Here is a 54,807-nt window from a genome sequence, read left to right as displayed (position 1 = left end):
TGGCGCTTGCGATGAAGCGGAAAAGCGGCCCGGTCAGAAGCGAGCCGCCGACAACCACGAAGCCCACCGCGCCCAATGTGACCAGCGCGGTTTGCCACCCGTTCAGGCCCGCCACAAGGCTCATCGGCTCCCCGTGGCTGTCGCCGCCATGGGCGGCGTCCTCGCCGCTGTGCGCAAGATCGGCCCCCATATCGGCCAGCTCGGGCATCGCCAGAAGCGGCAGAAGCGCCAGCATCGGGATCACGGCAATATCCTGCGTCAACAGGACCGAGAAGCTGCCCTGCCCGCCGTCGGACTTTAGAAGCCCCTTCTCTCCAAGCGTTTGCAGAACGATCGCGGTAGAGGACAACGCAAAGACCAACCCGATCGCCAGGCTGATCTGCCATGTCTGCCCCAGCGCAATCGTCACCCCCATGACCGCAAGGGCGGTCAGCACAACCTGCCCCCCTCCAAGCCCGATCAACTTCCCCCGCATGTCCCACAGCGCCTTGGGTTGCAGTTCCAACCCCACCAGGAACAGCATCATCACCACGCCGAATTCCGCGAAATGCTGGATCGAAATCACGTCGACCCCCAGCCATCCCAGGATCGGGCTGATCACGATGCCCGCAATCAGGTAGCCAAGTACCGACCCCAGGCCCAGACGGCTTGCGATCGGCACAGAGATTACGCCCGCGATCAGGAAGATGAAGGATAAGAGAAGGAAATCGGTCATGCGGCGCGCCCCTGTATCACGGCATCAGGGAACGCGCTCGGGGTCGGGAAGGCAAGGGGGCGGGCGCTTGGCGGGCGGTCTTGGCGGACCGCTTTGGCAGAGGGTTCTAACAAACAGGCACAACGACCTCTTCGGTGGACACCGTGACGCCGCGGGCGCGCAACTGCGCAATCACCGATGTCTGGACGGGATCGGGGCCGCCGGGCTCGAACTCCAGCGAGACGGCTCGCAACGCAGGCAGGGCCAGCAAGGGGGACAGGTCCAGCCCTCGGATATCACCCAGATGAACCGTGCTCAGGTTCCCATGCCCCTCCAGCGCGGCGAGGCTGACAGAGGTGGTGAAGGTGTCGACGTGCAGGCGCCGCAAACCCGGCACTCGGTGCACGATGGACAAATCCGTTGCTCCGGGGCCGCCAAGGGCCAACTCCCGCACGCCTGCGGGAAAACGCGCCGTGGCCAGCGCCTCGGCGCTCACGCCCTGCATATGGACAAGGGCCAGGTTCGGGAAGGCGGCCAGACCCGACAGGTCCGTGACCTGGCTGTTGCTCAGATGCAATTCGCGCAGCTGCGCCATGTCGGCGATATCCGACAGACTATCGAAATCAGTGTAACTCACCATCAACGAGGTGACGTGAGACAGGGCATTGACCTGACCATAATCGCGCAAGCCAAGGCCGTCGACGTTAAGCGTGGCGCAAGCGGTGGCAATGCATTCGTCCACACGCTCTTGGCCGTAGGGCGTGTTGTCATGGGCGGCGGGCTGACAGGCAATCAGCGTCAAAACGGTCAGGGCGGGAAAGGCAAAACGGAACATGGGCAAGGGGCCTTTGGCAGGGGGCGGGGCGCTGTCATCCTAGCCGAAACCGCGCCTTCGGCCCATGGCGGGAATCCTTGCCGCTAAGCGCAGTTCAGACTTGGCGCGACCTTGATTATTCGAACGCAGCACTGATCAGGCCAAATGCCTCAACCAGTGAGGGCGCATCTATTGCGGACGTCCCTATTCTTCGCAGGGAAACGTAGATGACAGCGCGAGCAACGTTCCCATGAAGAAAGTCTCGTCCCATTGCTCGGGGTGATCCTCAGCCCAATTCAGAAACGCTTGAACGCTCGCACGCCATGACGGGATGTCGCCTGCCTGCAACTCTACGGGTAAGGCTGCACGCGGCTCGGGATTCAAGCAATTCACCGCCATCATCTGCCATACGCCGGTGATAAACCCGATGCAAAATCCAGCGGGCCGTCGCACCAGATAGCTCTCATCAAGCGCGGCTTCGCAGGCTGGCATAATCTCCTCAACGGTCGTTTCTGCTGCCGCCGGAGAGAGCGTGCAGGTCCACATGACAGCCACCCAAAGCGGCAATTTTACCCTCATCGGCATCGCTTAGCCCCCATCCCGCCACTTGTTCGCCACCGGATAGCGGCGGTCCAGCCAGAACGCCTTTTGTGTCAGGCGCGCGCCCGGCGCGGCCTGGAAGCGCTTGTATTCGCTCAGGTAAATCAACCGCTCGATCTTGTGGACCCACGCGGGATCATAGCCTGCGGCCACCACTTCGGCGACGCTCAGATCCTTGTCGATCAGCATTTCCAGCATCACGTCGAGATCCGCGTAGGGCGGCAGGCTGTCTTCGTCTTTCTGGCCCTCTCGCAACTCGGCGGTGGGGGGCTTGTCGATGACGCGCGGCGGGATGACTTCGCCTGCGGGGGCCAGCATCCAGTCGCGGTGTTCGCGGTTGCGCCAGCGGCAGGTCTCGAACACGCGGGTCTTGTAAAGGTCCTTGATCGGGTTGTAGCCCCCCGCCATGTCGCCGTAGATCGTGGCATAGCCCACCGCGACCTCGGATTTATTGCCGGTTGTCAGCAGCATGGAGCCGAACTTGTTGCTCAGCGCCATCAGCATCACACCGCGCAGGCGGGACTGGATGTTTTCTTCCGTAACGTCCTCCGCCAGCCCTTCGAACAACGGGGCCAGCGAAGCTGTCACCGCTTCTCGCGCAGGTGTGATCGGGATCGTATCAAGCCGTACGCCCAGGCGTTCGACCACGTCGCGCGCATCCTCCAGAGACTCCTCCGAGGTGAATTGCGACGGCAGCATCACGCAATGGACGTTCTCCGGCCCAATCGCATCGGCGGCGATACAGGCCACGATGGCACTGTCGATCCCGCCCGACAGCCCCAGAACCACCGATTTGAAGCCGGTCTTGCGCAGGTAATCCGCCAGCGCCATGACCATGACGCGGTAATCGGCCTCGTATTCGCCGGGCAGACGGGCCTTCACGCCGTCCTGCGCCACCCATCCTTCGGGGCCGCGCACGAAATCGACCTCTTCCAGGACCTCCTCGAACTGCGGCATCTGCACCGCCAGGGCACCGCCCCGGTTCAGCACGAAGGACCCGCCGTCGAAAACCTGGTCATCCTGCCCGCCCAGAAGGTTCAGATAGGCCATCGGCAAGCCCGTCTCGACCACGCGGGACACGACAACCGACTGCCGCAGCTCCATCTTGCCGCGATGATAAGGCGATCCGTTGGGCGTGATCAGGATCTCGGCCCCGGATTCCTCCAGCGTCTCGCAGACATCCTCGTACCAGGCGTCCTCGCAGATCGGGAAACCGATGCGCACGCCCTTGATGTTCACCGGCCCCTGCGGCGCGGCGCTGTGATAATAGCGGACCTCGTCGAAGACGGAATAATTGGGCAGGTGGTGCTTGAGGATCGTCGCCACGACACGCCCGCCCTCGCAGATGTAATAAGCGTTGTAAGGCTTGTCGCCGCCCCACATCGGCCCGCCGATGCCGAACGCCGGGCCATCGGCCAGCTCTTCGGCCAGCCCTGCGATGACCCGTTGCACATCCTCGGCGAAGGCCTGCTTCATTACCAGGTCCAACAGCTGGTAGCCGGTGATGAACATCTCCGGGAAGGCCAGGAAATCGCTGCCCTCGCGCTTTGCCTCGGCGAAGGCGCGGCGCACAAGTTTGGCGTTCCCCGCCAGGTCCCCAAGGGTCGGGTTGAGTTGTGCCAAAGTCAGGCGAAAGGTGTCGGCCATGGTGCCTCCTGGGCGTTTACGGCGCCTTCTTATCAGTTTGACGCGCGCGTCCAAGCGCCAAGCCGCCCATTCCAAAGGTTAAAGACGTTGCGCGAAGGCCCTTCGTCACCTAGCTTTGCGGATGAAATGAACAACATCTCCGGTTGAGGGGGGCGAGCAATGACGTCACGGTTTTTGAGACTTAGCATGATTTCCGGGGCGGCGGCGATCATGATCGCAGGCAGTGCCTTTGCGCAGGACGCCGGCGAGACGACGACCGACATCCAGCAATACGACAACGGCGGAATTTATGAGGGCGAGTTCCGCAACGGCGTCCAGCATGGCACCGGCACCTACCGCCTGCCCAACGGGTACGAGTACACGGGCGAGTGGGTGGATGGCGAGATCCGCGGCCAGGGCCGCGCCGTCTTCCCCGACCAATCAATCTATGTAGGCGCCTTCGTCGCAGGCCGCCCGCAAGGCACCGGCATGATCACCTTCGCCGATGGCTCCACCTATGAAGGGGCCTGGGTCGAGGGGCGGATCGAAGGCTCTGGCACTGCCGTCTATTCCAACGGCGTCACCTATACCGGCTCCTTCCGCAACGCGCTGCACCATGGCACCGGCCTGATGACGGGGCCCAATGGTTACCGCTACGAGGGGGAATGGGTCGACGGCGTCAAGCAGGGCACCGGCACCATCACCTACCCCGATGGTGCCACGTACACGGGCCAATTCGCAGGCGGCGTCCGGTCCGGCACCGGGCGGTTGGTGATGGCCGATGGCGTGATTTATGATGGCCAATGGGCCGAGGGCCAGATCAACGGCCAGGGCACGCTGACCCAGCCCAACGGCGATGTTTACGTGGGGGCGCTGGTCAACGGTCAACGCCAGGGCGCGGGCCGCGTGACCTATGAAAACGGCGATGTCTATGAGGGCGCTTTCGCAGGCGACCGCCGTCACGGGCAAGGCACCTTCACCGGGATCGATGGCTACATCTACGTGGGCCAATGGGTCGAGGGCCGGATCGAGGGGGAGGGGACCGTCACCTACCCCGATGGCTCCGTCTACACCGGCACCTTCCGCAACGACCTTGCCCATGGCACGGGCACCATCACTTACCCCGACAGCGCGTCCTATGTGGGTGCCTGGGTCGATGGCGTGATCCAGGGCGCGGGCGTGGCGACCTATGCCAATGGCCTCGTCTACGATGGCCAGTTCCTCAACGCGCGCCAACACGGCCAAGGCACGATGAGCCACCCGGACGGCTACCAATACCAAGGCCAGTGGGAAGACGGCCTGCGCCACGGACAGGGCCGCGCGACCTACGCCGATGGCACCATCTATGAAGGCACCTTCGTCGCGGGCCAGCGCGAGGGCCAAGGCACCCTCACCATGCCTGACGGCTTCACCTACACCGGCGCCTGGGATGACGGAGAGATCAACGGCCAAGGCACCGCCACCTACTCCAACGGAGACGTCTACGTCGGCACCTTCGTCAACGGCCGCCGCCAGGGCGCAGGCACCATGACCTACGCGACGGGCGAAGTGCTGGAAGGCGCGTGGGAAAACGGCCTGCCCGCCTCCGGCGACGGCCCCGCCCCAGCCGAAACGCCCGACGTGACCGAGGTCGAGCCGGGCGCGGATGACCCGACGGATACGGATGAGTGAGAGCTCAATCCTTCAGCCTATGGTCTAGGCCATGCTGCGGGAATGATCGCGCAGATGCTTGGCCGCATCCTCTCGCGTGATGTCCTTGCTCGTAAGAGAAACCATCATGTCCGCATGTTCACTGCCCTTGGCCGGTTGAAGATCAAAGCCGTTGTCGAACAAAAACAGCGCCGCCGCCAAAAACGCAGTGCGCTTGTTGGCATCGGCAAAGGCATGGTTCCGGGCGATCCCTTCCGCATGGGCCGATGCAAGGTTGAACATATCCCGCTCGCCCGAATAGGCGTAGTCGTTCTTCGGCCTGGCAAGGGCGGAATCGAGGAGTTCTGGTCTGGTCAGCCCGCCGGATAACCCCCCGTCCTTGTCGATTGCGATGGCCTGAAGTTCCTCAACTTCTGCACGAAAAAGCTATCTCGGCGCTGTCATCGTTTGGAAAGTTCCGTCAGCGTGCTGCCGTGCCGGTCCGCGATACGGCGCAACCGCGCCTTGTCGTCACCTCTCGCACCTTCCGCCGTGCCGGTCAGGCGGCGATATTCTTCCGCTGACATCAACACCAAGCGATCCCGTTGGTGGCTGGTGATGATTACCGGCTGATCCATCGCCGCATCACTGAACGCGCCGATGTTGTTCTTGAATTCTGTGGCTGAAACGCGAGTCATTGGCGTCCCCTTTCAACCATCAGTATATGGCTAAAATGTCCATTTTGTCCAGACAAGATGCACGCTCTGTGCGGGAGGCGTGTGACGCTTCGACTTTGCCCCCCGCTCGGTCTGTTTGGTCGTCATTCTTAAAAATATCCGTATGCGCCGCCTCGTTAGGACGCGGAGCGTATACGTCGCCGCGCGCGCCCCCCGAAATCGCTGCAAGAACCACAATCGGTCCGCCAGGAAAGCCGTAGGCGTGAAGTGCCACGACATTGAACGGACCCACCACGCGGGCCGCGCTGTCACGGACAACCGCGCCGAGGGAAACAGCACCCGACACCCCGCACAAAGGCTACTAAAACCTTAACGAAAATACGAAAATAAAGCGTTTTCAAAGGCATGGGTGGGGTGCTCAAGCTTGAGCACCCCACCCAAACTCAAGCCTTGATCAACCCCATGCTCTCCAGCTTCAACAGCACTTGCTGCGCGCAATAGTCCACGTCCATCCCCTCGGTATCCACCACCTGCTCGGCGTCTGTCGGCGCTTCATAGGGGTCGGAGATCCCGGTGAATTCCTTGATCTTCCCTTCCCGCGCCAGCTTGTAGAGCCCCTTCCGGTCCCTCCGCTCACACTCCTCCAGAGAGGTCGCTACATGCACCTCGATGAACGCGCCGAACTGCTCGATTTCTTCGCGAACCGCCCGCCGCGTCGCCGTATAGGGCGCAATCGGCGCGCAGATCGCGATGCCGCCGTTCTTGGTGATTTCCGAGGCCACATAGCCAATCCGCCGGATGTTCAGATCCCGGTGCTCCTTGCTGAACCCCAACTCCGATGACAGGTTCTTGCGCACCACATCGCCGTCCAGCAGCGTCACCGGACGCCCGCCTTGCTCCATCAGTTTCACCATGATCGCGTTGGCGATCGTTGATTTACCCGAGCCGGACAGCCCGGTGAAGAACACCGTGAAACCCTGGTTGGAGCGCGGCGGCGACGTCCGCCGAAGCTCCTTCACAACCTGCGGGAAGCTGAACCATTCGGGGATCTCAAGCCCTTCGCGCAGGCGGCGACGCAATTCGGTGCCCGAGATATTGAGGATCGTCACGTCGTCCTTGTCCATGATCTCATCGGCGGGCTCATACTGGGCGCGCTCCTGCACATAGACCATGTGTTTGAAGTCGACCATTTCGATGCCAATTTCCTCCTGATGCTCGCGGAACAGGTCCTGCGCATCGTAGGGGCCGTAGAAATCTTCCCCGGCCGAGTTCTTGCCCGGCCCCGCATGGTCGCGGCCGACGATGAAGTGGGTGCAGCCATGGTTCTTTCGGATCAACCCGTGCCACACGGCCTCGCGCGGGCCGGCCATCCGCATCGCCAAATTGAGCAGGCTCATCGTGGTCGTGGCCGCCGGGTATTGGTCCAGCACCGCCTCGTAACAGCGCACGCGGGTGAAGTGATCCACATCGCCGGGCTTGGTCAGGCCCACGACGGGGTGGATCAGCAGGTTGGCCTGTGCCTCCTTCGCGGCGCGGAAGGTCAACTCCTGGTGCGCGCGGTGCAGGGGATTGCGGGTCTGGAACGCCACGATCTTGCGCCAGCCAAGCTTGCGGAAATAGGCGCGCAGCTCATTCGGGGTGTCGCGGCGGGCGCGGAAATCGTAGTGCACTGGCTGCTGGATGCCGGTGATCGCGCCGCCCAGGTAGATCGGCCCCGCGACGTTATGCAGGTAGTTCACCGCCGGATGCGCGATGTCATCGGCACCGTAGACCCTCAAAGCCTCAACGCCCTTGTTGGGCTGCCATTTGTCGCTGATCGACAGGATCGCCAGGATCACGCCTTCCGCGTCGCGCAGCGCGATGTCCTGGCCGGGCTCAACGCCGCCTGCAAATGCCTCCGACACGTCCAACGTGATCGGCATCGGCCAAAGCGAGCCGTCCTCCAGGCGCATGTTCTCCACCACGCCGTTGTAATCCGCCTCACCCATGAAGCCTTTCAGCGGGTTGAAGCCGCCGTTCATCAGCAGTTCCAGGTCGCAGACCTGTCGCGCGGTCAGGTCCCAGGACGGCAGTTCGCCCGCCTCGACCTTCAGTTTCTGGGCGCTGTCGTAAGAGACGAAGAGTTCCGGGATCGGAGCGTGGAGGGGGGCTGCCATTGTCGTGGTCCTGTTTTTCAGTGCTGTGGGGGAAAGCGCCTTGCCGGTCAATTCAGCGTGGAGCGCGTTATATTCATCGAACTTGCGGGCAAGGAACTGATCCGCCAGCTTTGATTTGTGGGCCGCGCCGCGCGGCGTCAGGGCATAGCTGACCTTTTGGCGGCGGTCGGGGCCGTTCTTGGCGGTAATCTGCACCAGTCCCGCATCGCACACCGCGCGCAACAGCGCGTTGAGCCGCCCAAGGCTGACGTCAATCGCCTGCGCTGTCACCCGTTGCGAGCCTTCCGGCGCGACATCGATCTGGCGCAGCAGGCGGAAGAGAAGATCATCTTCCGGCAGGGGGGCGGGGGTAGGGGCAGGCATTTGGCACGGTCCGGATTGCGTTCACGGATGAACGTATGTCACGGAGGGCAGGGCATGGGAAGGGGTTCGTTCAAGTTTGAACAAACTGTTGCCGAAAGCGCTCAAATCGCGCGGAAGCCCGCCGGGCTCAGGTCATCGGCATCCGTCGTTCACTGAATCGTCTGGTCCTCATAGAACGCCACTTCGGTGACGCCCGGATGGCCTTCGCTTGTGGCGCTGAAGTTGCCCCTGTTGCGCGCGACGCTACTTGTGCCGCCGCCCACGGACCCGTGGTTGCCGCCGGAAAGGTCCCGGTTGGAGAAAGAGGATTGATCCACAAGGGTGCCGTTCACATAAAGCGCCAACCCGTTATCGGCGTCCATCGATCCTTCGATCGTATAAGTGCCCTCTGTGACCTGCCACGACGCTTCGCCCCGGTTGGACGCCGGCCCCGTGCCACTGCCGTCACCGGCCTGCAAATAGAGCATCCCATCATGTTGATAGAGGATGAACCCGCGCCCGGTTCCCCCGGATTCGAAAATGATCCCTTCGTCGGTCGTCTGGAAATCGATCTCCGAGGAAAACGACAGTTGCTCGACATTCGCGAATTCCCGCGACGTCACATTAGGATCATCCCACACGGAAGTCGCCGTCAACGCGGCGGTCGCGGCCACGAACGCGGACTGGAAGGCGGTTGAAACGTCTTGCCCGATCAGCGCGTTGGAGATGTTGTTGGAGGCCCCTTCGACACCGCCTGAAACGACGCCGGCCGTTGCCAACCCAAGGCCCACAAGGCCACTGGTCATGACGACCCAATCCACTGATATGGCGCCGTTCTCGGACGCAAAATACGCTTTGATGTTCATTTGTTTGCTCGACTTACTGGATACACATGACCCTTGATGACGAAGCAATGAGGCGGGAATGCGCCTAAAGTGCCCAATTAATTTGAAATTATCGGGGATTAATTCTGTTGTGCAGGCGGTCGGCGCGTCCGCCTGCACAAGCCACTCAAGACGCTAAAGCTCCGCGAGGGTGGGGCGCTCTATTCGGCCACGGGCGCGGCGTAGGCGCCCGCTTCAACCGTTTCCTCGCCTTCCATTTCGGCCAGGTATTTCTCGGCATCCAACGCGGCCATGCAGCCCATGCCCGCGCTTGTCACCGCCTGACGATAGACGTGATCCGTCAGATCGCCCGCCGCAAAGACGCCGGGGATCGACGTCTTCGTCGTGCCCGGCTGTACCTTCACGTAGCCGCCGTTGTGCATTTCCAATTGGTCCTTGACCAATTCCGTCGCGGGGGCATGGCCGATGGCGACAAAGAAGCCCTTGCACGGGATTTCCGTGATCTCTCCGGTTTCCACATGCTTGGCGCGCACACCCTCGACGCCGCGCGGCTCATCGGTGCCGATGACCTCTTCCACCGAGTGATTCCACAGTACCTCGACCTTGGGGTTCTTGAACAGGCGGTCCTGCATGATCTTCTCGGCGCGCAGGCTGTCGCGGCGATGGATCAGCGTGACCTTGCTGGCGAAGTTGGTCAGGAACAGCGCCTCTTCCACGGCCGTGTTGCCGCCGCCGATCACGACGATCTCCATGCCGCGGTAAAAGAAACCGTCGCAGGTGGCGCAGGCGCTGACGCCAAAACCCTTGAAATGTTCCTCGGACGGCAGGCCCAACCACTTGGCCTGTGCGCCCGTTGCCAGAACCACCGCGTCCGCCGTGTAGGTCGTGCCGCTGTCGCCTTGCGCCGTGAACGGGCGTTTGGACAGATCCAATGACATGATGTGGTCGCCGATGATCTCGGTGCCCATTTCCTTGGCGTGGGCCTCCATCCGCACCATCAGGTCCGGGCCCATCACCGAATTGTCGCCGGGCCAGTTTTCCACATCCGTGGTGATCGTCAGCTGGCCGCCGGGCTGAATGCCCTGCACCAGGATGGGCTCCAGCATGGCGCGGCTGGCATAGATGCCCGCCGTGTAGCCAGCGGGGCCGGAGCCGATGATCAGAAGACGGGTGTGGCGGGCGTTGGACATGTGCAGGCCTCGGGGCAGCAGGGGAAGGATCCAGCCGATATATCCCTGCGGGCGCAGCGATGAAACCCCCCCAGAAAAGACCTTCACCTGCAAGTGAGCTATTCCATTTCTTGCGCATCCGTGAAATATAATTGCGCAAACGATGGGGGATGCGGTTCATCTGAAAACCGCACATGCAGGGAACGACACCTATGGCGCATACCAAACTCGACCCGATCGACCGGAAGATTCTGGCCGAATTGCAGGACGATGGTCGCATGACCAACGTGGAACTTGCCAAGCGTGTGGGCATTTCCGCGCCGCCCTGTCTGCGCCGCGTGCGCACGCTGGAGGACGCGGGCTACATCAAGGGCTACCATGCCGATGTCGACGCGCGCCAATTGGGGTTCGAGGTGCAGGTTTTCGCAATGATCAGCCTTGCCAGCCAGGCCGAAGCCGACCTGACCGCCTTTGAAGAGCGGTGCAACGATTGGCCCTTGGTTCGCGAATGTCACATGCTCAACGGCGAGATCGATTTCATCCTGAAGTGCGTCGCCCCCGACCTCTCGTCGTTCCAGACCTTCCTGACCGGAGAGTTGACCTCGGCCCCCAACGTGGCCTCCGTCCGCACGTCGCTGGTGATCCGGGGGGCCAAGGATGCGCCCGGCGTGCCCTTCGACGTGATGGAAGACCGCCTCGCGCAGATCGCCTGAGCCATGGCCAATCTCGATCTGGGCGCCCTCTACCGAGAGGGGCTTGCCGCGCAGCAGGCGGGCCAGACAGAGGCGGCGCTTGCGATCTATGACCGCATTCTGGCGCTGAAATCCGATATCCCCGAGGTGCTGTTTCAACGCGCCCGCTGCCTTGCGGGCACCGACCCCAAGCAGGCCGAAGCCGCCTTCCGTGCCGCCCTGAAGCTCAAGCCGAAGGAGGCCGCGATCTGGCAGGGTCTGCACGGTGTGTTGCGGGGCGGCGCCCGCGTGAAGCTGGAGAAGGAGGCGCAGCGCGCCAAGGTGCCCTTGGGGTCCGAGGCCGACGTCCGCCCGATCCTGGCCGCGCTCAAGGCGGGCCGCGCCGATCAGGCCGAGGCAGGCGCCCTGACGCTTGCCAAACTGGCCCCCGCCGCTTTCTGGCCTGCCTATGTATTGGGGGAGGCGCGCCTGGCGCTGTCCAAACCCGCCACCGCCCCGTTGGAGGCCGCGACCACCCGCGACCCGTCCCATGTTCCGGCGCGCCTGGCCCTCGCGCGGGCCTATCTGGCGGACGCGCGCCCCACCTTGGCGGAGGCGACACTGACGGGGATGGACATGCCGGAGGCCACACTGATCCGCGCCCGCCTTCTGCGCGAGATCGCCCGGCCCCAGGATGCCGTAGCCGCGCTGGCCGGCCATGGCGCGAAATCCGCCCGCTGGTCGGCGGAACTGGCCTTGGCGCTGGCGCAAACCGGGCAGGGCGACCGTGCGCTGGACGCTGCGAAAGCCGCCATCAAGGCGGGCGCGTCCCGCGTGCCGCTCTTGCGCAGTACCGCCATGGCCCTGGAAGAGGCGGGCGACATCACGGGCGCCGAGGCGGTGATTGACCACGCCCTGACCAACCCCACGCCGGACCTGCTGACCCACCGCGCGCAGCTTTACCAATCCGCAGGCGATTTTCCGGCGGCAGAGGCCGCGCTGAGTGCCGCCATCGACGCCAACCCCTCGGGCGGCGAGGCCTTCCGCGCCTACATGAACGGGCGCAAGATCACCGCCGATGACCCGCTTCTGCCGCGCCTCGATGCGGCCTTGGCGCGCCCCGACCTCAAGCCCTACGACCGCGCCGCGCTGCATTTTGCAAGCGCCAAGGCGCGGGGCGATCTGGGCCAGCACGATGCCGTCTTCCCGCATCTGGAAACGGCAAACCGCTTGATGGCGAAAACCTATCCCTACGGCTTCGACGCCGATCTGGCCGAGGCCCGCACCTTGGTTGCCGAGTGGGAGGCCCTCAAGCATCTTTCTGCCACGGGGCTCGCCGATCCGGTGATCTTCGTCACCGGCCTGCCGCGCTCGGGCACCACCTTGATCGAGACGATCCTCGCCGCTCATCCGAAGGTGGCCGCGGGCGGCGAGATGCCGTTCCTCTCCCGTGCCCTCGCGCCGGTGCTGGAGGCGCTTCGCCACGATACATTGTCCAGCGAAACGCTCGCCACGGCGGGCGCGCGCTACCTCGAAGCCGCGCATCGGCGTACGGGCGGCGCGCCGGTGATCGCCGACAAGGCCATCGCCACCTTCTCGCGCATCGGCCATGCCGCCCGGGCGTTGCCCGGCGCGCATTTCGTGCTGGTCAAGCGGGATCCGCGCGACGTGGGCCTGTCGCTTTTCCGAAACATGTTCCCCAAAGGATTGCACCGCTACGCCTATGATTTGCGGGCGATGGGGCGCTACATCCGGCTGCACGATGCGGTCACGGCCTTCTGGCAAGCCGCGCTGCCCGACCGGGTTCACGTCGTGGAATACGAGGCCCTGACGGCAGAGCCTGAACCCCACATTCGCGCCCTTCTGGACGCCACCGGCCTGCCGTGGAATGACGCCTGCCTCGCGCCCGAGGCGACGGGGCGGCGCATCCAGACCCTCAGCTTCGCCCAGGCGCGCCAGCCCATCGGCACCAGCGCCGTCGCCGGGTGGCGCCGCCATGAAGCCGCGTTGCAACCGCTGATTGATGCGCTGGAAACGACTGTCGACATCACGCCGTAGGGCGGGGCACGCCCCGCCGCCGCGTCATGCTCACATCCCTACACGACGCCCCCTGAAACGAACGAAGGGCGGCCATTCTGGCCACCCTCTTGCAAGCGTTCTTGTGTTTTTTGGGGCCCGGGGTCTGTAGATCTGAGGCTGCTCCGGGGTCTGCCGCTTTATTCTGCGGCGGTGAGCAATTGCGGTTTCTCCGCACGCCGTTCGGCGCGTACCTTGCGCGACCACGGCAGGTCGATCTGCTCTTTTTTCGCTTCGTCCAAGACCTTTTCCATCCAGCGACGCGTTTTCATTTGCCTGTTCCTTTTGCCGAGCGCTCAGTGTTGAGCTGTCATTGTTTCGTTGCAGCTAATCTGGCTCGGATTTGGGTCAGTCTTGAGGCAAAAAGACTAACAGGCGGTAAATCTTCTGGGCCATTTTGAGGCAGAACCCGGCATGCAATCGCGTTGTTTCGTTAGGGTTTTCCGGCAAGACATTTCAAATTGTGTGCATCATGGGGCAGGGCTTGCCGCGATTGTGTCCCATTCAGAGCCAATCAGGTGCCCTTACAGGCGAATGGACGCGATCAACCGGCCATAGTCCGCCTCGCCCCGGTGAGTCGCCCTGCGGTAGGAGTAGAACAGCGCTGGGTCCGAATAGGTGCAATGGCCGGTCCATTCGGCCTCGGCCACGCCCGCCGCGCGCAGACGCCAAAGGCCAAAGCCCACCAGGTCGAACTGGTATTTGCCGTCCACGCCATTCACGAAGAACCGCCCGTGATCCGGGTCCTCATCCATGAACCGTTCCAGAAATTCCTGGCCCACCTCGTAGGCGCGCTGGCTGATCGAGGGGCCAATGACGGCCCGCACCCGCCCGCGATCCGCGCCCAGGTCTTCCATCTTCTCCAACGTCGCCTCCAGCACGCCGTCCAATGCGCCTTTCCAGCCCGCGTGGGCCGCCCCCACGACGCCCGCGTCGCGGTCGGCGAACAGAACCGGCTGGCAATCGGCGGTCAGGATCGTCAGGGCCACGCCCGGCGTATCCGTCACCAACCCGTCCGCCTTGGGCTTTGCCGCGAGATCGGCCACTACCGCGTCGGCCGAGTGCACCTGATGAACGCTCGCCAAGGCGTCCACCCCCATGGCATCGGCCACCCGCGCGCGGTTCATCGCCACGACCTCTGCCTGGTCAGACGAGCCCGAGCCGCAATTCAGCCCCGCGTAGATCCCGGTCGAGGCGCCGCCCTGCCGGGTGAAAAAGCCGTGCGTGATGCCATCCAACAACGGCGAGGTAAGGGGCGAAAGCGTCATGCAGAAGGCTCCAGGGCAGGGGGCAGCGGCGTTTCGGGATCGCCTAGCGCCAGCACCTTGAACAGGGTCCCCATTTCATCGGGGTGCGTCAACCGTCGGTGCGCCGCGATATGCGCCTCCAGCGCCGCGCCGCCAAGACCTTTCGCCAAGGCCTGCGCCCGCGCGGTGATGCCAAGCCGTTCCAGAAACACCCCCTGCGGCGTCAGCGTTGAGGCGCGCACCCCAGCCGCCCTTGCGAGCGGCTCAAACGCGACATGGGCGGTCAAATCGGCCTCGCCGGGGGTGTGCAGCGGGTCCACGTAAGCGTGACCCGCCAGCGCCTGAAACGTATCGCCTTGGCTCAGCCAATCGCCATAATCCACGATCAGCGCGGCCCCGCCATGGCGCAAACGGCGGCCAATCTCGCCCGCAATCGCCTGAGCGGGGGCGCAGGTCTCCAGGATCATGCCGGGGGTGAAGCCGTCGCGCACCTCCAGCGGCGCAGGCGGCGCGAGACCCCAAATGAGCTTGCCATCCCGCGCGCCCACCTGCCGCTCCTGCCAATCGCCTGCGTCGTTCATCTGGAACTGGCGGATCGGCAGCGCGTCGAAGAATTCGTTGGCCACCAGCAGCATCGGCCCCTCCGGCACATCGGCAAGGCTGTCGTGGAATGTCGGCCCATGGGCTTTCAACGTCTCGGCCTGGGCGGCGCGCAGGACGGGCGAGGCTTCCACCAGATGCAGTGTCACCGCCTGATGGAACCCCGGCACGCCCCGCGTGGCGCGCATGATGTCTGCCATCAAGGTCCCGCGGCCCGGCCCAAGCTCCACCAACATGCAGGGCGCGCCGCCTTGATCCATCCAGACCTGTGCCAGCCACAGGCCGATCAACTCTCCGAACATCTGTGAAATCTCGGGCGCCGTCGTGAAATCTCCGGAAGCGCCCAAGGGATCGCGCGTCGCGTAATAGCCGAACCTTGGGTCGTGCAGACACTCGGCCATATAGTCGGCCAGGGACATCGGCCCCATCCGCGCGATGCGCGCGATCATGCGGTCTTCAAGCGACACGTCTGGACCGCAAAACCAGCCAGAACCCGGCCAGCACCATGGGGATCGTCAGGATCTGACCCATCGTCAGCCCCACGCTTGGGGATAGGGCCAGCGCATAGCCGATGGGGTTGTCGGGGCCGACGAATTGCGCGTCGGGCTGGCGGAAGAATTCCACCAGGTAGCGCGAGGTGCCGTAGATCAGCAGGAACATCCCCGTGATCGCGCCGGGCCGTTTCAGCCAGCCCTTCCTGAACCCAAGATAGAGCACAACAGCCAGCAACACCGCGCCCTCCAGCGCCGCCTCATAGAGTTGTGAGGGATGGCGCGCGCAGACCGTCGCGCCAAGGTAGTCGACCAACCCTTCCGGCCCCGCGCAATCCTGCGCGGCGGCACCCGGAAAGATCACCGCCCAGGGCACATCTGACGCGCGGCCCCACAATTCGGCGTTGATGAAATTCGCCGTGCGCCCCAGCAGCAGGCCAAAGCCCACGACCATCGCCATGGCGTCGGCCACCTGCAACGGTGGCGATTTGTTGATCCGGCAGAAGATCAGCGCCGCAATCGTCACGCCCAACAGCCCGCCATGGAACGACATGCCCCCCTGCCAGACCTGAAGGATCAGGCCGGGGTTTTCCAGGTAGAAGCCCGGTTGATAGAACGCCACATAGCCCAATCGCCCGCCCAGAATGACGCCCAGGACCACCGCCGTCAGCAACCCCTCGACCTTCGCGGGGGCCATCGGCGCCGTGTCGCCCGGCCACAACCCAGGCCGCTTGCACGCCTGCACGATCACCCACCAGCCAAGGCCAAGGCCGACCAGATAGGCCAAGGCATACCAGCGCAGCGCGAAGGTGAAGCTGCCAAGCGAGATCGTGAAGATCTCGGGCGACAGGGGGGGGAAGGGGATGGCGGCACTGATCATCAGGGGGGCCTCACGCACAAATTTCCCCCTTGGGTGCGGGCGTGATGCGACGTTGTCAACCTTGATCCGGGCGCGATGTGCGCCCATATCGGGTGCAGCAGAACAGGAGTCTCAAATGCAGACGCGCAACAAAGTAATGGACGACATCAGCCAGTTGATGACCAACGCGATGGGCGTGGCCCAGGGCGCGAAGGACGAGGCCGAGACGGCGATGAATGGCATGATGGATCGTTGGCTGGCGAACCGGAACCTCGTGACCCGCGAAGAATTCGACGCCGTGCGCGCCATGGCCCAAAAAGCCCGTGAAGAGAACGAGGTGCTCAAGGCCCGTCTGGACGCGCTGGAAGGCAAGTAAGCCCCCCCGACTTTCTGGAACCGCTCCCTCAGGGGGGGGGGCGGTTTTTTTGTGCCCGCGCCCTTGATGCCAAACTTTTGCCCCGAGTGCCGGCCAAACATGCGCCATGGATACCATGGCCCTTGTTCAATCGATCCCCATCTTCCCCGGCTTTTGGGCCCTTTTGGGGGTCATCCTGCTTCTGGGCCTTTTCACAGGCAAAGGCCGCCGCAGCGCACCGGCGTCCCTGCGGCGAACGCTCAGGTCCATACGCCGTGCCCCCCTGACCCCGCAGCTCGTGTTGAACCAATCCGAGCGCAAAGTGCACCGAGAGTTGTCGCATATTGTCGCCGAAAGCCGTGCGCATACGCTCTTGTCACAGGTCTCCATGGGAGAGTTCCTTCGGCAGGACGGCCAGCAAACCTCACGCGCGACCTGGCAAACCGTATTCAACGCCTTCAACGCCAAGCGGGTCGATTTCCTGATCGTGGATGCCGATTGGCTGCCCATCTTTGTGATCGAGTACCAGGGCAGCGGTCATTTTCAAGGCAACGCCCGCGACCGCGATGCCATCAAACGTGCTGTCTGTGACCGGGCTGGTATTGCCTTCATCGAAGTCGTAAGCAGCGGGCTAAGCGCCGCGCAGGCCCGTGATCTGCGCCAAGGGTTAACGCAGCATAGCGTGCTGGCGGCAGAGTAGGCCACGACACTTACCCACACCTTCCCCCCAGCCTCTCCACAGAAATCTGTGGATAACTCCCGGTCTTGTGGATCGTCTTGACAAAACCGCAATATCTTGTGGGTATCCGCGAAATTCACGACTCGGCCCGGTTTCCCCAACAAAAATAATTCTTTACAGCGAGTCCCCAAAGGACCACCATATTTCGTAGGGATTGAGGCCGAGCAGCCAAGCCCTAGGAAAGACACCCAGTCTGTGGGGAGTCTTGGGATTGAACCACCAAGGCCGCGCGGGCTGCCAACCTGGAAGGTTTGGGGCTATGTCGCACGCGGAAGAATACATCGATATCGAGGACCTGCATCCAATCGATATCGTCGAAACCCTCGCCACCCACCATGCGTGGGACTTTGATCGCATCGCCGATGATCAGATCGCCATGTCGATCGAAGGGCAGTGGCGCACCTACTCCATCACGCTCGCCTGGTCCGCCTATGACGAGACGCTGCGGATGATCTGCACCTTCGATCTCGACCCGCCCGAGGAAACCAGGCCCAAGCTGTTCGAGGCGCTCAACCTTGTGAATGACCGCTGTTGGGCCGGGGCCTTCACCTACTGGGCCGCGCAAAAGCTGATGGTGTACCGCTACGGGCTGGTGCTGGCCGGAGAGCAGCTGGCCTCGGCTGATCAGATCGCCTGCATGGTGGAAACCGCCGTCATCGCGTCCGAACGCTATTACCCTGCCTTCCAACTGACGCTGTGGTCCGACAACACGCCCGAGCAGGCAATGAACGTCGCCATTGCGGAAGGCTTCGGCCGCGCCTGAAACGCCGTCCGACGCCCTGCCTGACCGCAACGGGCCGTGATCCGGGCTAGGGCACCGGAACACTTTGGCAACACCTGTGGCACCGAAGCGCGCTGCCCCCCTTTTCCTGACCTATTTGCGCTGTCACTCTCTCTTGCGCAGCATGCGCTGTTATCAGAGCCTTGGGGGGCACTACGATGGATATGACGCAGGTGAACAGCCGCGGGTTGGTGTTGCTTGGCTGTGGCAAGATGGGCTCTGCCATGTTGCAGGGCTGGCTGGCGGGCGGCATGTCGCCCGAGGCGGTGCATATCATCGACCCCAATCCGTCGGAGTGGCTGCAAGGCACGGGGGTGTCGATCAACGGTGATCTGCCCGAAAATCCGGCGGTTCTCATGATCGCGGTGAAACCTCAGATGATGCAGGAAGCCCTGCCGCAGGTCGCACGCTTCGGTGGCGGTGGCACGCTGATCCTGTCGGTGGCCGCTGGCACGCCGATCCAGACCTATGAACGCGCCTTCGGGCCGGGCACGCGCGTCGTGCGCTCCATGCCCAATACGCCCGCCGCGGTGGGCAAGGGGATCACCGCGATCGTCGGCAATGCCGAGGCGACGGCAGAGGATCTGGACCTGGCCGAAAGGATGCTTTTGGCGATTGGCCAGGTCGTGCGTCTGACCAGTGAATCGCAGATCGATGCTGTCACGGGCATCTCGGGCTCTGGCCCGGCCTATATCTTCTATATGATCGATGCGCTGGCCGCCGCAGCCCGGGCCGAGGGTCTGCCCGAGCAGATGGCGATGCTTCTGGCCAAGGCCACTGTCGCAGGCGCGGGCGCGCTGGCCGAACAGTCGGATGAGACGCCCGAGCAGTTGCGCATCAACGTGACCTCCCCCAATGGCACGACGCAGGCGGGGCTGGAGGTGCTTATGGGCGAAGGCGGTCTTGCGCCGCTGATGCGCAAAACCGTGGCCGCCGCAACGCACCGCTCACGCGAATTGCGCAAGTAAACCCGCACGAGAGGGCCGATGACCGAAATCTCCTTTGACGACTTCCTGGCCGTCGACATCCGCGTCGGCACCATCACCCGTGCTGAGGATTTCCCCGAGGCCCGCAAACCTGCGATCAAGCTGTGGGTCGATTTCGGCGATGAGATCGGCGAGAAGAAATCCTCGGCCCAGATTACCGCCCACTACAGGCCTGAAAGCCTTGTCGGCAAACAGGTGATGGGCGTCGTCAACTTTCCACCCCGCCAGATCGGCCCGGTCCGCTCCGAGGTTCTGATCCTCGGCCTCCATGACGCGGATGGTGGCGTGGTGCTTGTCGGCCCGGATCAAGCCATCGCCAACGGAGAACGCCTATGCTGAGCCTTCTGATTTCCCGTCGCCTGCCCGATAGCGTGATGGCGGCGGCGGAGGCGCGCTTTGACGTCACCTGCCGCGCCACGACGCAGCCGATGGACCACGCCGAATGCGTCGCCGCCCTGCGCGAACACGATCTGATCCTGCCGTCCTTGGGCGACGCCTTCACCGCCCAGGCCTTCGCCGACGCGCCCGCGCCCAAAGCCAAATTGCTGGCGAACTTCGGTGTCGGCTACAACCACATCGACGTGGGGGCGGCGCGCGCCGCTGGCGTCGAAGTCTCCAACACGCCGGGCGCTGTCACCGATGCCACCGCCGATATCGCCCTCACGCTGATCCTGATGACCGCGCGCCGCGCCGGAGAGGGCGAGCGGATGGTGCGGGCGGGCGCCTGGACCGGATGGCATCCCACGCAAATGCTGGGGATGCATGTGTCGGGAAAGACCGTCTGCGTTGTGGGCATGGGCCGCATTGGCCAAGCCATCGCCAAGCGCTGTCACTTCGGGTTCGGCTGCAAGGTCGTCTTCGTGAACCGCTCGCAGAAACAGATGGATTTCCCTGCGGAACAACTGCCCATGGACGATGCATTGGCGCGGGCGGACATCGTCGTTCTGGCCGCCCCAAGCGGCGCGGAAACGCATCACCTGATGGGTGCCGCGCAATTCGCGGCGATGAAACCCGCGGCGATCTTCGTCAATATCTCTCGTGGGGACGTGGTGGATGAGGCGGCGTTGATCGCGGCGCTGGAGGCCGGGCAGATCGCGGGCGCGGGGCTGGATGTCTTTGAGTTCGAACCCGCCGTGCCCGATGCCCTGCGCGCCATGGAAAACGTGACGCTCCTGCCGCATCTGGGCACGGCGGCGCTGGAAGTACGCGAGGATATGGGCCGCATGGCGCTGGACAACGTGATCGCGGTGGCCGAAGGGCGGGCCGCGCCCAACGCTGTCTGATCGCCCCCCTCCTCGAGCCTTTTCGGCTCTCCTCGCAGCAGTATTCCCGACCCCGTGGCGACAGGCAGGGCGGAGCCCGGCGTAGACTCCGATTTCGCCAAGGTGCTAAGGTAAAAAATGTCCCTCAGCCAAGACCTTGATCTTATTCTCGACGTTGTGAATCGGGTCGATCCCAGCTTTGCAACCGTCGCGCCGGGGATCATTGATCGCTGTGTCGAAGACCTCCAGCGGCACGCCGCGCGTGATGCCAGGGAAGAGTTCTTGCTGTCTGCGATGCAACTTCTGGCGCTTCCCGGAAATGGGCACACCCGCCTGATCCCGAATGATGCGATCTCTGTCTTGCCACTCCGATTTGTGACCATCGGCACGTCGACATTTCTGACCAAGACTTCATCTGCCCTTGCGGAGCTTCCCATCGGCAAGGTGATCGCCGTGAACGGCAGACCGGTCGCAGAGATTGAGCTTGCGGCAGCGAAATATCTGGCAGGCACCCGGCAAAGACAGCGCGTGATTGGACCTCTCTTGTTGGCATGGCCCGCAGCACTGGCACGTCTGGGCTTTGCCCCTTTCGCGCATCGGACAGAGTACCATATCCAGAGTGCAAGCGGACAAATGACGTGCGTGAAACTGGAGCACACCAACACGATCACGGCGACTGAAATATACCCAAGAAATGAACACGGCCAAGCTGATCCAGTTTGGAATTTCAAGGGTTTTGCCGATGTCGGGGATTGTTCCGCGCGCGGCCTCTCCATTGCCCTGCCAAGCTTCTTTGATCCCGACGGAAAGGCGTTGTCGGCCGCAATCGAGAGGGCGGCCACATTCGTCCGGTCGCACCCGGGCAGGTTCCTTGTGATCGACGTGCGCGGCAACACCGGGGGCGACTTTCTGGAAACGATGCCCTTGATTGATGCCATCACCGAATGCGCAGGGGCGTGTGGCTGCGCGGTGCTTGTGGACAAGTTCACGTTTTCCGCCGCAATCGTCTTTGTTGCACTTCTCAAGTATCGGCTTGGAAGCAAACTGAAACTTGTCGGAGAAGAAATGGGCGACGGGTTGCGGTTTTTTGCGGAGGGCGACCTGATCGAGTTGCCGATCAGCGGTGCGTTCATTCGCTATTCATCGGCCCTTCACGATTGGGAAACCGGATCCATCGACGAAACCACGCCGCCCGAGATCGCGCGCCAGATTGTACCCGTCCTCAAACTGGACATGGACCGGCATTGGGTTGCAGATCCATTCGACACGACATCGCGCGATGCCGTTTATGGCATGCTTGCCGAAGAAATGGCTTAGAACGCGGAAGCCCGCTGCGTCCGCTCAGTAGCCCGTTGCGCGCAGGACCGTTTTACGTCGTCACGTCGCCCACCGCGTCGCGGAAATGCTTGCGGCACAGGCTGATGTAGCGGTCGTTGCCGCCCACCTCGATCTGCGCACCGTCGGCAACGGCGTTTCCGTTTTCATCCACGCGGATCACCATGGTGGCCTTCCGCCCGCAATGGCAGATGGTGCGGACTTCTCGCATTTCATCGGCCAGCGCCAGTAGCGCGGCAGAGCCGGGAAACAGCTCGCCCCGGAAATCCACGCGCAACCCGTAGGTCATGACCGGCACGCCAAGGTCGTCGACCGCGCGGGCCAACTGCCAGACCTGTTCGCGGGTCATCCATTGCGCCTCATCCACCAGCACGCAGGCGCAGGGGCCTTGCGCCAATCGCGCCTCGATCTTGGCGAAGAGATCATCGGATTGGGTGTAGGTGTCGGCCTCGGCCTCGATCCCGATCCGGGACCCGATCACACCCTTGCCCGCGCGGTCGTCGAAGTTGGCAGTCAACAGATAGGTCTGCATCCCCCGCTCGATATAATTGTAGGAGGCTTGCAACAGCAGGGTCGATTTGCCCGCGTTCATGGTGGAGTAGTTGAAATAAAGCTTGGCCATGGGTCTTGGTTTGGCCCAAGTGGGCGGCGCTGGCAAGACGTTGACGGGGGTGCGCAAAGCGGGTCTTCTGGCACGCAGAAAAAGGGACGAAGCGATGAGCGATACGGACGGGATTACGGCACGCGGCTACCTCAAGCGCCACACGGAACGCTTGATCAAGGATGTAGGCTATGCGGCGGCATGTGAGCTGACCGGGCGGTCCAAGGCCACGCTGGGGCGCTATTTCTCGGAAAGCGACGAGCACGCGGATCGGTTCATGCCGGTGGATGCCGTGGCGGCGCTGGAGGCGGCCTCCAGCTTTCCCCATGTGACGGCGGCCCTGGCCGAGTTGAACGGTGGCCAGATGTCTTATGGCTCGGACAAGCGCAACGCGGTGCGGGGGGACAATCAGGGCAACGTGAATTCCAACGTCATCGCGCTTAGCCAGCGGTTCGCGATCCTGATGTCGGAATACCACGTGGCGATCGAGGATGGCGTCATTTCGGTCAACGAGACGCGGCGGCTGTTGGAAGAAACCCTGGAACTTCAGAAGGTTCTGGTAGAGATGAAGCTGCGGCTGGAGGCCGACAGCCGCAGTTAAGGGGCCAGCGCCTTGGCGGCGAGGGACTGGAACATCCGTTGGTAATCGTGCGCGCCCGCCCGCTCCAACTGGCCCTCTTCGACCTCTTCCACCGACCAGATCAGCGATTGCGCCGGATCATGCAGCATCGCCCAATCGCCGAACAGACGCGTGTCGATGGGCCCCTCGGACCTTGCCACAACCTCCACATGGCGGTCGTCCCTCTTGATCCGTGCGTAGGTCGCGCTGAGCGCGCGCGAGGGGCCTTCCAGATACTGCATGAACACATCGCGCCGACAGATCAGCGCCCCGGTCACGCCGTCGCGCGTGTTTGCGGCGCGGGCATCCAGAAGGATGCCGTTCAGATCGGCGGGGTCATAGCCGAAGGGCACAGAGGTATAGATCAGATGGGAAAGGTGCGCCATGGGACGGGCTCCGGCTGGGGTCGTGCAACCCTACGCGGGCAGTCGGGGGATGTCTTGCAGGAAATCCACGCGGGCCATCTCCGGTCGCGAAACCACCTGCCAAGGGCGATAGCCGTGCGCCAAGTGGCGCGCCAGATGGATCAGGCCGATTTCTCAAGGATCACGGAGCCCACGGAATACCCGGCCCCGAAAGAGCAGATCAACCCGGTGTCGCCGGGTGCCAGGTCATCGGAATACTTGGCAAAGGCGATGATCGAACCGGCGCTGGAGGTGTTGGCATAGTCTTGCAGAATGTTGGGCTGCTCTCCGTCCTCGGGCACGCGGCCCAGAACCTTCTTGCCGATGTAATCGTTCATCGTCTTGTTGGCCTGATGCAGCCACAGGCGCTTCAGATCGCCCGCCTCGACGCCCTCGGCTTCCATGTGATCGGCGATGTGGCGCGACACCAGCGGCAGCACTTCCTTGAACACCTTGCGCCCGTTTTGCATGAAGAGCATGTCGCGGCGGTCTTCCATATGGCCTTCGCGCGTGCGGCGCAGGAAGCCGTTGTTGTTGCGGATGTTGTTGGAAAATTGCGTGGCGCAGCGGGTTGATTTGATGAGGAATTTTTCGCCTTTCGCCAGATCCGCCCGCTCGATCAGAACGGCCGTCGCGACATCGCCGAAGATGAAGTGGCAGTCGCGGTCGCGCCATTCCAGATGGGCCGAGCAGATTTCCGGGTTCACCACCAGCGCCCGCTTGATGGAGCCCGAGCGGATCATGTCCGCCGCCGCCTGAATGCCGAAGGTGGCCGAGGAGCAAGCGACGTTCATGTCAAAGCCGAAGCCCTGAACGCCCAGGGCCTCCTGGATCTCGATCGCAATTGCCGGGTAGGCGCGTTCGTGGTTGGAAGCGGCGCAGATGACGGCGTCCACATCGCCCGCGTCCACGCCCGCCATGTCCAACGCTTTCTGGCAGGCATCCACGCCCATTTCCGCCATGAAACCGGGGTCTTCCATGGACCGCTCTGGCAGCCAGGGGTGCATCACCTCCGGGTCCAGGAGGCCCGATTTATCAAGCACGTAGCGGCGTTCAATGCCAGAGGCCGCAACGATGAATTCGGACGAGGAATGGGCCAACTCATCGACCTCACCGGCCGCGATGGCGGCGGCGTTCTCGGCGTTCCACCGGTCGGCGTAGCCGTTGAAAGCCACGACGAGTTCGTCGTTGGAAATGCTCTGATCCGGGGTGAACACCCCGGACCCGGTGATGGCTGGCTGAAACATATCGCTCTCCACACGAGGGCCCCCAGTTGCGCGAGAAACGGGAGGGGCGTCAAGGCGGCTGACGTTACGTCGTGGCGTCCGGGGCGTGGCACACGGCTTCGATGTTGTTGCCATCGGGGTCGAGGACGAAGGCGCCGTAATAGTCGGGATGGTAGTGGGGCCGCAGGCCGGGCGCGCCATTGTCCGTGCCGCCTGCTGCCAGGGCCGCCGCGTGGAAGGCATCGACCTGCGCGCGCGACGCGGCGGTGAAGGCAAAATGCACGGGCGGTGACTGCGCCGCGCCCGCGTGGATCCAGAATTGCGGGCGGTCCTGTCCAAAACCACCAACCGCCACACCTTCGGTATGCTCGGGCGGGACGGTGAACAGATAGCGGGACCCAAGGGGCGCAAGGGCGGCGGAGTAGAAGGCTTTCGCCGCCTCGAAGTCCGAAACGCTGAGGCCGGAATGATCAATCATCGCAAGCCCTTACCTGTGCTGGTCGATCAGGATGACATTGCCATCGGGGTCGCGGGTGACGAAACTGCCGGGGCCGCTGGCCTCGCCCGCTTCCTGCTCGACCGGATAGCCCGCCGCCGCGACCGTGTCGCGGATCGCGCGAACGTCGTCGAAAGCGTCCAAGGGCTGCGCGGCCTGATCCCAGCCTGGATTGAAGGTCAAAAGGTTCCCTTCGAACATGCCGTGAAAAAGGCCGATCAGCGTGTCGCCGTTCTTCATGATGAGGTAGCCGTGATCGGGGTCGCCGCCCATCTGGCTGAAGCCAAGCGTTTCGTAGAAGGCCCTGGATTTCGCCAGATCCCGTACCGCCAAGGACACCGAGAATGCGCCGAGTTTCATGGGAAGCCCTCCGTTTTCAGGGGCTCAGGCTAGGGCAAAAGGGGATATGCGCAAAGAAAAACCGGCGGCAAGGGGGCCCTGCCGCCGGTTCGGTCACATCCTTGGCCTATGCTGCGAAGCCAAGCTTGTGGACGTGGATCTCGAAGATCGGGTGCGTTTCCGCGCCCACCACATTGTCGGTGTAGTGCCGATAGATGGAGCGCCAGAAGGGTTGGATCACGACACCTTCGTCGATCATGATCTGCTCGATCTGGGCCATCAGCTCGGACCGCGCCTCGGCATCCGCGATGGCGGAAGCATCGGCCAGCAGACTGTCGAATTCCGCGTTGGCAAACCCGGTCTCGTTCCAGGCGGCCCCCGTGGTATAGGCCAGCGTCAGGTTCTGGACACCCAAGGGGCGGTGGCCCCAATCGGTTGAACTGAAGGGATAATTTGCCCAATCGTTCCAGAACGTGCTGCCCGGAATGATGGTTCGGGTCACGTTGAAACCGGCGTCGCGCAGTTGGGCTGCAAGGGCGTCGGTCGTGGGACGGCGCCAGCTATCATCGATGGAAATCAGCTCATGCTCGAAATCCGTCGCGCCTGCTTCCTCCATCAACGCCTGCGCGGCGGCCACGTCTTGGACCGCAGGGCCGATATCGGCGTATTCGGGATGGATCGGGCAGACATGGTGGTTTTCGGCCACCGTGCCCAAACCGTTCACGCCCAGTTCCATCAGCACGCGGTTGTCGGTGGCAAGGGCCAGCGCGCGGCGCACCCGGACGTCGTCGTAGGGCGCATTGGTCTGGTTGGTGCGCAACACCAGCGAATTGGCGGAAATCGCCTCGGACTTGGTCCAGCCGATGGCGTCCATGACGTCGATGAAGTCACCCAGCGTCTCGTAGAGCATGTCGACTTCGCCGGCCTCGACGGCGGCGATGTGCGCGGCCTGATCCTGGCCCAGATCAATGTATTCGATCCGGTCCAGAAACGCGCCGGTGCCTTCGCCCCACCAGGTGTGATCGGTGTTGCGTTCCACCACGGCGCCAACGCCCACTTCCAGCGACACAAGGCGGTAAGGCCCTGTTCCCACGGTATTATCCGACGGATTGCCGGTGAAGCCGTTCTGCACGATCGCCGCCGCATAGTCGGACATGGTGGGCAGGATGGTGATGTCGGGACGCGACAGGTTCAGGCGGACGGTATGCTCGTCCACCACCTCGATCGCGCCGTCGCGCGCGGCGTCGCCTTCCATCAGCGCGGCCATGCGCGAGGCCATGGAGTTGCCCTCCATCGAGGCGTCGCACCAGCGGGTGATGTTGTAGGCGACATCGGCCGAGGTGAACGGCGTGCCGTCGCTCCATTGCACGCCTTGGCGCAGGTTCAGCACATATTGGGTGGCGTCGTCGTTGACCTCCCACGAGGTCAGAAGGCGGGGCTCGAACACGCCATCGGCGTTGTATTGCACGAGGTATTCCAGCCACCCGCGCGAAACGTTGGCCATTTGCGGCCAGTCATAGGTCGGCGGATCTTTCAGCGCGCGCACGTCCTGCTGAATGCGCAGCGTGCCGCCGGTCGCGATGTGGCCGTCGGCACGGGCGGGGGCCGCGCCGATCAGCGCATAGGCTCCGACGGCAGTGACGCCAAGTGCGGTCGCGCGGGTCAGGAACTCGCGTCGGTCCATGGTGCCGTCCGCCACTTCCTGCGCATAGGCGCGGGCGGCGGGGTGAAGGTCGTGTGCATTGTACAATGTCACGTCGTGGATCTCCCTATTGGACCTTTTGAAAAGGTGCCGCATGGCCCGTTTGCGACATGATTGATTAAAAGCGACATTGGCCAGTCGTTCAATGGCTATCCGCGCAAGGGGCGGGCGGCGGTTGACTTGGAGGCCGGAATGGCCACCTTGAGCGCAACGACAAAAAGGTTGAGCAGCATGGCCACACCTCCCGCACCCTTCGCCCGGTTCGAGTTTCTGATCGCCTGGCGTTACCTGCGCGCGCGGCGCAGTGATGGTGGCGTGTCCGCGATGACCTGGATCAGCTTCCTGGGCATCATGCTGGCGGTGATGGCGCTGATTGCAACGCTGGCGGTCCGGGCCGGGTTTCGCCATGAATTCGTAGGCATCATCCTGGGCGCGAACCCCCATGTGGCGGTCTACGATCTTGCGGAAATGAACGACGCGGGCCGTCTGGAGCGCACGTTGGAGGAATACGAGGCCGTGGCCGAAGCGGTGCGCGCCGTGGACGGCGTGACGCATGCGGCGGCGGTGATCCGGGGGCAGGTGTTGTCCAGCTACCGGGGGCGGAATTCCGCCGTGGAAGTGACCGGGATCTCGCCCGAGGATCTGGCCGCGGTGCCCTTGGTGGCGGAGCCGGAATGGCGCCAGGGCAGCTTGAGCGATTTCGGGCAGGAGACGCAGTTCACGCCCGACATGGAGGGCGCACTGCCAATGCCGGGCGGGCCGGGGATCGCCATCGGCTCGGGCGTGGCACGGGAATTGGGCGCAAACGTCGGCGACCGGATCAGGCTGATTTCACCCGACGGGGCGCGCACGCCCTTCGGCACCTCACCGCGCGTGTCGACCTACGAGGTCGTCTATATCTTCCAGGTGGGCCGCTGGGACATCGACCGCACCCGCGTCTATCTGCCGTTCGAGGAGGCGCAGACCTACTTCAACCGCGACGGCGTGGCCGACGAGGTGCAGGTGACGGTCAGCAACCCCGAACAGATCTCGCAATACGTCCTGCCCCTGTTGCAGGCGGGGGGCGATGTGCAGATCTGGACGTGGGAAGACTCGTCCGGCGCCTACCTGAGGGCGTTGCAGATGGAGGACAACATCATGTTCATCATCCTGTCGATCCTGGTGCTGATCGCGACGATGAACATCGTGTCGGGCCTGATCATGCTGGTGAAAAACAAGTCGCGCGACATCGGGATCCTGCGCACGGTGGGGCTGAGCGAGGGGTCGATCCTGCGGGTGTTCTTCATCTGCGGATCAGCCATCGGGATCGCCGGAACGCTGGCGGGCGTGGCGCTGGGATGCGCCTTCGCGATCTGGATCGACCCGATTTTCAGCTTCGTGAACTACGTCGCGGGCGGCGGGGTTTGGGACCCGTCCGTGCGGATGATCAGCGCACTGCCCGCGCGCCTGGAGGGCGGTGATGTGCTGACCGCAATGGCCCTGTCACTGGGGTTGTCGTTCGTGGTGACGATCTTCCCGGCGCGGCGCGCGGCCCGGATGAACCCGGTGGAGGCGTTGCGCTATGAATAGTTTGGTCCTTGAGGGTATTGAAAAATCCTACAACCACGGCAAACCTAACGAGATCAACGTGCTGCGCGGGGCCTCGGCCACAATCGCTCGCGGAGAGATCGTGGGCCTGATCGCGCCCTCGGGCGCGGGCAAGTCAACGCTGTTGCAGATCGCGGGGCTTTTGGACACGGCGGACGCGGGCCGGGTGGAGATCGGCGGCGAGGTTGTCACGGGCGCATCGGATCGCGCGCGGACCACGGCGCGGCGGGGCAAGGTGGGCTTCGTCTACCAGTTCCACCACCTGCTGCCGGAATTCTCGGCGGTGGAAAACATCGTGCTGCCGCAGCTGGCCCATGGCGCCTCGGCGGCGGCGGCGGAGGCGCGCGCGCTGGATCTGCTGGGCCGCGTCGGCATGGCGGCCCGCGCGACGCATCGGCCCGGAGAGCTTTCGGGCGGCGAGCAGCAGCGCGTGGCTTTCTGCCGTGCGCTGGCCAATGCGCCCGCGCTGATGCTGGCCGACGAGCCGACGGGCAACCTGGACCCGGCGACCTCGGACACGGTGTTCGACGTGCTGATGGAATTGGTGCGCGGCACCGGTCTGTCGGCGTTGATCGCGACGCACAACCATGAATTGGCCGCCCGCATGGACCGGGTCCTGCGGCTGGATGAGGGTGTTCTGGTCCCGGCGTGAGGCGTTTTTTGAAGGAGGGGGTGGGTGGGCCCACCCACCCACCCCTCTGGGGGCTCTGCCCCCTTGCCCCCCGGGATATTTTTGGAACGGGGAAAGGGCCCGGTCGCGGTATGAAGCGGCGGGGGGAGGCTGTTGGCGGAGGGTCTCGGTTTGGCGGTGCCGCATTGGCCACGTTCTGGTTTGTCGTATCTTGAATAGAAAAGCGGCGCCGCTTGGGAACGGCAGCAATGGCCCCTCCGGCGTCACCCGGAAGGCAGATCGATGCGCAAAGGTCTGGTCACGTGCCACCTGCGCCCAATGAAGGGGCGGTCTGGGGCGGCGCGGACCCGTGCCGGTGCTAGAGCACGGGGCCTTGAGGGCGCCCGTGCGGTGATAGCTATCGGGGAAGGTGTATAGGACGGCTTTTGGAGGTGTTGCGCGTTTTCGCGGTATAGCGCGCGGTGCCCCCTTAGCCAGCCGCCCTGTCGAAGAGCGCCAAGATCGCCTGTAGGGACTGCGTGCGCAGGACATCGGTTTCCATCAGCACTTCATGCTCGCCCCCTTCGATGCTGAGGTAGCTGCCCTTGGGCCAACTGGCCATGCGGGTCTTGACGGCGTCGATGTCGACGACGCGTTCTCCGGTGCCGACGATGGCGACGGTCGGCATGTCCAGCGGTTCCAACTCCATCAACTCGGAGGTCTCGATGATCGCCGCCTTGACCCAGGTCAGCGAGGGGCCGCCGAGGGACAACTCGGGGTGTTTATCGGTCTGGCGCGACATGTAGTCGAACTGGTTGCGGTCCGTGGTGAGCGTGTTGTTCTCGAACTCCAACGGCTCCCACGGGCCGGTGGTCGGCGCGAAGGCCTTGCCGAAGCCGAAGGGCCCGGCAAGGACCATCACCAGCGGCGAGACCGTCTTGAGCAGAGGGGCCATTTGCAGGCCCCACATCGGGCCGGTGAAAGCAGCCGCCGCCACGGGCAAGCCGTCGTAGAGCGCGCGCAACCCGATACAGCCCCCCATGGAGTGACCGATGAGGAACCACGGCTTGGGCAGGTTCATCGATTCCATCGCCGCCCGGAAGGCCGCGACATCCTGGCGGTATTCATCGAACGACACGACATGGCCCATGTCGCGGCGATGGGCGGGGCGGTCGGAAAGGCCCTGACCCCGCCAGTCAAACGCCGCCATCCCGTAGCCGTGGGCCGCAAGATCACTGGCAACGCGGCCATATTTCTCGACATATTCGGTGCGGCCGGGGAACATCAGCACGGTGCCCTTGGCGCCGTTCGGCCATACGGCCATGCGCAGGCGGGTGCCGTCTTGCGCCCGGACCCAAGAGGCCGCCACATCGGACGGCCCCTCTGCCACGTCGGCGTAAAAGGGCGCGGGCTCGGTCATGTCAGCCGTCTTGAGCATCAGCTGAGCGCGGACCCAAGCTTCATCGCGGTGCCCATGTCGCCGTCCAGAGACAGCTTGCCGGACATGAAGGCGGCGGTGGGGTTCAACTCGCCGGACATGATTTCCTGGAAGACGTCGGCGTCGGCGGACATTGTCACATCGGCGGCTTCACCGTCTTCGGCGGCGCGCACGCTGGTGCCGTCCACGATCACGGCGCCTTCGCCTTCGATCTCGAACTTGGCGGTGCCGTCGAAATCGGCCCCAGCCATCTTTTCGCTCAACGCCGCGACTGCGGCCTCGATGATTGCATTGCTCATGAAATGGGTCCCCTTGTTTCCCTATCCCTGCACGAAACCGTCTTCTTGATCTAGTATTGCCCGTAAGGAATGCTACGTTTCGACCATGACGATTCAGAAACCCATCATCAACGCTCTCGTTGCGGCAGTCTTGTGCGGGATTCCCGTAGTTGCGCAGGCGCAATCGACCGCCGACGATTTCCTCGACCGCCTTGCCAACCCAGAGCTGCGCAACTGGGACGTGGTAGAGGCCGACGTCTATCAACGCTGGCAAATCTCGGGCTCGGCGACGGCCGATTACCTGCTGCGCCGGGGACTGGAAGCCATGGAGGCCGAGGATTTCGAGGCCGCCTATGACCATCTGACCGCGCTGACCGACCATGCGCCGGATTTCGCCGAGGGCTGGAACGCCCGCGCCACCCTGTTTTTCGAACAGCAGATGTTCGGCCCCGCCATTGCCGATATTCAGCGCGTGCTGGCGCTGGAGCCGCGCCACTTCGGCGCGCTGACTGGCCTGGGCGTGATGCTGCAAGACATGGGCAACACCGATGGTGCACTTGCGGCTTTTGAGGCAGCCCACGCCATTCACCCCAATCAACCCGATATCCAGCGGCTCCTTGATGGGCTGCGCGTGTCGCTTGAAGGCGAAGCGCTTTAAGCGGTCCTTGGTCGGGAGACTGAACAGTGCAACCTTCCTCCCGCGTGGCGGCCATTCTTGGCCCCACGAACACCGGCAAGACCCATTACGCGATTGAACGGATGCTGGCCCATCGCACCGGTGTCATCGGCCTTCCGCTTCGGCTTCTGGCGCGCGAAGTCTACGACAAGGTGGTGGCGCTGAAAGGCCCTTCGGTCGTGGCGCTGGTCACCGGAGAGGAACGGATCGTGCCGCCGCGCGCAGCCTATTGGGTCTGCACCGTGGAGGCGATGCCCACCGCCACCGGCGCCGATTTCCTGGCGGTCGATGAGATCCAGCTCTGCGCGGATCCCGAACGCGGCCATGTTTTCACCGACCGTCTGCTGCACGCGCGCGGGCTGCACGAGACGCTGTTCATGGGCGCATCCACGATGCGCAACGCCATTGCCGACCTGATCCCCCGGTGCGAATTCATGCACCGTGAGCGTTTTTCACAGCTTGTGTATGCAGGTTCGAAAAAGTTGAGCAGAATGCCGGGCCGCAGCGCGATTGTGGGATTCTCGGTTGAAAATCTCTATGCTACGGCGGAATTGCTAAGGCGTCAGAAGGGCGGGGCGGCGGTCGTCATGGGGGCGCTCAGCCCGCGCACACGCAATGCCCAGGTGGAGCTGTACCAGAACGGCGATGTCGATATTCTGGTGGCCACGGACGCCATTGGCATGGGCCTGAACCTCGACATCAAGCACGTGGCCTTCTCGGGCCTGCGCAAGTTCGACGGGCGCAAGATGCGCGATCTCTGGCCGAATGAATTGGCGCAGATCGCGGGTCGCGCCGGGCGCCATACACAGGACGGCAGCTTTGGCGTGACAGGCGAGGCACCGCCCCTGGACGAGGGGCTGGCCGACGCGATCGTCAACCACCGTTTCGCGCCGGTGCGCAAACTGATGTGGCGCAATTCGGACCTTGAGTTCGGCAGCGCCGAGCGGCTGGTCGCTTCGCTGGAAGAACGCACGGACGACGAATGGCTGACGCGCGCCCGCGAAGCCGATGACGTGCAGGCCCTGAAGACGCTGATCGCCCGGCCCGAAATCGCGCAGCGCCTGGGCGACGCGCGCGCCGTGCGGCTGTTGTGGGACGTCTGCAACATCCCTGATTTCCGCGGCATCTCTCACGCTGAACATGCCGAGCTTTTGGGGCGCATTTTCGAGTTCCTCCACGAGACGCGCCGCGTCCCCGACGACTGGCTGGCCCGTCAGGTCAAGCGGATTGATCGCACGGAAGGCGACATCGATACGCTGTCCAAACGCCTTGCCTATATCCGAACCTGGACCTACGTGGCGCAGCGCACGGGGTGGGTCGATGACGAAAGCCATTGGCGCGGGGCGACTCGTGCCGTAGAAGACCGCCTGTCAGATGCGCTACACCAGGCCCTGACATTGAGATTTGTCGATCGGCGGACGAGCGTGCTCCTCCGGCGATTGAAGCAGAGGGAGAGCCTTGTGGCCGAAGTGAACGAGAATGGGGAAGTCAGTGTCGAGGGCCAGGTCCTTGGCCGGATCGAGGGTTTCCGTTTCCGCATGGATGAAACGGCGACTGCCGATGAGGCGAAGACGCTGCAAAGCGCCGCCATGGCAGCCCTGCGGCCCGAGTTCCACCTGCGTGCGGACCGCATGTACAACGCCCCCGACACCGAGTTCGACCTGACAGAGCAGGGCGGCTTGATGTGGGGCGACATGGCCGTGGGCAAGCTGGTGAAGGGTTCTGAGCCGCTGAAACCCATTGCCGAGGCGTTTGTCGATGCGGACGCGGGCGCCGAGGTTGTGCAAAAGGTCCAGCGCCGGCTGCAACACTTCATCGACCGCCGCATTGCCGCCCAGTTCGAGCCGCTTCTGGCGATGTCCCGCGATGAGGCCGTCACCGGCCTTGCGCGCGGCGTTGCCTTCCAGCTTCTGGAAGGCTTCGGCATCGTGCCCCGCGCCGAGATCGCCGACGACATCAAAGCACTGGATCAGGAGGCGAGGGGCCTTTTGCGGAAGCATGGTGTGCGTTTCGGCCAGTACACGATCTTTCTGCCCCTGCTGTTGAAGCCCGCGCCCACGCGTCTGCGTGTGGTTCTTTGGGGCCTGGCGCAGGACTTCGATACCTTCCCCGACAGCCCGCCGCCGGGCCTTGTGACGATCCCGGTCGTCGAAGGCGCGCCCGCGGGCCACGCCACGATGACCGGCTACCGCGAAGCGGGGGCCCGCGCGATCCGTGTGGATATGCTGGAACGCCTCGCCGACATGCTGCGCAATGAGAACAGCCGTGCCGGGTTCGAGGCCAATCCTGATATGCTGTCGATTTCCGGCCTGACGCTGGAGCAATTCGCCGATCTGATGGGCGGTTTGGGCTACAAAGGCGAGCGTGCGGAGCGCCCCAAGGTGAAAGCCGCGCCAGCCGCGGCCGCCCCGCCGAAGGCGTCTGAAGCGACCGCGCCGGAGGCGACTGAAGCGACCACGCCGGAGGCGACTGACACAACCACGCCGGAGACCGCTGCGCCGGAAGCGCCTGAAGCAACCACGCCGGAGGCGCCTGCGGGGGACGTTGAGCCTGCCGCGACCTTTGCGCCCGAAACGATGGACGAGGATCTTGTGGGCGTCGACGTGCCAACCGGCCTTGAAAACGCACAGACACCCGAAGCCCCGGTCGAGATGGAGGTCTATTACACCTTTACCTGGGCCCCCCGTGGCCGCGGCAACGCACGCCCCCGTCGCGCGGACGGTGGGCAGGCAGGGCGTGCGGAAGGTGGCCAAGGCAAGCGCAACGAGGGCGGCGGCAAGCGCCCTGCTGGCAAGGGCGCGCCCGGCAAGCATCGCGGTCAGGGCAAGGGCGGCAACCGTCCGCAGCGCCCCGACAAGGCCGATAACAAGCCCAAGACATATTCGGCCCGGCCCGAGAAATCCGCCAAGGTCGATCCCGACAACCCCTTCGCGGTCCTCGCAGCCCTGAAAGACAAGTCATAAGCGACGCGGCTCCAAAGGCGCCGGGCCCCGAGGGGGCACGCAAGGACCGGCTGGACAAATGGCTTTGGCAGGCGCGGTTCTTCAAGACCCGTAGCCTTGCGGCGCGACAGGTCGGCGACGGGCACGTGCGGGTCAATGCGGTCAAGGTCACCAAGACCGCGACGCCCGTTTCGCCCGGTGATGTCCTGACTTTCGCCCAGGGCCGCCAGATCCGTGTTGTGAAGATCGAAGCCCTCGCCAAGCGCCGGGGTCCCGCCGCCGAGGCCCAGGCGCTTTATACCGACATGACGCCCGAGGCCGAGCCCGTGCCCCCGCGCGTCGGCCCCCGTCCGACCAAGAAGGACCGCCGCGATATGGACGCCTTTCGCGAGGAAGATGACTAGGCCCTGTCGCGTCCCTCTCTCCTTGGCAATATGTAAGGTTTACCTTACACATTTGAGCAACCCCGCAAGGTGGCATCCCGCCGCGTTGCATCCCCCTCGTCTCTGCCTTAGCAGAGCCGCAACCAACCGCCCGGATTTAAACGTCGAAAGCTGCCCATGACCTACATCGTCAACGATGCCTGCATCGCCTGCAAATACACTGATTGTGTCGAAGTCTGCCCGGTGGATTGCTTCTACGAAGGCGAGAACATGCTCGTCATTCACCCCGATGAATGCATCGACTGCGGCGTGTGCGAGCCCGAATGCCCCGCCGACGCGATCCGCCCGGACACCGAGCCGGACATGGACAAATGGGTCGAGTTCAATCGCAAGTATTCCGAGATGTGGCCCGTGATCATCACCAAGAAAGATCCCCTGCCCACGGCGGAAGAGATGGACGGCAAGCCCGGCAAGATGGAGCTGTTTTCGGAGAAGCCCGGCGACGGGGATTAACCCCTGATCCGCCCCCTCAAGCCGATGGGTGAGGGCTGCTGACCCTTGCTTGAGCCCCTCATTTTTAAGAGCTTTCTTAACGCTGCGGCGCGGCACGCTTTAAATGAGGTCCGATTCGTGCTATATACAGCTCAATGAGTAAACGTGTCTGACACATCTGGGGGCGCATAGGCCCGCCGTTTCACCAAACGGAACATCAACCACCTGACGGAAAGCGCCCGACCGGCATGGTCCCGCCTTCCGCCGGAATTTTTGACGACTACCGTCGCCCGCATTGGGTGCAGAGCAAGGAATATCGCATGACAAAAGCCCGCAAAACGCTCGACTTCAGCCCCAACGATTTCGTCGTCTACCCCGCCCATGGCGTGGGTCGGATCATCAAGATCGAAGAGCAGGAAGTCGCCGGGCTTAATCTGGAGCTGTTCGTGATCTCGTTCGAGAAGGACAAGATGACGTTGCGCGTGCCGACCAACAAGGCGACCGAAGTGGGCATGCGCCCGCTGAGCGACCCGGCGGTCGTGTCCAAAGCGCTCGACACCCTGAAAGGCAAGGCCCGCGTGAAGCGCGCGATGTGGTCGCGCCGCGCCCAGGAGTATGAGCAGAAGATCAACTCCGGCGATCTGATCGCCATCGCCGAGGTGGTGCGCGACCTGCACCGCGCCGACGACCAGCGCGAGCAGTCCTACTCGGAGCGTCAGCTTTATGAAGCCGCGCTGGAGCGTCTGACCCGTGAATTGGCCGTCGTCAAAGGCATCGACGAGTCAGGCGCAGGCGCACAGTTGGTGGAAGTGCTGTCCAAGCGCGTGGCGGCGGCGTAAGCCGACCTTCACGGCGCACCGCATGACAGCGCACCAGCGAAACTTCGCTTAGAAATCCGTTACGGAATTCCTGACCCGCTGCTCCCTCGCAGCGGGTTTTTTTGTGTGATACAAATCAATTCAAGGGAAACGTGGACTATCTATTATAGGGTTTCGGCCCATGACTCGAAAGGAAGACCCCTCATGAAAAAATTTATTGCTCCCGTACTGCTGGTTGCAGCCACCGCCATTTCCGCCTGCCAGCCGCTGTCCCCACAGGACCGCTCCAACCTTGGCCTCGTCGGTGGCGCCGGTGCAGGCCTTCTGCTGGCCAGCGCGTTTGACGCCAACCCGGCCTGGACCGTTCTGGCCACTGTCGGCGGTGCTGCGCTTGGCACGCAGGTTGCGCGCAACACGCAGACTGGCCAGTGCGCCTATTCCAACGGCGACGGCACCTACTACGTGGCGGCTTGCTGATCTGATCAGCCTGCTACAAGAGAATCGCGGCGCAGGCGGTGAGGGTGGTAAGTTCCGCCACCACCTGCGCCGCGCCCAACACGTCCCCTGTCTGACCACCGATCTTGGCGCGGGCCACTAGGGCGATGGCAATCGTCGCCCCGGCCGCGACCATGGTGGCCACGATCCCGGCAAGCACGCCTGTCGCCAGCACCGCCCCCACAATCGCAACGCCCGCCGCAAGCCCCGCCGCCCAGGCCGGAGGCCTGCCAACATGGGCCGCAAGCCCCCCGTCGCGTGCAAAGCGCAAGCGCGCCATCACGCCGGCCATCGCGGCCCGACTGATCATCGCTCCCGCTAGAAGCGTTAAGGGAGCGACAGCAAGAAGCGCCGCGAACAGCGCCCACCGAAGGCCCATCGCCACAATCAGCGCCAACACGCCGTAGGCCCCGATGCGGCTGTCTTTCAGGATCTCTAGCCGTCGGTCCCGCGTCATGGCGCCCCAGAACCCATCGGCGCAGTCGGCCAAGCCGTCCTCGTGCAAACCGCCCGTGATCATCAGCCCTGCCGCTATGGCAAACCCGGCGGCCACGCCCGCAGGCAGGCCGATGCCCAAAGCGGTCAGACCGACCAGGACCTGACCCAACCCGACGACCAATCCCACCACCGGCCACGCCCAGGCCGCCGCCGCCCCGCGCACGCCGTCGCCGCCGGGTAGCGGCAGGCGGGTCAGCAATTGGCCCGCGCGGATCAGGTCGCGGGCCTCGGGGTGGTTGGTGTCGGTTTCAGCCATGAATTGGACCTTTCTGCCGCAGGGCACCCACGGCGTAATCCGCTACATATCAACCCGACCTCATCACGCAAGGGAACCCATCCATGACGACGCCCGCCACGCTCCTTGAGTTACACGCAGCCCTCGCCGCCGCCACGGGTCCCGATGAGGCGGCCCGCGCAGGCGCGCAGGAGCGCAACGGGCAGTTGACCAAGCCTCCCGGCGCGTTGGGACGGCTGGAGGATCTTGCGATCTGGTACGCGGCATGGCGCGGCGATGCCCGGCCCGCGATCACTGCGCCACAGGTGTTGATTTTTGCGGGAAATCATGGGGTTGCCGCACGCGGTGTCAGCGCCTTCCCGCCAGAGGTCACGGTCCAGATGGTGGCGAATTTCGCCCACGGGGGCGCGGCGATCAACCAACTCAGCACGCTGGCGGGCGCGACGATGTCGGTCCATCCGATTGACCTGGAAACGCCGACGGCCGATTTCACCCAAGGCCCGGCCATGTCCGAGGCCGAGGTCATGGCCGCGATTGCCGTTGGGTGGGAGGCGCTCGATCCCGCCTCCGATTTGCTGGTCGTGGGCGAAATGGGCATCGGCAACACCACCTCCGCCGCCGCGATTGCCCATGCGCTGTTCGGCGGCGCGGCCGAGGATTGGACCGGGCGGGGCACCGGCGTCGACGACGCGGGGCTGAGCCTGAAATCCAAGGTCGTGGCCGAGGGGCTGGCGGCGAACCCGGAGGCTGCGCAAGACCCGCTGCAAGCGTTGCGCTGCCTTGGCGGGCGCGAGTTGGCGGCCATGGCGGGCGCCATCGCCCACGCCCGTGTGCGGCATATCCCGGTCATTCTGGACGGCTTCATTTGCACCGCCGCCGCCGCCGCGCTGGAACGCGCGGTGCCCGGGGCGCTGGATCATGCGGTGGCGGGCCATGGCTCGGCCGAGCAGGCCCATGGACGGATGCTGGCGCAGTTGGGCAAAACGCCCCTGTTGCAACTGGACCTGCGGCTTGGCGAAGGGTCCGGCGGGGCCTTGGCGATCCAGATCCTGCGCGGCGCGCTTGCCTGCCATTCCGGCATGGCGACCTTTGCCGAGGCCGGGGTCGCAGGCGGCTAACGCGCGCCGCCGGGACGACGCGGGGCCTTGGCAGGGGGCCGCTCCGTTTTTCGGCTGATCCCGCTGAGCGCGCCCACATCGCCGCGCGCCCGTTTGGGTGTGCGGGCGCCTGCTGCCTCGTCCTGCATCTGGTCAAGTTGGGTCAGGATCGCGCTTTCCAGGTTGTCCGTCATCTCACGGGTCAGGCGCATGTATTCCGCGTTCTCAGTCACCGGAACGCCGGGCTTCCAGACCTCGGCCAGGGCGCGCAGGTTCTGGCGATCGTGGCGGTAGAAGGCGGTTTCCATCGCGTGAGCCTCATAGTCGGAAAGACCCATGTCCTCCAACACATAGCGCGCGGCGCGCAGAGAGCTGTCGAAGACCTCGCGGATGATGTGGTCGGCCCCGGCCTCATACAGCTCGTAGACGTGAAGCAGATCGTGGGCGCGGGCCACGACCGAGATATCGGGGCGGTTGCGTTTGGCATAGCGCACCAGCTTGATCGCAGACTGCTTGTCATCGACGCAGACCACCAGCACGCGGGCCTTGTCGAGGCCAGCGGCCTTCAGCAACTCGGGGCGCGTGGGGTCGCCGAAGAAGCTTTTCAGCCCGAAACGGCGCATCAGCTGGATCGTCTCCAGGTTCGAATCCAGTACGACGGTCTTGAAGCCCGAGGCCCTGACCATCCGGTTCACGGATTGTCCGAACCGCCCGACGCCCGCAATGATGATCGGGGCCTCTTCGTCGATTTCGTCATGTTGGGGCGCCTCCTCGAAGCCGTCCGCCACATGGGCGCCGATTTTCTCGAAAAGGATAAAGCTGAGCGGCGTCAGCAGCATGGACAGGGCAACGACAAGCAACAGGATTTCGGCAATGAAGTCCGGGAAGACGGCCTGCGACACGCCGAAGGCTACCAGCACGAAGCCGAACTCGCCCGCCTGCGCGAGGCCGAGGGTGAAAAGCCACCGGTCCCGCGCCTTCATCCGGGTCACCCGCGCGATCCCGTAAAGGACCGCCCCCTTGATCAACATAATGGCGAGGGTCAGGCCGATAATCAGGAACGGATTGCTGAAAAGCGTCGCAAAGTTGATCCCCGCGCCCACGGTGATGAAAAACAGGCCCAGAAGCAGGCCCTTGAACGGCTCGATATCAGCCTCCAGTTCATGCTTGAACTCGGAATTGGCCAAGACGACGCCCGCAAGGAACGCGCCAAGGGCGGGGGACAGGCCCACGAGGATCATCAGCACGGCGATGCTGACCACGAAGGCGAGGGCGGCGACGGTGTAGAGCTCTTTCAACTTGGCGTTATGGATGATGCGAAAGACCAGCGGCGACAGGTAGCGCCCGGCCAGGATCACCGCGGCCACGGCCGCCAGCGTCACCAGCGTGACGCCCCAGGCGGGCAGGCCCTCCACCAGTGATATCGAGTGGTGGGCGTCTTCGCCCGCACGCTCGATGGACCCGTCTTCGGTGAACCGGACCGGGGATGCCGTGGCCAGAAGCGGCAGGAGCGCCAGCGCCGGGATGACCGCGATGTCCTGGGTCAGCAGGACCGAAAACGCGCCGCGCCCGCCGGTGGTGCGCATCAGCCCCTTTTCCGTGAGCGTTGTCAGCACGATCGCGGTTGAGCTGAGCGCAAGGGTCATGCCGATGGCGAGGGCCAGCGGGCCATTGAGGCCCAAAAGCATAGCGCCGCCGGTCAGCACGAGGATCGACAGAAGGATCTGGCTGCCGCCAAGCCCAAGCAACCGTTTGCGCATGTCCCAAAGGGTGCGGGGATCAAGCTCCAGCCCGATGAGGAACAGCATGAGGACAACGCCGAATTCCGCATAATGCTGTAGGTCCTGCGTCTCGGACCCCACAAGGCCGAGAACGGGGCCGATGGCGATGCCCGCCAGCAGGTAGCCCAGAACGGAGCCAAGGCCGAAGCGAATGGAGATGGGAACGGCAACAAGCATCGCGCCGAGGTAGATCGTGATCTGAAGGAGGGTCGCTTCCATTCGTGATGGCCCCGGGTGTGTAGGTGACGGTGACGCATGCTTACGGCGCATGGTCATGCGGCGTCCACCGCACGGCGCGGATTTCATGATGAAACGTCTGCAATCGCTGGATCACGGCGACTTATTGCGCGTTCGGTGCGGGTTCCAGAACGGGCGCGGCTTCTAGCCGACGCGTCTGACAGGTGCGCAGAGTGTAGGGCCGCCCCACCCGGACGGTCGATTTGGCGACGCGGGTTTCGGTCGGTTTCGGCGGCCTACCCCTTGCCAGCGCGGCCCGCTTGGGCAATCTGGCCCCGTCAGCCAGAGAAGGGGACCCCCGATGAAGCGATCACGGATCAATGAGATCATACTGGAAGCCGAGGCGTTCATGCGCTCTTTCGGATTCGTGCTGCCGCCCTTCGCCAATTGGACCCCGGATGAGATGAAGGCCAATGCGGGCGTGGCACGGGCCGTGATCGAGGGGCGATTGGGCTGGGACATCACCGACTATGGGCAGGGCAAGTTCGACGAACTGGGCCTGTTCCTGTTCACCCTGCGCAATGGCCGGTTGAGCGACCTGCAAGCGGGTGGCGGCATGTGCTACGCCGAGAAGCTGTTGATTTCAAAGAAAGATCAGATCAGCCCGATGCATCGGCATTATCTGAAGGCCGAGGATATCATCAACCGGGGCGGGGCGACGCTGGCGATCGAGCTCAATGGCTCCGCGCCCGATGGCACGTTCGATCCGGACGCGGGCGGCGTGGTGATGTGTGACGGGATCGAGCGGCGATTCGGCCCCGGCGAGGTGCTTCTGTTCGCCCCCGGCGAGAGCGTGACCTTGATGCCCGGAGATTGGCACAAATTCTGGGGCGAGGGCGGTGACGTGCTGATCGGAGAGGTCTCGACCGTCAACAACGACGAGACGGATAATTGGTTCCGCGAGCCCATCGGGCGCTTCGCGGCGGTGGAAGAGGACGTCGCGCCGTCGCATCTGTTGGTTTCCGACTACGGGGCCTGGCTGTAGGCGGGTTGATCCCGCCGTCGGGCGCAAGATGCCTCAAGGTGCCCGAAGGGTGGTAGGCCGAACCCCCGGTCTCACGTAGCCCAAAGGACGGTAGACCCAGCTTAGAGACTCCGCCAGCCGATGTCTTGGCGGTAGAACCCCTCGGGCCAGTCGATCTGCGCGGCCATCGCATAGGCCTGATCGCGGGCCTCTTGCAGGCTCTTGCCCCGGGCCGTGACGTTGAGAACACGACCACCCGTCGCCGTGATCTTGCCGTCCTTTTCCGTAGTGCCGGCGTGGAACACCATCTGCGAGGACGTCTCGGGCATATCATTCAGGCCATTGATCACGCTGCCTTTCCGGTAGCTGCCGGGGTAGCCCTTGGCAGCCATGACCACGGTCATGGCGTGATCGTCGGCCCACTGTACCTGCGCATCGGCCAGCCGCGCGTCGGCGCAGGCCAGCATCAGGTCCAGCGCCTGACCGCCAAGCCGCATCATCAGGACCTGGCACTCCGGATCGCCGAAGCGGGCGTTGTATTCCACCAGGCGCGGCTGGCCGTCCTCGATCATCAGCCCGGCATAAAGCACGCCGGTGTAGGGCGTGCCGCGGCGGGTCATCTCGGCCATCGTCGGCTCGATGATCTCGGCCATCGCGCGGTCTGCTATGGCATCCGTCAAGACGGGCGCGGGCGAATAGGCGCCCATGCCGCCGGTGTTTGGCCCCTCGTCGCCGTCGTAGGCGCGCTTGTGGTCCTGCGCGGTGCCAATCGGCAGGCAGGTTTGCCCATCGCAGAGCACGAAGAAAGACGCCTCTTCGCCCCCCATGAACTCTTCAATCACCACCTCCGCGCCTGCCGCGCCGAAGGCGCCGTCGAACATGTGGTCGATGGCGGCGAGCGCCTCATCCTCGGTCATGGCGACGACGACGCCCTTGCCAGCGGCGAGGCCATCGGCCTTCACGACGATCGGGGCACCGTTCTGGCGAATGTAATCCTTCGCGGGTCCTGCTTCCGTGAATCGCGCCCAAGCGGCGGTGGGGGCGCCTGCGGCGTCGCAGACCTCTTTGGTGAAGGTCTTGGAGGCCTCCAGCTGCGCGGCGGCAGCAGTCGGGCCGAATGCCAGAATTCCAGCATTCCTCAACATATCCACAACGCCTGCGGCAAGTGGCGCTTCGGGGCCTACAATCACGAAATCAATGGAGTTTTCGACGGCGAAGTCGCAAACGGCGCTGGGGTTATCCACATCCAGACTGGCACAATCCGCGATCTGCTCGATGCCCGCGTTGCCCGGTGCCACGATCAGACGATCACATTTCGGGTTCTGCAACACGGCCCAGGCCAAGCTGTGTTCGCGGCCACCGGAGCCAAGGATAAGGATGTTCATCTGGAAAATTCCCTTCTGGCCAAGGTGCTGCCGGTCACCCCATAGGGCAGGTGTCGGTTTAGGCGGCGCAGGCGGAACGCGCAAGTGATCCGGCCAAATCTTGGCGCGCTGTTCGGTCAGTAGGCTGTCATAGAACCGTCACAAAGGCGCGTTACCCAAGACTCATGAAAAGTGAAAAAATAGGAGGCTCCGATGACCTCTCGTAACGACCAGCTCTGGGAGCTGATTTCCATCCACCCGATGCCCGCGGACGCGAGCGGACGATCCTTTCCTGATCAATTGATGGATGAACACCTGATCAAGCGCGAAACTGCCCTGACGGCGATCAAGGAATATCGCAAGTTCATCTACCTCTGTGCCACGCGTGAGGCACGGAATGTGCCGTCGAAAGCGGTCGATCTGGTGTGGCATCAACACATGCAGCACAGCCAGGATTACTGGGACGGCCTCTGCGCCAAGATCGGCAAACCCCTGCACCATGCGCCCGGTGGGGAAGGGATGGCTCATCTGGCCGATTACAAGGCGACGGTTGCGGCGTATCGTGAACGGTTCGGCACTCCTCCACGGGGAATCTGGCGCCGCGCGTCTCGGTTGAAAAGCCTGTTTGGTATCCTGTTTTGCGGCGTCTTTCTGGTCGCGGGCTTCGGCATGATCGTGGATGGCGAAGTGCCGCTGCCCTTCTCCGTTGCCTTCACCGCCGTGCCATTCCTCGCCATCAGCGCGCTGCTCCATTCAATTACGCCGGGTGGGCAATATGAGCTGACGTTTGAAATGGGGAATCCTTTCGCCGATGAAGATGCGGGCGATTGCGGATCCGGCGATTGCGGTGGCTGCGGCGACTAGTTAGGTTTTGCGCCTGATGAATGATCTGATCGACGACGATAGCGGCAACGCCCCCGAATTCACCGTATCCGAGATTTCGGGCGCGGTGAAACGAACCGTGGAAGGCGCGTTTTCCCATGTGCGGGTGCGGGGTGAGGTGGGGCGGCTGTCGCTGCCACGCTCGGGCCACATCTACCTGGACCTGAAGGATGATCGCAGCGTTCTGGCCTCGGTCGTTTGGAAGGGCGTCGCAAGCCGCCTGACCCATCAGCCGGAAGAAGGTATGGAGGTGATCGCCACGGGTCGCCTGACGACATTCCCCGGTCAATCCAAGTACCAACTGGTGATCGAAGACCTTCAACCGGCGGGCGCGGGTGCCTTGATGGCGATGCTGGAAAAGCGTCGCAAGGCGCTGGCCGCCGAGGGGTTGTTTGACGACGCCCGCAAGCAGCCGCTGCCGTTCCTGCCAGAGGTGATCGGTGTCGTGACCTCGCCGTCAGGTGCCGTGATCCGGGACATCCTGCACCGCTTGCGCGACCGTTTCCCGCGCAAGGTGTTGATCTGGCCCGTCGCCGTGCAGGGCGCGAAATGCGCACCCGAGGTGGCGAATGCGATCCGGGGCTTCAACGCGATGACGCCGGGCGGCGCGCTGCCAAGGCCCGATCTGTTGATCGTGGCGCGTGGTGGCGGATCGCTTGAGGACCTTTGGGGGTTCAACGAGGAAGCGGTGGTTCGCGCGGCAGCCGAAAGCGTCATTCCCCTGATCTCGGCCGTGGGGCACGAGACGGACACAACGCTGATCGACTACGCCAGCGATTACCGCGCACCCACACCCACCGGGGCGGCGGAAAAGGCCGTGCCCGTGCGCCTGGACATGCTGAATTGGCTGCGCCAGCAAGAGGCGGTTCTGTCGCGCGGTATGACGGCCGCCCTGACCCTGCGCCGACAAAGATTGACGGACCTCGGACGGTCGCTGCCGCGCCCGGAGGCCCTGATGGAACCGGCCCGGCAACGGCTGGACCTGGCCAGCCTGCGTCTGGCCCCGGCGCTGACGAGCCGCACGAAGGACGCGCGCGCGCAGTTGGAGCGCCTCTCGGCGCGGCTTGACCCGGCGCTGGATCGCGCAGTGGCGCGCAAGCGCCTTGCGCTGGGGGAACGGGCGGCGGGGCTGACACCCGCACGGCTGGCCGGAGTGGCCCGTCAGGGCCGCCGCGATCTCGATCGGTTGGCTGCGCGCCTCGATCCGCAAAGATTGGCGGCGCGGGTCGGCGTTATGGAAGAGCGGTTGGCCGCCGCCCGCGCCCGCTTTGCACAAGCCGCCGGCCTGTCGGTTGAGCGGCGTCGCAAGGCGTTTGACGCGCTTGATCGTTTGCATCGTACCCTAGGCTATACCGAAACGCTGGAACGGGGCTATGCGGTGATCCGTGCCGGTGACGAGGTGTTGACCACCAAGGCCGCCGCCAGTGCCCATGCCTTGCTGGAGATCCAATTCGCCGATGGCCGCCTTGGGGTCAGCCCCACGGGTGCCACGCCGAAACCGGCGAAGAAATCCGCAAAGCCAAAACCGCCCAAGGACCAAGGCAGCCTGTTCTAGAACAGGCTCAGCGCCCCCGGATCCGTGGGTCGAGGGCATCCCGCAAGCCGTCGCCGATGTAGTTGACCGACAGCACCGTGAGAGAGATGAACAGGCCTGGCCAGATCACCCGTTCAGGGTTCTGGGTCAGCCAGTCGGTCGCGTCGAACAGCAAGCGGCCCCAGGTGGGGAAGTCCGACGGGAAGCCAAGGCCAAGGAACGACAGCGCGCTTTCCGTGATGATCGCATTCGCGATCCCCAGCGTCGCCGAGACCATGATCGACGACATCACGTTGGGCAGAACGTGGCGCAGGATCAGCCGCCACGGCGGTGTGCCGATGGAGCGGGCGGCCAGAACGAACTCTCGCTCTTTCAGGGCCAAGACGTCGCCGCGCACGACGCGGGCCGTCTGCATCCACGACGTCAGTCCGATGACCACGACGATCAGCACGAAGATGCCGCCCTCGGGCCCAAAGGCATTCCGCAGCGTGTCGCGGAACAGCATGATGATGACCAGCAGAAGCGGCAGAAGCGGCATCGCAAGGAACAGGTCCGTCAACCGCATCAGCGGCCCGTCGGCCTTCTTGAAATAGCCCGCCAGCACCCCGATCAGCGTGCCGAAGAACAGCGCCAGAAGCATCGCGGTCAGGCCCACGGCGATGGACGTCTGCCCCCCCACCATCATCCGCGCCAGCGTGTCACGGCCCAACTGGTCCGCCCCCAGCGGGTGCGCCCACGACAGCTTCAGCCCGTAAATCGGGTTGGCGCGGCTGAACGCCTCGGGGGAGGCGAAACACGCGGGCATGTCCTGGAACCACAGCAGCCAGCCGTCCAGTGAGAACCAGCCGCCGCCGACGCCAAGGCAGGCGATAATGTGGTTGGTGTTGCGCGCCAGAATGTCGATGTACTGGCTGTCGACGGTCCAGAACAGCGGGCCGAGGTAGACGAACAGCAGCGAGAAGATGAAGAAGCCAAGGCCAAACAGCGCCCCCTTGTGGGTGCGGAACTGGTCCCAGACGTCCCACCATTGGTTGCGGGGGGCCGACATCGCGCGCAGCGGGGCGGCACCTGCCGGGGTGGCCCCGGATGTGGCAATGGGTTGCTCGGGTGCGTCAGACATAGGCCACCTCAGTCATAGCGAATTCTCGGGTCCAGGACGCCGTATAGAATGTCAGCCAACAGGTTGAAGAGCACGATCAGGATCGCGAAAATGAAGCTGACGGTCTGCACGACGGGCACGTCGCCGGCCTGAATGGCGATGATCAACAGTTGGCCAATGCCGTTCACCTTGAACACCTGCTCGGTGATGATCGCGCCGCCGAAGACGGCGGGCACGTTCAGGGCAATCACGGTCACGACCGGGATCATCGAGTTGCGCAGCACGTGGATCAGCACCACCACGCTTTCCGTCAAGCCCTTGGCCCGCGCGGTGCGCACGTAGTCCTGGTTCAAATTGTCGAGCATCGAGGCCCGCATATAGCGGCTGATTTGCGACGCGTTGAACAGGCCCAGGACCATGACGGGCATGATCATCTGCTTAAATTGCTGCACGAAGGTGTCCCAATCCACGACCTCCAGCGTCGTGTCGTAGACCGAGGGCAGCCAGAACATGCTGTCTTGGGGGATCACGGTCGAGAAGATCACGATCAGCAGCACCCCGGTGAAGAACGTCGGCACCGAAAAGCCTAGCATCGAGATGAATGTCCCGATCTGGTCGAACCACGAATACTGGCGGTAAGCCGAGATCACGCCGATGGGAACGGCGATCAGGATGCCCACGATATAGGACGTTCCCACGACCCACAGGGTTTGCGGCATCCGCTGCATGATCAGGTCCATTACCGGCGAGCGGGTCTGGTAGCTGATGATCCGGGTGCCGCCCTCGGGCGCCAGTTCGGTCCCGAACCAGCCGTCAAACATATGCAGGGGCTCATCCCAGACGGTCAGCTTCAACCACTTGAAGTACTGCACGAATATCGGATCATTCACGCCAAGGCTTTCGCGGATCTGCTCACGCACCTCTGGCGGGATCGTCAGGGGCAGGCCTGCCGTCGGGTCTGACGGCGACAGCTTCACGATCAGGAAGATGATGAAGCTGATGAAGATCAGCGTCGGGATCGCAAGGATCAGGCGGCGGATGGTGAAGGTCAGCATGTCAGGCGGCCTCTCTTGCGGTGCATTGGCCGGTATAGACGCCATCGAAGATCGCCAACCGGGCCTCGATACGGGTGCCAGCGGCCTCGATGATGATGGCATGACTGCCGTCCGGCGTCGCGAACGCCAATGGCCCTGATGCGGCTTCCGGTGCAGCACCGCCATAGACCAGTGCAAGGCGCGTTGGATCTAGCCCATCACCTGCCAGGTCTATGGCTTCAGCGTTCCAGTCGAATTCGACCGAGAAGGCTTGGGCGGCGGTCGAACACGACCCGTCGGTGCAGTACTCGGTTCCGATACAATCCATATCCTCAAACGCCCATAGCCCCGAAGGGGCACATGCGAGGAGCGTAGCGAGGAGGGGTTTGGATAGCATGGGAACGAAGTGAGCCTTTGGGCGGAAGGGAAGGGAAAAGACCCGCCCCCCGAGAAAAGGGAGCGGGTCATATCAAGTCACATCACTCAGGAATGCGGTGCCATTCTGCGATGTTCCACAGCTCAGAATCCCAGTCGGACATGCGGATGCCGCCGAGGGAGTTGGCGTGGGCGGACACGCCGCCCCGGTGAACCAGCGGGATGATGGAATACGACTGCATGATCATGTCGTTCATCGCCATCGCCAGACGGCCCCGCTCGGCCAGGTCGGCGGTGCCGGCCATCTCGGCCACGAGGGCGTCGTACTCGGGGTCACACCAACGCTGGATGTTCGCACCCTGCCACTGAGTACCTGGGCCCGGGATGTCCGAGCACAGCCAGTTGGCCATGTACGCCTGAGGGTCAACGCCTGCGAAGTTGTTGGTGTACATCTCCACGTCGGCATAGAACTTCTGGAACGTATCGGGCGAGGCGGGGTCGCCGCCGAAGAAGACCGATGCGTCGATATTGCGAAGCTCGGACCCGATGCCGATCATTTCCCACCACTGCTTCACCAGCGCCTGCGTGTCCTGACGGACGGCGTTGGTAGAGGTCTGGTAGAGCACGGTCATCGGGATGCCGTTGTATTCCCGGATGCCGTCGCCGTCGGTGTCGATGTGACCGGCTTCATCCAGAAGCGCGTTGGCGCCCTCGATGTCCTGCACGAGGCAGCCATCGTTGGCGGTGGACGCATAGGCTTCGGGTGCGGGCAGCACGTTACAGGTCGGCTGACCGCCTGCGCCGTAGCCCACTTCAACCAGCAGCGCGCGGTCGATGGCCATGGACATCGCCTGGCCCACGATCGGGTCTGTCAGGAACGGGTGGGGGCCGCCCTCAACCGTGGAACGCATGTCGCCCAGGGCCGGATCAGGGTTGGTCTGGTTCAGGTGCAAACGCTCAACGGACGTGCCGAAGGCGGTCACGACCGTGCCGTTCCCCTGCGCTTCCATCTGCGCCAGGATCGTCGGGTCGATTTGCAGGTTCCAGGCGTAGTCGAACTCGCCGGTTTCCAGCACGGACCGCGCCGCTGCCGTTGCATCGCCGCCGCCTTTGAAGGTCACGGAGGCGAAGTGGGGCTGATCGGGCACACGGTAGTTGTCGTTGGCCACGAACTCGATCACGTCATTGGGGCGGAAGTCCGTCACAACGAAGGGACCGGTGCCGATGGGGCCGAAGTTGGCCTCGGTGCACTCGGGGGCGCGGGCGCCAAGGCAATCCGCGAACTGAGCCGCCTGGATGATCGGGCTCTCGGAGCCGACCAGCGCGGTGTAGGGGAAGGGAGTGGGGTTCTCGAAGGTGATCTGGATCGTGGTGTCATCCACGGCCACGATCTCTTCGACACCATCAAAGTAGGACGCCTGCGCGCAGCCGCTTTCGTCATCCGTGCAATACTGCCAGGTGAACACGGCGTCAGCCGCCGTCAGGGGCGTGCCATCGGACCACAGGACGCCTTCCTGCAACTGCCAGGTGATCTGTGTCAGATCCTCGGAGATGCCGCCGTTCTCGACGGTGGGGATCTCGGCAGCAAGCCACGGCACCATGGCGCCGGTGTCATCAAAGCGCGCAAGGCTTTCAAGAACCAGCGACGCCGATTCCACTTCCTTCGTGCCACCCGAAAGATACGGGTTCAGCGTCGAAGGCGCTTGCCAATAGATGATGTTGAGGTGGCCCGAGCCGCCGCGGGCAAGGTGCCCGTCGGCCAGCGCGGCCAGTGGAGCGAAGGCGAAGGCCGCCGCGGCTCCGAGAAGGATGGATGTACGTTTCATCTTGGTCTCTCTCTCCTTGTTGGTCTTTTTTGCTCTTTTGGATCTTACCAGATTTGGTCTGCCTCTGGGCCGCCGCCTTGTGGCGATCTTCTTGGTATCAGGTGTGGAGGTGGCAGGCGACGAAACGGCCCGGGCGCACCTCTTTCATTTCGGGGTCCTCGATGCGGCACACGTCCATCACCGCCGGACAGCGGGTGCAGAAGTTGCACCCCTTGGGCGGGTTTGACGGCGAGGGGACATCGCCTTGCAGGATCACCCGTTCGGCCACGTCGTGCAACGCGGGGTCCGGTTCGGGCACGGCGGACAAAAGCGCCTTGGTGTAGGGATGCAGGGGATCGCTGAACAAGGCGTCACGCGGCGCCAACTCGGCCACCTTGCCAAGGTACATGACCGCCACGCGGTCGGCGATATGGCGAACCATCGACAGGTCGTGGGAGATGAACAGATACGTCAGCCCCATCTTTTCCTGCAAATCCTCTAGCAGGTTCACGACTTGCGCCTGGATCGACACATCCAGCGCCGCGATGGGCTCGTCACAGACGATGAACTTGGGGTTCAGCGCCAAGGCCCGCGCGATCCCGATACGCTGGCGCTGGCCGCCGGAAAACTCGTGCGGGTAGCGGTTGGCGAAATCACGGTTTAGGCCGACGGCATCCAACAGCTCGTAAATGCGCGCGTCGCGTTCCGACTTGGACATCCGGGTGTGCTCGGAAAGGGGCTCTCCGATGATCGCGGCCACGGTCATGCGCGGGTTGAGAGATGCCTGGGGGTCCTGAAACACCATCTGCATGGTGGGCCGCAGCGCGCGTAACGCGCGCTCGGACGGGGCGAAATCCTCGGGCGACACACCCGCCTTTCGCGACGCGGCCGCCCGGTACATCGATCTGGAGATGGCATAGGCGGCCCAAAGCGCGCCGACCAAGGCCGCAAGCGCAACAGGGAAGAGCAGCCATTGAGACATCAGCAAGGCCCAGAGGGCGGGGCCGGTCATCGCCAACAGGCCCACGATCAGGGCGGCGCCGACAAAGAAGCCGATTGTCGCGACGCGTTCCGCGCGCCGCGCGATGTCGCGGGCCACGATGTTGCCCCAGCCAAGCTCTTGCCCTTCCAGCTGGACCGAGCCGCCCGTCGGCTCATGGAGCCGCAGGACGGCGCGCCCGCAGGTGGATTTGCCGCACCCGCTTTCGCCCACAAGGCCGAGGGTCTCGCCCTCGAAGATGTCGAAGTTCACGCCATCGACGGCCTTCACGTCGCCCGTGTGCTTGCGCAACAGGCCGGTATAGATCGGGAAATACATGCGCAGGTTGCGGACTTCGACAAGCTTGCGCGTGGAGGGACCATCAAACATCAGTCGAGCCTCCGTCCCAGAAACACGCCGCATTGTGTTCGTCTTCACCGACATTTTCCAGCAGCGGATTTTCACGCGCGCAGCGGTCGAAGGCGTGGGGACAGCGGTCGCGGAACGAGCAGGCGCTTGGCGGTGCGCCCAACATCGGCGGCTGACCCTGGATCACTTGCAGCCGGTCGGCACGCTCGCCGGTGATGCTGGGGACAGTCTCCAGCAGCATCCGCGTGTAGGGGTGGCTGGGGTTGCTGAACAGCTTGCGCACCGGGCCCTCTTCCACGACCTGGCCACCGTACATGACCATGACACGGTCGGCGATGCCCGCGATCACGCCCAGGTCATGGGTGATCCAGACGATCGCCATGCCTAGCTTCTGGCGCAGCTCTTTCACCAGTTCCAGAATTTGCGCCTGAATGGTCACGTCCAGCGCCGTTGTCGGCTCATCCGCGATCAGAACCTCCGGGTCGCAAGCCAGCGCGATGGCGATCATCACACGCTGGCGCATGCCGCCGGAAAACTGGTGCGGATAATCCTTCAGGCGCCGTTCGGCATCGGGGATCCCCACAAGTTCCAGCAATTCGACCGAGCGCTTGCGCGCGGCGGCCTTGTCGAGCCCCATGTGTTTGCGCAGCGGCTCCATCAACTGGTAGCCGACGTTGAACACGGGGTTGAGCGATGTCATCGGGTCCTGGAACACCATGCCGATGCGCGCGCCACGTACGGCGCGCAACTGGTCTTCGGTGATCTGCATCAGATCCATGTCGCCGAATTCAACGGTGCCGGACCGAATTTCAGCGGGCGGCATCGGCAGAAGGCGGATCAGGGACATCATCGTCACGGACTTGCCCGAGCCCGATTCCCCGACAACCCCCAACAGCTCTCCGGCTTTCAGGCGGAAACTGACATCATTGACGGCATGCACCTCACCACGGCGGGTGCGGAACACTGTCTTTAGATCGCGGACGTCCAATACGTAACGATCTGCCCCGTTCGGCATCTGAGAATCGGCCCCATCGGGCATATGTGGAGGTCCCCCTGACCTGTCGGATACGGCTGCCCTTTGTTCGATCTCTCGAAACGGGCGCTCTATACCGTTGACGCTAACATGAAATTTTCATCCCGCAAGGGTCTACGTGCCGGTTGACGCATGGGAATTAGGCGGGCGCCCATTCTTTGGGCGTCGCGATCAGCGGGTGGCCTTGACGACTTCGCAGCGTGCGCTCAGGGTTGAATGGCCTGCGCGCACAAAATCGGATGCTCCCATGACCCAAGTCCTCTCTCCGCGAGATCTTCTATCAAAGCTGGTGGCCTTTCCCACCGTCAGCCGTGACAGCAACCTGGAACTGGTCGATTGGGTCGCCGATTATCTGGCCAGCCATGGCATCGAAAGCGCCCGGGACATGGATGCGACAGGCCAGAAGGCGTCGCTGTTCGCCCATGTGGGCCCCGAGGTGGACGGCGGGATTGTCCTGTCGGGCCATACTGATGTGGTTCCGGTCGATGGGCAGGCCTGGGACACGGATCCGTTCTGGGTGACAGAGAAGGACGGCAAGCTTTATGGGCGCGGCACCTGCGACATGAAGGGGTTTGATGCGCTGGCGATCTGGGGGGTGGTGGAGGCAAAGCGGCGCGGCGTGTCGCGGCCCCTGCAACTGGCCCTGTCGCGCGACGAGGAAATCGGCTGCGTGGGCGCGCCCCCAATGATCGAAGCGATGGCCGGGCTGCCGCGCGCCTCGTTCGCCATCATCGGAGAGCCCACCGATATGGGCATCATCAACGGTCACAAGGGTGGCACCGGGTTCGATCTGCATTTCCGGGGCTACGAGGTGCATTCCTCGCTGGCTTACAAGGGCGTCTCGGCGGTGATGGAATCCGCGCGTCTGATCCAATGGGCCAACGAGGTGAATGAAGCCTCCGCCGCTGCCGCCGATCCGGCGAGCCCCTTCGATCCGCCCTATTCCACGCTGCATGTCGGCGTGATCGAAGGGGGCACCGCCCACAACATCACCGCCAAGGATTGCATGTTTGTCCTGTCCCTGCGGGCCTTGCCGACGGAGTCCATCGCCGAATGGCGCGATAAGATCCTGGCCGAGATCGCCCGGATCGAAGCGGGCATGAAGGCCGTCCGCCCCGAAGCCGAAATCCGCGTCACCCCGCGCTGGGACGTGCCCGGTCTGCGTGCTGAGCCAGACGGAGAGGCCGAGCAGATGGTGCGCAAGCTGACCGGCCTGAACTCCAGCGGGGTCGTCAGTTTCGGCACCGAAGCGGGCCAGTTCCAGGCGGCGGGCTATTCCGCTGTGGTTTGTGGCCCGGGTTCTATCGAGCAGGCGCATCAGGCCAATGAATTCATCACCGTCGACCAGTTCCAACAGGGCGAAGCCTTCATCGAAAAGCTGCTGTCCGAGGTCGCATGACGTTTCCCTTCCACGCGGGCAGGCCGGTCCATTTCCGTGATGACTTGCCCGATGCCGTCGATCTTGCTGTGATCGGTGGCGGGGTTCTGGGCGTGTCGACGGCGCTTTTTGCGGCGCGCGCGGGCCTCTCGGTCGTGGTGCTGGAGAAAGGCCGCGTCGCTGCCGAGCAATCGGGCCGGAACTGGGGCTGGATCCGCGTGCAGGGCCGCGATGAGGCAGAGATTCCCATCGCGCTTGAGGCGCAGGAGTTGTGGAAAGACCTTGACGCCGAGGCGCAGGGCAGGCTGGGCCTGCGGCAAATGGGCGTCACCTATTTCGCCCGTGATATGAAGGGACTGGCCGGGTACCAAGAATGGATCGAGATGGCGCGGGCCTATGGCGTCTCGTCCCGGATCATGACGCGTGAAAAGCTGATGGAGGCGCTGGGCCACCCCAACGGCCCCTGGGTTGGCGGGATGCACACGCCCACCGACATGAAGGCCGAGCCGTGGGTCGCCGTGCCCGAATTGGCGCGTCTGGCGCAGGCCGATGGCGCGCGGGTGATCGAGAATTGCGCCGTGCGCACATTGGATATCGAGGCGGGCCGTGTGACCGGGGTCGTGACCGAGGCGGGCCGCGTGAAGGCGGGGCAGGTGGTGTTGGCGGGCGGATCGTGGTCGTCGCTGTTCCTGCGTCGCCATGGTGTCGATATTCCACAGCTTTCCGTGCGCTCGACGGTGATGGCCACGCAGCCGCTGCCGCAAGTCCTCAGCACGGCCGCCGTTGATGACCGCCTTGCCATGCGGCCCCGCGCGGATGGCGGCTACACCCTTGCGCCCGCCGCCTATGGCGAGTTGTTCACTGGCCCAGACGTGATCCGCCACATCCGCCGCTACCTGCCGCTGGCCCTGACCGGCGACTTCGAGATCTACCTGCGCGGCCCCGCGCCCCGCGATTACCCCGATGCCCTTCGCACGGCCCGAAAATGGTCAGCCGAGGAGCGCACCCCATTTGAACGCCTCCGCGTGCTCGACCCGCAGCCAAGCCTCGCCAAGATCTCGGAAATCAAGCGCCGCTTCGCAC

54 protein-coding genes and 1 pseudogene (2 of these 55 running past the window's edge) are annotated in these 54,807 nt (G+C 63.9%); 25 read left to right on the top strand and 30 right to left on the bottom strand.

All coding sequences use genetic code 11. The features are described 5' to 3' along the window. The 4 genes from KUL25_RS10290 to KUL25_RS10275 all read right to left on the bottom strand — a co-directional run. Positions 1-715, bottom strand: partial view of a cation:proton antiporter domain-containing protein gene (locus tag KUL25_RS10290; protein WP_257892859.1) — the start only. The gene continues 1,298 nt to the left of window position 1, outside the view; 715 of the gene's 2,013 nt are visible here — the first part of the coding sequence; it begins with the start codon at positions 713-715; its stop codon lies off the left edge, out of view. Between the two features lie 106 nt (positions 716-821). Next, complete coding sequence (locus KUL25_RS10285) at positions 822-1,529, bottom strand: leucine-rich repeat domain-containing protein (RefSeq protein ID WP_257892858.1); 708 nt, start codon at positions 1,527-1,529, stop codon at positions 822-824. A 183-nt stretch (positions 1,530-1,712) separates the two neighbouring features. Next, positions 1,713-2,093, bottom strand: a complete 381-nt coding sequence (locus KUL25_RS10280) for a Rap1a/Tai family immunity protein (RefSeq protein WP_257892857.1) — start codon at positions 2,091-2,093, stop codon at positions 1,713-1,715. A 3-nt stretch (positions 2,094-2,096) separates the two neighbouring features. After that, positions 2,097-3,755, bottom strand: a complete 1,659-nt coding sequence (locus tag KUL25_RS10275; RefSeq protein ID WP_257892856.1) for an NAD+ synthase — start codon at positions 3,753-3,755, stop codon at positions 2,097-2,099. A gap of 159 nt (positions 3,756-3,914) precedes the next feature. Between KUL25_RS10275 and KUL25_RS10270 the strand changes: the two genes are divergently transcribed. Then, the gene (locus tag KUL25_RS10270) at positions 3,915-5,405 is read left to right on the top strand and encodes an MORN repeat-containing protein (RefSeq protein ID WP_427854417.1); all 1,491 of its coding nucleotides are present in this window, start codon (positions 3,915-3,917) and stop codon (positions 5,403-5,405) included. Positions 5,406-5,429: 24 nt separating this feature from the next. On the opposite strand, the pseudogene KUL25_RS10265 reads toward KUL25_RS10270, so the two are convergent. From KUL25_RS10265 to trxB, 5 genes and pseudogenes are all read right to left on the bottom strand, one after another. Continuing rightward, positions 5,430-5,786: pseudogene (locus KUL25_RS10265) on the bottom strand (type II toxin-antitoxin system death-on-curing family toxin); the annotation flags it as partial. 38 nt (positions 5,787-5,824) lie between these two features. Further along, positions 5,825-6,061: a type II toxin-antitoxin system prevent-host-death family antitoxin gene (locus KUL25_RS10260; protein WP_257892855.1), complete on the bottom strand. Its 237-nt coding sequence runs from the start codon at positions 6,059-6,061 to the stop codon at positions 5,825-5,827. Between the two features lie 422 nt (positions 6,062-6,483). Beyond that, complete coding sequence (locus KUL25_RS10255; RefSeq protein WP_257892854.1) at positions 6,484-8,559, bottom strand: bifunctional sulfate adenylyltransferase/adenylylsulfate kinase; 2,076 nt, start codon at positions 8,557-8,559, stop codon at positions 6,484-6,486. 149 nt (positions 8,560-8,708) lie between these two features. Then, a complete protein-coding gene (locus KUL25_RS10250) occupies positions 8,709-9,404 on the bottom strand; it encodes a hypothetical protein (RefSeq protein WP_257892853.1) in 696 nt (231 codons plus the stop codon). A gap of 179 nt (positions 9,405-9,583) precedes the next feature. Continuing rightward, entirely contained in the window at positions 9,584-10,573 is a 990-nt protein-coding gene (trxB, locus tag KUL25_RS10245; RefSeq protein WP_257892852.1) for a thioredoxin-disulfide reductase, read from the bottom strand. 191 nt (positions 10,574-10,764) lie between these two features. Between trxB and KUL25_RS10240 the strand changes: the two genes are divergently transcribed. Together KUL25_RS10240 and KUL25_RS10235 are read left to right on the top strand one after the other, a co-directional pair. Next, complete coding sequence (locus KUL25_RS10240; RefSeq protein WP_068365198.1) at positions 10,765-11,265, top strand: Lrp/AsnC family transcriptional regulator; 501 nt, start codon at positions 10,765-10,767, stop codon at positions 11,263-11,265. 3 nt (positions 11,266-11,268) lie between these two features. Next, the gene (locus tag KUL25_RS10235) at positions 11,269-13,281 is read left to right on the top strand and encodes a tetratricopeptide repeat-containing sulfotransferase family protein (protein WP_257892851.1); all 2,013 of its coding nucleotides are present in this window, start codon (positions 11,269-11,271) and stop codon (positions 13,279-13,281) included. A gap of 158 nt (positions 13,282-13,439) precedes the next feature. Here KUL25_RS10235 and KUL25_RS10230 read toward each other — a convergent pair whose 3' ends face one another. The 4 genes from KUL25_RS10230 to lgt form a co-directional block, all read right to left on the bottom strand. Next, complete coding sequence (locus KUL25_RS10230; protein ID WP_255359641.1) at positions 13,440-13,571, bottom strand: hypothetical protein; 132 nt, start codon at positions 13,569-13,571, stop codon at positions 13,440-13,442. A gap of 252 nt (positions 13,572-13,823) precedes the next feature. Continuing rightward, positions 13,824-14,567 carry a peptidoglycan editing factor PgeF gene (gene pgeF, locus KUL25_RS10225; RefSeq protein WP_257892850.1) on the bottom strand — a complete coding sequence of 248 codons (744 nt, stop codon included), beginning with the start codon at positions 14,565-14,567 and terminating at the stop codon, positions 13,824-13,826. Beyond that, positions 14,564-15,595, bottom strand: a complete 1,032-nt coding sequence (locus tag KUL25_RS10220) for a class I SAM-dependent methyltransferase (RefSeq protein WP_257892849.1) — start codon at positions 15,593-15,595, stop codon at positions 14,564-14,566. The genes pgeF and KUL25_RS10220 overlap by 4 nt, the downstream gene beginning before the upstream one ends. A 7-nt stretch (positions 15,596-15,602) precedes the next feature. Then, positions 15,603-16,514: a prolipoprotein diacylglyceryl transferase gene (gene lgt / locus KUL25_RS10215; RefSeq protein ID WP_257894842.1), complete on the bottom strand. Its 912-nt coding sequence runs from the start codon at positions 16,512-16,514 to the stop codon at positions 15,603-15,605. 118 nt (positions 16,515-16,632) lie between these two features. On the opposite strand from lgt, the gene KUL25_RS10210 reads away from it, so the two are divergent. From KUL25_RS10210 to KUL25_RS10180, 7 genes are all read left to right on the top strand, one after another. Further along, entirely contained in the window at positions 16,633-16,872 is a 240-nt protein-coding gene (locus tag KUL25_RS10210) for an accessory factor UbiK family protein (RefSeq protein ID WP_068365207.1), read from the top strand. 115 nt (positions 16,873-16,987) lie between these two features. Beyond that, on the top strand, positions 16,988-17,551 hold the full coding sequence (locus KUL25_RS10205) for a DUF2726 domain-containing protein (RefSeq protein ID WP_257892848.1): 564 nt from the start codon (positions 16,988-16,990) through the stop codon (positions 17,549-17,551). 298 nt (positions 17,552-17,849) lie between these two features. Continuing rightward, a complete protein-coding gene (locus KUL25_RS10200) occupies positions 17,850-18,353 on the top strand; it encodes a type III secretion system chaperone family protein (protein WP_257892847.1) in 504 nt (167 codons plus the stop codon). Positions 18,354-18,529: 176 nt separating this feature from the next. Beyond that, a complete protein-coding gene (gene proC, locus KUL25_RS10195) occupies positions 18,530-19,339 on the top strand; it encodes a pyrroline-5-carboxylate reductase (RefSeq protein WP_257892846.1) in 810 nt (269 codons plus the stop codon). 18 nt (positions 19,340-19,357) lie between these two features. Continuing rightward, complete coding sequence (locus KUL25_RS10190) at positions 19,358-19,696, top strand: tRNA-binding protein (protein WP_257892845.1); 339 nt, start codon at positions 19,358-19,360, stop codon at positions 19,694-19,696. After that, on the top strand, positions 19,693-20,640 hold the full coding sequence (locus KUL25_RS10185) for a 2-hydroxyacid dehydrogenase (RefSeq protein WP_257894841.1): 948 nt from the start codon (positions 19,693-19,695) through the stop codon (positions 20,638-20,640). The genes KUL25_RS10190 and KUL25_RS10185 overlap by 4 nt, the downstream gene beginning before the upstream one ends. A gap of 117 nt (positions 20,641-20,757) precedes the next feature. Further along, positions 20,758-21,936: a S41 family peptidase gene (locus KUL25_RS10180; protein WP_257892844.1), complete on the top strand. Its 1,179-nt coding sequence runs from the start codon at positions 20,758-20,760 to the stop codon at positions 21,934-21,936. Between the two features lie 52 nt (positions 21,937-21,988). On the opposite strand, the gene KUL25_RS10175 is transcribed toward KUL25_RS10180, so the two are convergent. After that, on the bottom strand, positions 21,989-22,576 hold the full coding sequence (locus tag KUL25_RS10175; protein WP_068365226.1) for a thymidine kinase: 588 nt from the start codon (positions 22,574-22,576) through the stop codon (positions 21,989-21,991). 94 nt (positions 22,577-22,670) lie between these two features. Between KUL25_RS10175 and KUL25_RS10170 the strand changes: the two genes are divergently transcribed. Further along, a complete protein-coding gene (locus tag KUL25_RS10170) occupies positions 22,671-23,156 on the top strand; it encodes a hypothetical protein (protein ID WP_257892843.1) in 486 nt (161 codons plus the stop codon). Here the strand turns inward: KUL25_RS10170 and KUL25_RS10165 are convergent. The 5 genes from KUL25_RS10165 to KUL25_RS10145 form a co-directional block, all read right to left on the bottom strand. Further along, positions 23,153-23,560 (bottom strand): BLUF domain-containing protein, encoded by a 408-nt coding sequence (locus tag KUL25_RS10165; protein ID WP_257892842.1) that lies wholly within the window; start codon positions 23,558-23,560, stop codon positions 23,153-23,155. The genes KUL25_RS10170 and KUL25_RS10165 overlap by 4 nt on opposite strands. 140 nt (positions 23,561-23,700) lie before the next feature. Further along, on the bottom strand, positions 23,701-24,825 hold the full coding sequence (locus KUL25_RS10160; protein ID WP_257892841.1) for a beta-ketoacyl-ACP synthase III: 1,125 nt from the start codon (positions 24,823-24,825) through the stop codon (positions 23,701-23,703). A 64-nt stretch (positions 24,826-24,889) separates the two neighbouring features. Continuing rightward, the gene (locus KUL25_RS10155) at positions 24,890-25,282 is read right to left on the bottom strand and encodes a VOC family protein (RefSeq protein ID WP_257892840.1); all 393 of its coding nucleotides are present in this window, start codon (positions 25,280-25,282) and stop codon (positions 24,890-24,892) included. Positions 25,283-25,291: 9 nt separating this feature from the next. Next, positions 25,292-25,660: a VOC family protein gene (locus KUL25_RS10150; protein WP_257892839.1), complete on the bottom strand. Its 369-nt coding sequence runs from the start codon at positions 25,658-25,660 to the stop codon at positions 25,292-25,294. Between the two features lie 106 nt (positions 25,661-25,766). Continuing rightward, complete coding sequence (locus tag KUL25_RS10145; RefSeq protein WP_257894840.1) at positions 25,767-27,323, bottom strand: ABC transporter substrate-binding protein; 1,557 nt, start codon at positions 27,321-27,323, stop codon at positions 25,767-25,769. Between the two features lie 249 nt (positions 27,324-27,572). Here KUL25_RS10145 and KUL25_RS10140 point away from each other — a divergent pair, with 249 nt between their 5' ends. Then, positions 27,573-28,910, top strand: a complete 1,338-nt coding sequence (locus tag KUL25_RS10140; RefSeq protein ID WP_068365265.1) for an ABC transporter permease — start codon at positions 27,573-27,575, stop codon at positions 28,908-28,910. Then, entirely contained in the window at positions 28,903-29,580 is a 678-nt protein-coding gene (locus KUL25_RS10135; protein ID WP_257892838.1) for an ABC transporter ATP-binding protein, read from the top strand. Before KUL25_RS10140 ends, KUL25_RS10135 begins: the two co-directional genes overlap by 8 nt. A gap of 448 nt (positions 29,581-30,028) precedes the next feature. On the opposite strand, the gene KUL25_RS10130 is transcribed toward KUL25_RS10135, so the two are convergent. Both KUL25_RS10130 and KUL25_RS10125 read right to left on the bottom strand, forming a co-directional pair. Then, entirely contained in the window at positions 30,029-30,976 is a 948-nt protein-coding gene (locus KUL25_RS10130) for an alpha/beta fold hydrolase (RefSeq protein WP_257892837.1), read from the bottom strand. Beyond that, a complete protein-coding gene (locus tag KUL25_RS10125; RefSeq protein ID WP_068360088.1) occupies positions 30,976-31,275 on the bottom strand; it encodes an SCP2 sterol-binding domain-containing protein in 300 nt (99 codons plus the stop codon). Before KUL25_RS10125 ends, KUL25_RS10130 begins: the two co-directional genes overlap by 1 nt. A gap of 85 nt (positions 31,276-31,360) precedes the next feature. Here KUL25_RS10125 and KUL25_RS10120 point away from each other — a divergent pair, with 85 nt between their 5' ends. The 6 genes from KUL25_RS10120 to KUL25_RS10095 all read left to right on the top strand — a co-directional run bounded on the left by KUL25_RS10120 (position 31,361) and on the right by KUL25_RS10095 (position 37,042). Continuing rightward, a complete protein-coding gene (locus KUL25_RS10120; protein ID WP_257892836.1) occupies positions 31,361-31,912 on the top strand; it encodes a tetratricopeptide repeat protein in 552 nt (183 codons plus the stop codon). A 26-nt stretch (positions 31,913-31,938) separates the two neighbouring features. Then, entirely contained in the window at positions 31,939-34,893 is a 2,955-nt protein-coding gene (locus KUL25_RS10115; protein WP_257892835.1) for a helicase-related protein, read from the top strand. Positions 34,894-34,943: 50 nt separating this feature from the next. Then, on the top strand, positions 34,944-35,276 hold the full coding sequence (locus KUL25_RS10110) for an RNA-binding S4 domain-containing protein (RefSeq protein WP_082916651.1): 333 nt from the start codon (positions 34,944-34,946) through the stop codon (positions 35,274-35,276). A gap of 156 nt (positions 35,277-35,432) precedes the next feature. Continuing rightward, positions 35,433-35,768: a ferredoxin FdxA gene (gene fdxA, locus KUL25_RS10105; protein ID WP_068360083.1), complete on the top strand. Its 336-nt coding sequence runs from the start codon at positions 35,433-35,435 to the stop codon at positions 35,766-35,768. A gap of 299 nt (positions 35,769-36,067) precedes the next feature. After that, positions 36,068-36,586 (top strand): CarD family transcriptional regulator, encoded by a 519-nt coding sequence (locus tag KUL25_RS10100; RefSeq protein WP_068360092.1) that lies wholly within the window; start codon positions 36,068-36,070, stop codon positions 36,584-36,586. 183 nt (positions 36,587-36,769) lie between these two features. Further along, positions 36,770-37,042, top strand: a complete 273-nt coding sequence (locus KUL25_RS10095; protein ID WP_257892834.1) for a glycine zipper 2TM domain-containing protein — start codon at positions 36,770-36,772, stop codon at positions 37,040-37,042. A 13-nt stretch (positions 37,043-37,055) separates the two neighbouring features. Here the strand turns inward: KUL25_RS10095 and KUL25_RS10090 are convergent, their stop codons facing one another. After that, positions 37,056-37,814 (bottom strand): adenosylcobinamide-GDP ribazoletransferase, encoded by a 759-nt coding sequence (locus KUL25_RS10090; protein WP_257892833.1) that lies wholly within the window; start codon positions 37,812-37,814, stop codon positions 37,056-37,058. Between the two features lie 83 nt (positions 37,815-37,897). On the opposite strand from KUL25_RS10090, the gene cobT reads away from it, so the two are divergent. Then, positions 37,898-38,911, top strand: coding sequence for a nicotinate-nucleotide--dimethylbenzimidazole phosphoribosyltransferase (cobT, locus tag KUL25_RS10085; RefSeq protein WP_257892832.1), 1,014 nt, complete (start codon positions 37,898-37,900; stop codon positions 38,909-38,911). Here cobT and KUL25_RS10080 read toward each other — a convergent pair. Continuing rightward, positions 38,908-40,890: a cation:proton antiporter domain-containing protein gene (locus tag KUL25_RS10080; protein WP_257892831.1), complete on the bottom strand. Its 1,983-nt coding sequence runs from the start codon at positions 40,888-40,890 to the stop codon at positions 38,908-38,910. The two genes, cobT and KUL25_RS10080, sit on opposite strands and share 4 nt — an antisense overlap. Before the next feature lie 319 nt (positions 40,891-41,209). Between KUL25_RS10080 and KUL25_RS10075 the strand changes: the two genes are divergently transcribed. Beyond that, on the top strand, positions 41,210-41,893 hold the full coding sequence (locus KUL25_RS10075) for a D-lyxose/D-mannose family sugar isomerase (protein ID WP_257892830.1): 684 nt from the start codon (positions 41,210-41,212) through the stop codon (positions 41,891-41,893). Between the two features lie 101 nt (positions 41,894-41,994). Here KUL25_RS10075 and purD read toward each other — a convergent pair whose 3' ends face one another. Further along, positions 41,995-43,257 carry a phosphoribosylamine--glycine ligase gene (gene purD, locus KUL25_RS10070; RefSeq protein ID WP_257892829.1) on the bottom strand — a complete coding sequence of 421 codons (1,263 nt, stop codon included), beginning with the start codon at positions 43,255-43,257 and terminating at the stop codon, positions 41,995-41,997. 192 nt (positions 43,258-43,449) lie between these two features. Here purD and KUL25_RS10065 point away from each other — a divergent pair, with 192 nt between their 5' ends. Together KUL25_RS10065 and xseA are read left to right on the top strand one after the other, a co-directional pair. Then, on the top strand, positions 43,450-44,100 hold the full coding sequence (locus KUL25_RS10065; protein WP_257892828.1) for a glycine-rich domain-containing protein: 651 nt from the start codon (positions 43,450-43,452) through the stop codon (positions 44,098-44,100). Positions 44,101-44,116: 16 nt separating this feature from the next. Continuing rightward, positions 44,117-45,673 carry an exodeoxyribonuclease VII large subunit gene (gene xseA / locus KUL25_RS10060; RefSeq protein WP_257892827.1) on the top strand — a complete coding sequence of 519 codons (1,557 nt, stop codon included), beginning with the start codon at positions 44,117-44,119 and terminating at the stop codon, positions 45,671-45,673. 7 nt (positions 45,674-45,680) lie between these two features. Here the strand turns inward: xseA and KUL25_RS10055 are convergent, their stop codons facing one another. The 6 genes from KUL25_RS10055 to KUL25_RS10030 all read right to left on the bottom strand — a co-directional run bounded on the left by KUL25_RS10055 (position 45,681) and on the right by KUL25_RS10030 (position 52,328). Continuing rightward, positions 45,681-46,700, bottom strand: a complete 1,020-nt coding sequence (locus tag KUL25_RS10055) for an ABC transporter permease (RefSeq protein WP_257894839.1) — start codon at positions 46,698-46,700, stop codon at positions 45,681-45,683. Positions 46,701-46,780: 80 nt separating this feature from the next. Continuing rightward, positions 46,781-47,806 carry an ABC transporter permease gene (locus KUL25_RS10050; protein WP_068360069.1) on the bottom strand — a complete coding sequence of 342 codons (1,026 nt, stop codon included), beginning with the start codon at positions 47,804-47,806 and terminating at the stop codon, positions 46,781-46,783. A gap of 1 nt (position 47,807) precedes the next feature. Next, entirely contained in the window at positions 47,808-48,113 is a 306-nt protein-coding gene (locus KUL25_RS10045) for a hypothetical protein (protein ID WP_257892826.1), read from the bottom strand. Between the two features lie 151 nt (positions 48,114-48,264). After that, positions 48,265-49,986, bottom strand: a complete 1,722-nt coding sequence (locus KUL25_RS10040; protein WP_257892825.1) for a peptide ABC transporter substrate-binding protein — start codon at positions 49,984-49,986, stop codon at positions 48,265-48,267. Between the two features lie 97 nt (positions 49,987-50,083). Beyond that, complete coding sequence (locus tag KUL25_RS10035) at positions 50,084-51,334, bottom strand: ABC transporter ATP-binding protein (protein ID WP_257892824.1); 1,251 nt, start codon at positions 51,332-51,334, stop codon at positions 50,084-50,086. After that, the gene (locus KUL25_RS10030; protein ID WP_427854483.1) at positions 51,327-52,328 is read right to left on the bottom strand and encodes an ABC transporter ATP-binding protein; all 1,002 of its coding nucleotides are present in this window, start codon (positions 52,326-52,328) and stop codon (positions 51,327-51,329) included. The genes KUL25_RS10035 and KUL25_RS10030 overlap by 8 nt, the downstream gene beginning before the upstream one ends. 265 nt (positions 52,329-52,593) lie before the next feature. On the opposite strand from KUL25_RS10030, the gene argE reads away from it, so the two are divergent. Together argE and KUL25_RS10020 are read left to right on the top strand one after the other, a co-directional pair. Beyond that, a complete protein-coding gene (gene argE, locus KUL25_RS10025; protein ID WP_257892822.1) occupies positions 52,594-53,745 on the top strand; it encodes an acetylornithine deacetylase in 1,152 nt (383 codons plus the stop codon). Continuing rightward, positions 53,742-54,807, top strand: partial view of an NAD(P)/FAD-dependent oxidoreductase gene (locus tag KUL25_RS10020; protein ID WP_257892821.1) — the 5' portion only. Its footprint extends 278 nt past the window's final position; 1,066 of the gene's 1,344 nt are visible here — the first part of the coding sequence; the start codon lies at positions 53,742-53,744; its stop codon lies beyond the right edge, outside the window. Before argE ends, KUL25_RS10020 begins: the two co-directional genes overlap by 4 nt.

Origin of the sequence: Gymnodinialimonas phycosphaerae, assembly GCF_019195455.1 — a bacterium.
GTDB classification, from domain to species: Bacteria; Pseudomonadota; Alphaproteobacteria; order Rhodobacterales; family Rhodobacteraceae; genus Gymnodinialimonas; species Gymnodinialimonas phycosphaerae.
The sequence above is the reverse complement of the archived record's forward strand: the minus strand, read 5'-3'. Positions and strand labels throughout refer to the sequence as shown.

Excerpts from the sequence above, each read along its gene's own strand:
- KUL25_RS10160 (WP_257892841.1), bottom strand. The coding sequence starts at position 24,825 with ATGTTTCAGCCAGCCATCACCGGGTCCGGGGTGTTCACCCCGGATCAG.
- KUL25_RS10050 (WP_068360069.1), bottom strand. The coding sequence starts at position 47,806 with ATGCTGACCTTCACCATCCGCCGCCTGATCCTTGCGATCCCGACGCTG.
- KUL25_RS10125 (WP_068360088.1), bottom strand. The coding sequence starts at position 31,275 with ATGAGCAATGCAATCATCGAGGCCGCAGTCGCGGCGTTGAGCGAAAAG.
- KUL25_RS10285 (WP_257892858.1), bottom strand. The coding sequence starts at position 1,529 with ATGTTCCGTTTTGCCTTTCCCGCCCTGACCGTTTTGACGCTGATTGCC.
- KUL25_RS10175 (WP_068365226.1), bottom strand. The coding sequence starts at position 22,576 with ATGGCCAAGCTTTATTTCAACTACTCCACCATGAACGCGGGCAAATCG.
- KUL25_RS10145 (WP_257894840.1), bottom strand. The coding sequence starts at position 27,323 with ATGGACCGACGCGAGTTCCTGACCCGCGCGACCGCACTTGGCGTCACT.
- purD (WP_257892829.1), bottom strand. The coding sequence starts at position 43,257 with ATGAACATCCTTATCCTTGGCTCCGGTGGCCGCGAACACAGCTTGGCC.
- KUL25_RS10065 (WP_257892828.1), top strand. The coding sequence starts at position 43,450 with ATGACCTCTCGTAACGACCAGCTCTGGGAGCTGATTTCCATCCACCCG.
- proC (WP_257892846.1), top strand. The coding sequence starts at position 18,530 with ATGGATATGACGCAGGTGAACAGCCGCGGGTTGGTGTTGCTTGGCTGT.
- KUL25_RS10150 (WP_257892839.1), bottom strand. The coding sequence starts at position 25,660 with ATGAAACTCGGCGCATTCTCGGTGTCCTTGGCGGTACGGGATCTGGCG.
- trxB (WP_257892852.1), bottom strand. The coding sequence starts at position 10,573 with ATGTCCAACGCCCGCCACACCCGTCTTCTGATCATCGGCTCCGGCCCC.
- KUL25_RS10280 (WP_257892857.1), bottom strand. The coding sequence starts at position 2,093 with ATGCCGATGAGGGTAAAATTGCCGCTTTGGGTGGCTGTCATGTGGACC.
- KUL25_RS10210 (WP_068365207.1), top strand. The coding sequence starts at position 16,633 with ATGCAGACGCGCAACAAAGTAATGGACGACATCAGCCAGTTGATGACC.
- KUL25_RS10270 (WP_427854417.1), top strand. The coding sequence starts at position 3,915 with ATGACGTCACGGTTTTTGAGACTTAGCATGATTTCCGGGGCGGCGGCG.
- KUL25_RS10170 (WP_257892843.1), top strand. The coding sequence starts at position 22,671 with ATGAGCGATACGGACGGGATTACGGCACGCGGCTACCTCAAGCGCCAC.
- KUL25_RS10100 (WP_068360092.1), top strand. The coding sequence starts at position 36,068 with ATGACAAAAGCCCGCAAAACGCTCGACTTCAGCCCCAACGATTTCGTC.
- KUL25_RS10230 (WP_255359641.1), bottom strand. The coding sequence starts at position 13,571 with ATGAAAACGCGTCGCTGGATGGAAAAGGTCTTGGACGAAGCGAAAAAA.
- KUL25_RS10190 (WP_257892845.1), top strand. The coding sequence starts at position 19,358 with ATGACCGAAATCTCCTTTGACGACTTCCTGGCCGTCGACATCCGCGTC.
- KUL25_RS10155 (WP_257892840.1), bottom strand. The coding sequence starts at position 25,282 with ATGATTGATCATTCCGGCCTCAGCGTTTCGGACTTCGAGGCGGCGAAA.
- KUL25_RS10095 (WP_257892834.1), top strand. The coding sequence starts at position 36,770 with ATGAAAAAATTTATTGCTCCCGTACTGCTGGTTGCAGCCACCGCCATT.
- KUL25_RS10250 (WP_257892853.1), bottom strand. The coding sequence starts at position 9,404 with ATGAACATCAAAGCGTATTTTGCGTCCGAGAACGGCGCCATATCAGTG.
- KUL25_RS10045 (WP_257892826.1), bottom strand. The coding sequence starts at position 48,113 with ATGGATTGTATCGGAACCGAGTACTGCACCGACGGGTCGTGTTCGACC.
- KUL25_RS10200 (WP_257892847.1), top strand. The coding sequence starts at position 17,850 with ATGTCGCACGCGGAAGAATACATCGATATCGAGGACCTGCATCCAATC.
- pgeF (WP_257892850.1), bottom strand. The coding sequence starts at position 14,567 with ATGACGCTTTCGCCCCTTACCTCGCCGTTGTTGGATGGCATCACGCAC.
- cobT (WP_257892832.1), top strand. The coding sequence starts at position 37,898 with ATGACGACGCCCGCCACGCTCCTTGAGTTACACGCAGCCCTCGCCGCC.
- KUL25_RS10260 (WP_257892855.1), bottom strand. The coding sequence starts at position 6,061 with ATGACTCGCGTTTCAGCCACAGAATTCAAGAACAACATCGGCGCGTTC.
- KUL25_RS10080 (WP_257892831.1), bottom strand. The coding sequence starts at position 40,890 with ATGGAAGCGACCCTCCTTCAGATCACGATCTACCTCGGCGCGATGCTT.
- KUL25_RS10030 (WP_427854483.1), bottom strand. The coding sequence starts at position 52,328 with ATGCCGAACGGGGCAGATCGTTACGTATTGGACGTCCGCGATCTAAAG.
- KUL25_RS10205 (WP_257892848.1), top strand. The coding sequence starts at position 16,988 with ATGGCCCTTGTTCAATCGATCCCCATCTTCCCCGGCTTTTGGGCCCTT.
- KUL25_RS10180 (WP_257892844.1), top strand. The coding sequence starts at position 20,758 with ATGTCCCTCAGCCAAGACCTTGATCTTATTCTCGACGTTGTGAATCGG.
- KUL25_RS10090 (WP_257892833.1), bottom strand. The coding sequence starts at position 37,814 with ATGGCTGAAACCGACACCAACCACCCCGAGGCCCGCGACCTGATCCGC.
- argE (WP_257892822.1), top strand. The coding sequence starts at position 52,594 with ATGACCCAAGTCCTCTCTCCGCGAGATCTTCTATCAAAGCTGGTGGCC.
- KUL25_RS10140 (WP_068365265.1), top strand. The coding sequence starts at position 27,573 with ATGGCCACACCTCCCGCACCCTTCGCCCGGTTCGAGTTTCTGATCGCC.
- fdxA (WP_068360083.1), top strand. The coding sequence starts at position 35,433 with ATGACCTACATCGTCAACGATGCCTGCATCGCCTGCAAATACACTGAT.
- KUL25_RS10135 (WP_257892838.1), top strand. The coding sequence starts at position 28,903 with ATGAATAGTTTGGTCCTTGAGGGTATTGAAAAATCCTACAACCACGGC.
- KUL25_RS10055 (WP_257894839.1), bottom strand. The coding sequence starts at position 46,700 with ATGTCGGCCCCCCGCAACCAATGGTGGGACGTCTGGGACCAGTTCCGC.
- KUL25_RS10255 (WP_257892854.1), bottom strand. The coding sequence starts at position 8,559 with ATGCCTGCCCCTACCCCCGCCCCCCTGCCGGAAGATGATCTTCTCTTC.
- KUL25_RS10075 (WP_257892830.1), top strand. The coding sequence starts at position 41,210 with ATGAAGCGATCACGGATCAATGAGATCATACTGGAAGCCGAGGCGTTC.
- xseA (WP_257892827.1), top strand. The coding sequence starts at position 44,117 with ATGAATGATCTGATCGACGACGATAGCGGCAACGCCCCCGAATTCACC.
- KUL25_RS10235 (WP_257892851.1), top strand. The coding sequence starts at position 11,269 with ATGGCCAATCTCGATCTGGGCGCCCTCTACCGAGAGGGGCTTGCCGCG.
- KUL25_RS10035 (WP_257892824.1), bottom strand. The coding sequence starts at position 51,334 with ATGTTTGATGGTCCCTCCACGCGCAAGCTTGTCGAAGTCCGCAACCTG.
- KUL25_RS10120 (WP_257892836.1), top strand. The coding sequence starts at position 31,361 with ATGACGATTCAGAAACCCATCATCAACGCTCTCGTTGCGGCAGTCTTG.
- KUL25_RS10040 (WP_257892825.1), bottom strand. The coding sequence starts at position 49,986 with ATGAAACGTACATCCATCCTTCTCGGAGCCGCGGCGGCCTTCGCCTTC.
- KUL25_RS10220 (WP_257892849.1), bottom strand. The coding sequence starts at position 15,595 with ATGATCGCGCGCATCGCGCGGATGGGGCCGATGTCCCTGGCCGACTAT.
- KUL25_RS10275 (WP_257892856.1), bottom strand. The coding sequence starts at position 3,755 with ATGGCCGACACCTTTCGCCTGACTTTGGCACAACTCAACCCGACCCTT.
- KUL25_RS10130 (WP_257892837.1), bottom strand. The coding sequence starts at position 30,976 with ATGCTCAAGACGGCTGACATGACCGAGCCCGCGCCCTTTTACGCCGAC.
- KUL25_RS10240 (WP_068365198.1), top strand. The coding sequence starts at position 10,765 with ATGGCGCATACCAAACTCGACCCGATCGACCGGAAGATTCTGGCCGAA.
- KUL25_RS10165 (WP_257892842.1), bottom strand. The coding sequence starts at position 23,560 with ATGGCGCACCTTTCCCATCTGATCTATACCTCTGTGCCCTTCGGCTAT.